This is a genomic window from Sphingomonas sp. PP-CE-1G-424, from assembly GCF_004341085.1.
Taxonomy (GTDB): domain Bacteria; phylum Pseudomonadota; class Alphaproteobacteria; order Sphingomonadales; family Sphingomonadaceae; genus Sphingomonas.
The window spans coordinates 1-56,111 of the sequence record NZ_SLXW01000008.1; the positions used below are offsets into that span (position 1 = coordinate 1).

A 56,111-nucleotide genomic window follows, 5' to 3' on the forward strand; every position below is an offset into this window, starting at 1 on the left:
ACTCGGCCGTGAAACCCGACTGCGCCAATGGTACTATCGCTCAAGCGATGGAAGAGTAGGTCGTCGCCAGGCATTGAAGCCCGTGCAACATGCAACACGCAACATATCCAAAACCCATTCACAACGTCTCATACACCCTCCGTCTGCAAACGCAGACCGTCGCGGGGTGGAGCAGCCCGGTAGCTCGTCAGGCTCATAACCTGAAGGTCACAGGTTCAAATCCTGTCCCCGCAACCAACTTTGACGACACTCCTAGCCCTGTAGCGCAAGCTCAGGGGCTGTCGTCGTTTCTGGCCTCTTTCCTTTTCCGCGGACCCAGCCATTCGAGAATGGCACCGAACTTGCCGTGCAGCGTCACGTGGACCTCGCCGGGCTTCGCGCCAGGGGTAAGTGTCACGCGATCTATAAGCCCGCGAATGGTGTCTGCGGCTTCGTCGATGCTGAATGAGTATCTAGTTCGACGGTAGCGCGGAGGTGCAGCGCTTCATAGTTGGTCGGTAAGCAATGGCGGCATCGCCGCCACTACCTGCTCAAGGCGGTGTTCGTTAGATTCCAGTCTCATCCGTTGCGCTGTCAGCTAGCCCGGCTCGTCGTCATCCTCGATATGCGCCATAAGCTTGGGCACATGGACACTGGTGTTGGCCAGATTGGTTTCGGCGCGGGTCCTCATTTGCAGGTCGTGATCGGGCTGTTGGCGCAATCGCCCGTACGGTGACCGTTGCAGCGCTGGCGTCCCCTACCGTTGCGAGGAACGGCGCACCGCACCTCCGTACTTCACCCGCCCTGCAAGCAGATGCCTGGGCGGTTTGGCACCGCCGGTTAGCGGATTTCTCGTCTGCTTGAACTTCGTGTCGCGCCTGGCGCGGAGTCCGATGTGTTGAAGCTTCACGCTGCGCTACTGAGCATCGTCGACAAGCAGTCCTTTCCATTATTTTCATCGTTTCAATTCTAGGTCCAAGTGAGCCGCATGGACTAACTGTTCGATGTGCATTGGGTCATGGGTGGAAAATTGCTGTTTGAGCCAGAGAGCGACACCAGCCATGAGACGGTGCGTCATTGGAACAGGTTCAGCTTAGTATGCGCCAACTGCATCCGGTAGCCGCGGGGGTCGCGCAGAGGGGCGAGTAAAGCAAAGGGAGGGTTTAAATCCCCAACCTGCTCCTTGCTTTCGAGTTCCGCGGCGAAGGCCACTGGTTTCCCAGCCGAGTGAGGAATGCGGCCACGGGGTGACAATGCGGAGGGACAGGGCGGCGAAGGTCTGTCTGATTTCATCCGCCTGCTTCAATAGGACAGAATAATGCAGAAATACGATGTGCTAATCGTCGGAGCGGGGCACGGCGGCGCACAGGCTGCGATCGCTCTCCGCCAAGCGAAATTCAGCGGTAGCATCGCAATCGTCGGCGCCGAACCGGACTTGCCTTATGAGCGACCGCCGTTGTCGAAGGACTATCTTTCCAGGGAGAAATCCTTCGAGCGCCTTTTGATTCGTCCGCCAGAATTCTGGGACCAGCGCGAGGTAACAATGCTGCTCGGTCGCGAAGTCGTGTCCGTCAATCCCGCCGAGCATCTGGTCGAGACGGATCGCGAGGAGAAACTTGGCTATGGCATCCTGATCTGGGCGGCTGGCGGCGATGCACGGCGGATTGGCTGCGGGGGTCATGATCTGGCTGGCGTTCATACGCTGCGAACCCGCGCCGATGCGGATCGGATGATTGCCGAGTTGCCGAACGTATCTCGGGCAGTCATTATCGGAGGCGGCTATATCGGGTTGGAGGCGGCAGCGGCACTGACCAAGCTCGGTAAGCGTGTCGTGGTGATCGAAGCGCTGGATCGCGTCTTGGCGCGGGTCGCGGGCGAACCGCTATCGCGCTTCTTTGAAAACGAACATCGCGCGCACGATGTCGATCTTCGATTGAACACCGCAGTCGACCGCATCGAGGGAGTCGGAACCGTATCCGGCGTGTGGTTGGCAAACAGAGAGGTCGTGTCCGCGCAGATAGTGATCGTCGGCATCGGCATCGTGCCTTCGGTTGGTCCGCTGATCGAGGCTGGCGCTGAAGGAGGAAACGGCGTCGCGGTCGACGCGCAATGCCGCACGAGCCTGGCGGACGTCTTCGCAATTGGCGATTGCGCACTGCACGCGAACCGTTTTGCCGACAATTTACCGATACGGCTTGAATCGGTGCAGAACGCTAACGATCAGGCGACGATAGTGGCAAAAACGATTGTCGGCAACGGCACTCCCTATGATGCGGTGCCTTGGTTCTGGTCCAATCAATACGACCTTAAACTTCAGACTGTCGGTCTCTCCATGGGATATGACGACTTGGTAGTGCGTGGCGACATGACGACGCGCAGCTTCTCGATCGTTTATCTGCGCAAAGGTCGCGTTATTGCCCTCGATTGCGTCAACGCAGTGCGCGATTACGTGCAGGGGAGGCGCTTGGTCACGGAAGGATTGGCAATCGATCGCGGCCTGTTGGCCGACGCCGCCATTCCACTGAAGGATTCTATCGCTTTGTAATGTAAGGTGTCGCGAGATAAGCCTCGGTGTCGGTCTTGTAGCCAGCTGCATTGGATGACACCAAGCTAAGCTGTATCCCGCGACTGAAGTAGCGCCCCTAAACGCTATGAAGGGTGCCCGCTCTTGGATAAGAGCGCGGCATCTGATAAATGCCTTAAGGAGAAAGGACTATATCGATTCCGGAAGTAAACCGGATGAAGGTGCTGGTGCCTGTCAAGCGCGCGCCTGACTACAACTGGAAGTTCCGCGTGAACGCGGACGGAACAGGCGTCGATCGGGCTTCATCTTGGGCGCGTGTTCGACCTTGCACCCGCTAGATCGTCGGCTGCAATCCGCGATCATATACGGACCGAGCCGCCGCTTGCGGCGCTGATGATGACAGCATAAGGGCAGCGGCCAGCACCCAGTCTCATCTGCCCCCCGGATTGCCGGTTCCAGTGAGGCTCGCGTTTATGTTACCTCGCCGTGATTGGTGCCACATCGTCGATGGGTCGTACCAATAATCGCTCTGATAACACCCCGATGAAAAGCTTCTTCCCTACCTGAAGGTCGAACTGACCCGTCGATGCCGATGGACGACACAGGCGAGGCACGACAGGCGCTGTTCGGATATATCGAAGACTACCACGGCACCGTATGCATTCAGTTTTCGCGCGTCTCATGCCCGTGCAAGCCGAACGAAGCATGGCGGCTAACTCAAACGTGTTCACCGATCCGGGGACGATCAGGACGGGTGTAAACCTTCCTACTTTTCAGCAAGACCGGTCGGTCCATGCTTCTGCCGCGGTCAGAAGGTGTCAGTGGAATCCCGCTAACAAGCATGCGAGCTTCTTCTCCGAAGCGCCCGAGACGTTCGCGGTACCGTCTCGGCTATAGCTATTCCAGTCGGCAGCGTTGTTCGTCAGGTGAACACGACTGTGTCCGCTTCGACGTGCGGTCGAGCACAGCGATGCAGCAATTTTGTCGCCGGCATTACCTTGCGTTGGTGCTGGGAGAGATGCCGACATGAGGGGTCCGGTCCATCGCCGCTCACTCGCCGCGCGGGTCGATAATGAGTTCACCGTCTTCCGAAGTAAGCACCATCGTCTATATCAGCGGGGTATGCTTTAGGGTGGGGACAGCGATGCCTTGGTTTTGGCGAGGCGTCGATTTGCGTCCTGCGCGAGGTTGTCGCGGTTTTGTTGGAGGGTGTTGGGCGACACGGCTGCGAGGTCGAAGCGGAGTTCGTGCATGTCCATGCCCGAGCGGTAGCCGCCGGGCCAGACGCTGGTCAACTCGAAGCCGCAATGCTGGAAGAACGGCGAGACCTGCGGCGAGGTGTCGACGGTGACGTAGCGCGTGGGCGGCTCGGCGCTGGTCGCGACGTGGAGCAGGCGTTCGAACAGCAGCAGCTTGCCGAGGCCGGCGCCGTGATAGGCGCGCGCGGCCATGCCCCAGAAGAGCAGCGCCTTGTTGTAATGCTCCCAGATCTCGTAGCCGCCGAACGCGCCGGGGACGCCGTCGACGTCGACCACGAATGCCGGGCCGTCGGGCCCGTCGAGCGTCTCCGCCAGCCATTCGCGGTCGCCGGCGCCGAAATACTCGGGGAGGTTCGAGTCGAAGATCGCGAGGACGGCGGCGCGGTCCTTGTCCTCGTAGCGGCGGGTCAGGATTCTGGTCATGGCTGGCTCCACTGCGCGATGGTTTCGATCGCGTCGGTGGTGGAACGGCTCCAGCAGCGCGAAGTGCCTTCGAACGTTGCGGTCGCGTGGGTTGGGTCGGTGACGACGGTTTCGATCGATTCGGGGCGGATGCGACGCGGTTCGCCGATGAGTTTGGCGTGCGCTTCCTTGATCGTCCAGCGACGGAGCCAGGCTTGGGGCTGGGCGAGGGCGGGCAGGCGGTGGAGCGCATCGGCTTCGGTCGGGGTGAGCATGTCCCAGAGCGGCGGGTGGTCGTCGGCGACCTCGCGGTCGACCGCGATCGGCTGGCGTGCAGCGCCGATCAGGGCGTGCGCGCCGCGGCTGGAGAGGCTGAGATACCAGCCGCCGGGGGCGGAAACCATTGGCGCGCCGGCCGGACTGCGTGTCAGTCGAACATCGTCTGAGTCGCCGGCAAGTTTGCGGATCAGGGCGGCGGCCAGACCCTGCCGGATCGCGCGCGCATCGCCGAGCAGGCCGGCAGCGTACGGTCCGTCCTCGGCAACACTCCATGCGACTGGCGACTGACCGTCCCAGACGAGCGCGTCGAGCGGACCGTCGTGCCAGATCGGCGTCACGTCGCGACGGCGATCCGCGCCGGGCTCCCGTCCCAGCTCGTGCCGTCGGGCAGCGTCTCGCCCTTCATCACCACCGACAGGTCGCCGAGCTGCGCGTCGGCACCGATCTCTGCATCGTACAGCACGATCGCGAGCGAGCCGATCGTCGCGCGGTCGCCGACGCGAATCGCGCCGACCTTCATCACGCGGTCCTCGAACAGATGCGTCTGCAGGCCGGCGAAGTCGTTGAGCGCGACGTCGTCGCCGATATCGACGAGGTCGTGCTCGGTCAGGTCGGTGGTGTCGATGTAGCAGCGCTTGCCGATCCGCGCGCCCATCAGCCGCAGGTACAGCCCGATCCACGGCGTGCCGCGGAGTGGTTCGAGCAGGTTGGCGACCGCGAGATTCTCGTACGTCGCGGTCACCAGTTCGGTGCGCCAGACGAAAGTGCTCCAGAGCGGCGCGGTGGTGACCTTGTAGCGGCCGACGACGAGCCATTTGAGCGCGAGGACGAAGATCCCGCAGGCGAGGCAGAAGCCGACGTACAGGAACGGGAAGGTCGTCGCGATCAGCAGCCCGCCATTGTCGAGGTCGTCGAGGTCGCCGACCACCGACAGCAGCAGGCTGAAGAACACCAGGAACGCGGTCAGCGACAAGGTGGTGCGAACCGCCTCGATCGACAGCCGCGTCGCGATCAGCGCGCGCGACGGATTGAACCGCGCGCCTTCGTCGAACATCGTGTTGACCTGTCGCACCGGCAGCTTGATCGCGGGCGAGCCGAACCAGGTGCTGCCCGCCTCGGTGGCGAGCGCGGGATCGCTCGGTGGCTTCGAGAGGACGCCGACTAGCACCTCGTCGCCGATCTGCGTGCCGCTCGGCAGCAGTGCGGAGTTGCCGATGAAGCTGCGGCGGCCGATCTTGGTATGCGCGAGTTCGATCGTGCCGTGGCCGATCCGCGCGGCGCCGAAGATCACCGAGTCGGCGATGAAGCTCTCCTCGCCGATCTCGACCAAGTCCGGCACGATCGCGCTGGCGGTCGAGATTTCCGCGCGACGGCCCACCTTCACGCCAAGCGCGCGGTACCACGGCACCACGTACAGCGTCGCGAAGATCGGGTGGAGCAGGCGCAGCGCGAGGTCGTTGATCTGCTGGACGAACCAGTAGCGGACGTAGAACCCGCTGTTCAGCGCGTAGACCGCGGGTGCGACGCGGCCGAGGATCAGGCGCTTGGCCACCACCGTCAGCACGCACATCATCACGACATAGGTAACCGCGAGCAGCGGCGCGACCGCGACATAGGCATAGCCGCTGGTCGCCCAGTCGAGCTCGATCAGCGCGATCAGCCCGGGCGCAATCGGCAGGATCGCGACCAGCGGCAGGATCAGCGCGCACAGGAACAGGCCGATCGCCGGGCCGGCGTTGCGCGGGGCTGCGGTGGCCGGGCGGCGGGGCGCATCGCCGTCATGCGCGGCGGGCGAGCCGGCCCAGCGCTGGCCGGTCGGGATCGTCGTATCGGCGGGCAGCGCGGACAGATCGTCGAGCATAGCGTCGTCGCCGAGCGCGGCGTTGCGGCCGACCACCGCCATCGACCCGACGAACGCGCCCTTGCCGAGCTTTACCGTGCCGAGCCTCAGCAGCCCGCGCTCGACCGAGCTGGTCGACAGCACCGACTGGTCGCTGATGATCGCATCGTCGTCCGCGTGGAGCAGGTCGGCGGTATCGATGATCCCGGTGCCGATATGGACGCGCTCGCCGATCTTCGCGCCCATCATCCGGTAATAGCCGCGGATCATCGGCGTGCCCGCGAGATACGGCGTCGCGGTGACGCCGATGATCCGGCGGACCAGCCACCAGCGGAAATAATAGCTGCCCCAGAGCGGGTAATCGCCCGCCTTGAACCGTCCGACGATCAGCCATTTGAGCGCGATCGACAGGAACATCGACGCGATCGGCACGACCGTGAAGAACAGCCCGCTGAGGATCAGCGCGTCGACCCGCGGCATGTTCCCGGCGAGATGTGTGTAGGCGAGGTAGGGCGAGAACCATTGGAGGCCCGCCAGCGTGTAGATCGGCAGCAGTGCGAGCGTCTGCGCGGCGACGCACAGCCGGCGCTTCCACAGGGCGATATGATGGAAGCTAGTTTCGTCGAGGATCGCGACGGGCGTGGTGCCACCGATCCGCAGCGCGAGCGCGCGGATCGTCGGCGCGGCGTAGACGTCCTCAAGCGACAGCCCTTCGAGGCCGCGCACCTTTCGCGCCGCCGAAACTAGCCGCGCGGCCTTCAGCGAATGGCCGCCGAGATCCTCGAACAGGTCGTCGAGCACCGACACCGGCTGCGGCGCAAATGCCTCGGCCCAGACGCGGTGCAGGCTTTCCTCCAGCGGCGTGGCGGGCGCGACTATCTCGCGGTCCGACGTCACGGTGATCTCGGGCTTGACCAGCGCCTTGCGGTCGACCTTCCCCGAGGCAGGGAGCGTCGGCAGGTGCGACAGCAATTGATACCCCGCCGGGCGCATGTAGTTGGGGAGACGCTCGGCGACGCGGGCTTTGAGGCCGACCATGTCTATCTCCTCGGCGGGACGCGCGATCAGGAACGCTGCGAGGAACTCCGAGCCGTCGTCGTCGGTGAACAGCTGGACGACGGTCTGCGCGACGCCCGGCCATTCGCCGATCACCGCCTCGATCTCGGCGAGTTCGACGCGGAAGCCGCGAATCTTGACCTGCGTATCGATGCGGCCGACGAAATCGATGTCGCCTGCCGCGTCGAGCTTCACGAGATCGCCGGAGCGGTAGATGCGTTCTGGGGCACCGGAAGGCCCGTCGAACGGCGTCATGATGAACTTCTCGGCGGTCAGATCGGGGCGGTTGACGTAGCCGACGCCGACGCCGGGACCGCCGATCACGAGTTCGCCTTCCTGGCCGTCGGGGACCGGCTGCATATGCTCGTCGACCACCCAGGCGGTGTAGCCGGGGAGCGGCTTGCCGATCGTGATGCGCTGGCCGGGGAACACCTCGGTCCAGGTCGCGGTGACCGACGTCTCGGTCGGGCCGTAGGTATTGAGCAACCGCAATCCTGGACGCGCGAGCCGGCGCGGCAGGTCGGCGGGGCACGCTTCGCCGCCCATGTTGAGCAGGCGCAGCGTCGGCACCGGATGCTCGACCAGCGCGATCAGCGAGGGGACGACGTGCCAGATCGTCGTGTTCGCCTCGGCGAGCGCGATCGCCACGTCGGGCCCGCTGGTCGCCAGCGCCTCGGTCGCGACCAGCACGACTGCCCCGACGAAGAACGCGCTCCACATCGTCTCGACCGACATGTCGAACGCGAGGCTGAACCCGCCGAACACGACGTCGGCCGGGGTGAGGTCGAGGATCGCGCTTTCCGAGCGGACCAGGTGGCAGGCGTTGCCGTGCGAGATCATCACGCCCTTGGGCCGGCCGGTCGTGCCCGAGGTGTAGATGATGTAGGCGAGGTCCTGCGGATCGCTGAGCGTCACGTCGCGACCGATCGGTTCGGACGGCTCCGCCGCGAGATCGCCCAGCGCCGCGTCGAGTGCGAGCGTTTTCCCCTTGAGGTTCGCGACGCGGCCGGCGACGGTGATCGTCAGCGCGGCTTCGCTGTCCTCGACGATGAAGTCGATGCGGTCCTGCGGATAGCCCCAGTCGACCGGCACATAGGCGGCGCCGGCGCGCAGCACGCCGAGGATCGCCATATACTGGTCGAGCCCGCGCGGCAGGCACAGCACGACGCGGTCGCCGCGGCCGATCCCCATCGCGCGGAGACGGTGCGCGAGCGCGAGGCTGCGCGTGGCGAGGTCGGTATAGGTCCAGGCGGTCTTGCGGTCGTATTCCTCGTCCGCGCCGATCAGTCGCAGCGCGGTCGCGTCGGGATGCGCCGCGCGCGTGGTGTCGAACAGTTCGTGCAGCAGTTCGTCGCGGGCGTAGGGTTCGGCCGGCCGCAGCGCCGGCGCGGGGGCGATCGACGCTGTCCTCGCTCTTGGCATTAGCGTGATATCCGAGGCGCTTGGCGAGGTGTCTGGATGCATCGAAGAGCCTTAGCCTATGTCTCGCGCGGTTTGCTATATGTCAGACACGCCGCGGGGCGTGTCGGGTATCCACGAGGTCCGCTTATGCCGTCGCGGCCGGGACTGCGGCGAGCGCGGGGGACGGGAGCGCCTCCACCGTGGGCCGCGAGAGCAGATAGCCCTGGCAGAGGCGGACGCCGATCTCCCGTAGCGTCCGCAATTCCGCCGCGGTCTCGATCCCCTCGGCGATACAGCGGATGCCGAGGTCCTCGGCCATGCGGACGACGCTCGCGACGATCGTCCGGCGCGAGGCCGAGCTGTCGATCCCGCGGATCAGCGCCATGTCGATCTTCAGCATGTCGGGTCGCAGGTCGGCGAGCAGCCCGAGCCCCGCATAGCCGGCGCCGAAATCGTCGATCGCGGTGGTGAAGCCGCGCGCCTGATACGCCTCGATGATGTGGCGGACATGCGCGACGTCGACCATCTGCTCGTTCTCGGTGAATTCGAACATCAGCCGGCCGGGGTCGAACCCGACGCGGCGGGCCGCCGACAGCGACGCGCGGATGCACGCGTTCGGCTCGTAGACGGCGTTGGGCATGAAGTTGATCGACAGCTTCGCGTCGCCATCGGCGGCGAAGAGCGACCCCGCGAGTTCGATCGCCTTGACCCGGCACGCCTGGTCGAACTTGTAGATCATGTCGGGCTCGATGCCGGACAGCACCTCGCCCGCCGACTGGCCTTCCGTCCCACGCACCAGCGCCTCGTAGGCGAAGATCGATCCGGTCCGGATATCGACGATCGGCTGGAATGCCATCGTAATCGCGGTCCTGAGCGGCGCGCCGGTCCGGCATCCCTGGCAGGTGGCGAGTGCGGCGACGGGAGTGGCGGCGGGTGCGGGGACGGGGGTGGCGGCCGCGGCATCGGCCGGCGTGATCGGTGAATGCATCATGCCCAGTCTTCCAGTTTTCCCATCGCGTTGCGCGGCAGGGCGGGGCCGAAGCGCAAGCTCTTCAGGCGTTCGGGATCGGTCAGGCGAGGCGCGACCAGCTGATCGATGCGGGCCGCCAGCAGGACGGTATCCTGGTGCTCGGTCGGCACGACGAAGGCCTTCAGTCGCCCGTTGACGTGCAGCCGCACCGCGGCGTCGGCGACTCCGTCGACCGACCGCAACACCCGTGCGATACGCTCCGGCCAGACATTGTGGCCGGCGACCTGGACCGCGCCGTCACGCCGGCCGATCGGCCGCAGCGTGCGTTCGCCGATCCGCTCGATATGGTCGGGCAGGTCGAAACGGCGGCCAGTGCGGTCGACGAGCCGCCAATCGCCTTCGCCGTCGGGGAGCAACTGCCAGCGCGGCAGCAGATCGTACGCGGGCGCGGTCGCCGTGGTGGGGGCGTCGCGCAGCGCGATGCCGCCCGTTTCCGAGGCGCCATAGATATCGACCAGTCGCGACAGTCCCGACGCCAGCAGCCCCGTCGCGACGTCGTCATCGAGCGATCCGCCCGAGCTGACGCCGACGATATCCTCGGGAAACCGACGGATCAGACGCCGCAGCGCCTGCCACTGGTCGGGCACCGCGACGACGAGGTCCCCCGCGGCGAGGCCCAGTGGCGTGCCGATCGTGCGGACGACGACCGGTACGCCCAGCGCATCCGGGAGGAGACAGGTCCAGACGATCCCGTACAGATGATGCGCCGGCACCAGCGCGACCACCCGGCGGCGGCTTGCGAACCGGCCTGCGAAAAACGCGGCTTCGTCGAGCAGGTCGGCGACGACATGGACGCAGGGGCGCGGGTGACCGGTCGACCCCGACGTGACGACCGTCATCCGGCCATTGCCCGAGGCGTGCGCGTGCAGGATCCAGTCGACCCAGGCGCCGACGGTGCGCGGCGGACCGTCGCTCAGCACGCTGTCGTCGAGGTCGAACGCCTCGGCCAGCGCACCGAGCGCGCCGAGCTGTTCCATCGAATCCAGCCCGAGTCCCGCGTCGTCGATCGGCATGGAGTCGAGCCAGTCCTCGGGCGAGATTGGCCGGGAGTCGCTATCGCGCAGGCGACGCAGTTCGGCGGCGACGACCGCACAGGCGATGCGGTGCGCCCCAGCGCGCTGCAATCGGGGCGCCGTCACGCGGCGCAGGCTTGGCGATGACAGACCTGATTCCGTCCGGCATGCTTGGCGGCGTAGAGACGCTTGTCGGCGAGCGCGATGAGCGCGTCGATCGACCCGTCGGCCTCGTCCAGCGTCGCACACCCCAGGCTGGCGGTGACGGTCAACGGCCCGCTCGGCGTTTCGACTTCGAGCGCGGCGATGGTCGTGCGCATCTGTTCGGCGAGCAGCACCGCCTGGTCCTTGGCATAGCGCGGCAGGAGGACGCCGAACTCCTCGCCGCCCAGTCGCGCGAAGATACCGCGCGGCGGCAGCAGCAGCTTGCAGGCGTCGGCGACGCGGCACAACAGCGTGTCGCCGACCGGGTGGCCATAGGTATCGTTGACCGTCTTGAAGTGATCGAGATCCATCACGACCAGCGACAGCGACTGCCGCAATTCGCGCCAGTGGGTCAGCTCGCGCTCCATCACCTGGCCGAAATAGCGCCGGTTCGATGCGCCGGTCAGATGGTCGCAGGTCAGCAGCCGGCGCATGTCCTCGGCGGCCTCGCCACCGCGCGGCACGTCGCGCAAGACGACCGAGAAACCGGACGGGCGCAGATCGTCGGGGCCCGACCTTGCGACGACGAGGCGCTGGCACCAATAGCGCTCGCCGTCGGCGCGCTGCTGCCAGCCCTCCTGCAGATGCCACCCCTCGCGCGTTGCGATCACCAGCTGCTCGTCGAGCCGCAGGTCGCCACCAGGCGCATCGGTGTTCAGGATGTCGGTGAGATCGCGGCCGATCACGTCGGCGGCCGGATGCCCGGTCTGGCGCGTGAAGCAGGCATCGGCGGACTCGATCCGGCCGTCCGGGGTGATCGTCAGCGCGGCATAGTCGTTGACGCCGTCGAGCATCGTCGCGAACCAGGTGTTCGCCTGGCGCAGGCGCTCCTCCTGGACGACCTGCTGGCTGATATCCGCCAACGTCGCCATCAGCCGGTTCGCGCCCAGCTTGACCAGCGTACAGGCGAGCACCTTCGCCGGCACGGCGTGCCGACGCGCGCCGAGGTCGACGAAGATGCGGTGACCGTCGCAGATCCGCCCCGTCGCGGGCGCAAACGCGGCGACGATGCTGCGCAACTCCGGCGCGTGCTGTTCGAACGCCGCAAACAGGTTGCCGGGATCGCGCGGCCCCGCGAGCGGCAGCAGATGCTGCATCGCGTGCGGGTTCATCATCCCGATCTCGCCGGTGGCATCGCATTCGATCAGCCCGACCGGGCAGGCATACAGGAACTCGAGAAGCTGTTCCTCGCTGGACGTGTCGCTCATGATCGCGGTCTTACCGTGCGATGAGGATGTAACGGCGTGGCGTGCCGGCACTGGCGAGCAGGCGCAGGCGCACGCGCGTCGGGCGCATCCGCAAGGTCAGGACATAGGGCACGATCTCGTCGATTTCGGGCTCGTCCTCGAACCGCTGGGCGACCATGAAGTTGTTCATGCACTGCCCGACCGCGTCGAAGAACGGCACGCCGAGGACCGCGGCAGGATCGAGCCCCGCCATGCGCGCTTCGGTCGCGCTGTAGACCTGGACGATCGTGTCCGCGCCGAAGCCGACCACCCCGAACGGCAGGGTATCGCGCGCGTCCGCGCTCATCGCTTCGAGGTCGCGCAGGGCAACCGTTTCAAAACCCGACTCATTTGGCGACACGGCTGTAACTCCCTTACAACCGGCTTATGCCTCCGAGAGCGTTAAGCATCGGCTAAAATGGCGCGCGATCCGGCGGGCTTGATCCGGCGGTATCGATCGCGATCCGGCGGGGGCTGTCTCGCCGCTATGCCGGCACTATGCGAAGGGCGGAAAACGATCTCGAAATGCTACGGCGCGCGCGATAGCTGGAGGCCCACGAAGGGATTTGTGGCATGGCAGCGTGGCATCGAGACTGGCGGACCGACCTTGGTCTTCGCGGGGCGGGGGTGATCCTGTGCGCGGTGGCGTATCTGGCGATCGCGCAACTGTTGGCGCTGTGCCTGTCGTCACGCGGCGGCGAAATCCTCGCGCATGGATCGGTGGTGTATGGACCCGCGACGTTTGCGCTGGCGGCGGTCGGGTTCCTCGGCACCAGCGCGGGCAGCGTCCTTGTCCTGTGCGGCACGCATATCTTCGACGAGATCGTCATCAGCGCGCGGTGGCGGGTCAGCCGCATGCCGCACGATCGAGCCGGTGAGTTGCGCAACTCCGATCAGGTTTATGAGAATCTGGTCTGAAGGCTGCCTCGAACGCGCAACCATCCGATTTCGGCTTATGAGGCGCGCGTACGGGCAGATGGGCCAAGTCCTACTCGGTAAGGCGCGCGCCGACGGCGGCGAACAGGGTCAAAAACCCAGAACCAGTGAAGCCCTCTCGGTTTTCAACGACATAGGCAGCGATAGCCGATCTCGCGCTGCCGCCGCCTTTCCCGCAGCGGTCAAGAATTAGGACGGCCGATCAACGGCGCCCAAAGGTGGGATTGGGAGAGGAAAGCGGACGGGCCGCTTTAGCGAAAATCGGGCGGTAAGCCGACATTCGTGTTCACTCTACATCGCTATATTCTTCCAATAACTGGATCGTATTCCCCCGGTAACAGTAAATCGGAACTCCTCCGACGCCACCCTTCAACCTCAACTGAATGCAAGTTTTTTTGGGGAAAGAAATATAACGGGGGTATCGGTTCAACATTGCCGTTGATGGCGTCTCGTGCACCTTCGTCGCCCACCGCTGAGCGGCATCCTGTGCCTGTGCGATTGACCCGTTCCAACTAGGCAACCGCCTCTCACGCTCAAGCGCACGCCATTCACCCGTCTCAAAACCAATCGCAAATGTGCCTACGATCGCAAGTGAGGCGAGGATGACCTTGGATGCCCTGTTCATGAAAGCATGAGAGCATTTTTAATGTCCGTTTCCAAGCTCACTATAAATGTTCACGAACGGCGACAATTGGGCGGAAGCGGAATGGTCGGAATGGAGAGGGAAGCGGTCATAGAAGAGTGAGCCGGTCGATTGCCGCCCTCATGTCATCAATTGTGGGTTGGTCGAGGTCGGCCATCTCGACCAACCAAATCGCCTCGTTCACAACATCGTCACCAAACTCAAAATCACCAAAAATGATGCAGGTGGCTGCATAGTTGGCGATTTCGACGCTCAGTCCCTGTCCAGCAACAGCTTCCAGCAACTGTCGCGCATGACGATGGTGTCCGGTCCGGGGGTGATGAAAATGCGCCCCTCACCAGTCTGATTGCACGCCAGATTACACGCCCTGACTTCGTCGGCCACTTCGTCACCAAATTGTTCGGGCGTAAGTCTGCCTTCCAAAAAGGCCACGAGTGAAGCGTGTTCCATTTCGATCAGATTAGCGACTTACCTAATGACCGCAATTGGGTGTTTTGCGACAACGATGCGGATGCGGTATCGTTGATCGTCAGCGTAGCTCAATTGGCGGGAGCACCGGTCACAGCCGGAGGTTGCGGGTTCGAGTCCTGCCGCTGGCGATCCAGCCTGAACGATCGTCTGCAATTGGGAAGCGCAATCGGACTGGGGAACGGCAAAGATTGGGCGAAAGCGGACCTATGGAGCAGTTTGAACCCATATTGCAGGAACATTGTATTCAGCGGCCCACCGCTCCGCTGCCGCCACGGCGTCGGCAAAGGCACCGTCATTCTCCGGCAGCGAGCCATAGCCGACCCACTCGCCGCTCGGGTTCCATGCAGCACCGGTCCCGAAGAACCGGCCATCGTCCGATGCCTCCACGATCAGCCACGGCTCGTCGTCGCCGCGATCCGGCATCTGCTCGCCGGGCGATAGGTAGATGATCTTTGTCATAACTCGGACAATGCCGCGCCTGTCGAACGTCCACAACTGGGCGGTAGCAGACATCGCCGAAATCTATTGGCGGCGTCCGATCACGAACCCAAGTCCGGTCGCCAGCAGCACGGGAATGACAACGGCAATCCAGAGGTCAGCGCCTAGCGCCTTCAAGCCAAGATACATTGCGATGCCCAACACCGGGGCCGCATAGCGCCAGCGGTTAGCGCGAAGGTCTCCCATAAACGTGACACCTCGTCTCTGCACCGTCATTCTCCACGCCATCGCCAACACGCTTGTGCCTTCTCATAACCCGCCCGGCAATGTCCGAGATTAGGCGTTTTTAACGGCCCGTCATGCCTATGATAGGGAAGCGCTGCTAGCCGATCGCGCTGCTGACCGATCATCAGGACAGCGTCGTGGATGACCAGATGACCGAAGCCCAAGGCGATCTCCTAGGCAGCGTTATCGTGCTTCTCAGCACGGCCCTGCTGCTCGGCGCGGTGCACTTCGCCAGCACCGCCGTGGACAAGCGAAAAGTTCGATGGCTCACAACGCTGAGCGTCATACTGTCGATCGCAGGCGTGGCCATCGTTATCGTTACATGATGACCGCTTTTGGAAGGAAAGCGAACGGTCCGCTTCTGAGAAGCTTGTCAGTCATATGCCCGGTAGGGACGACCATGCCCACGTTCATGAGCGGTCTGGTGAGGTAGCCGTGTTTCAAAGCGTTTAAGCTGTTTTAGATGATCGGGATCGAACCGAACCGCACGTCGCAACCAATATCGATAGGATTTAAGATCACCTCGATTGAAAGCGTCCATAGCGAGGTGTTGTGCGGCATACTCATAGCCGCCCCTATGCGCTCGATAATACAGGCCAGCCCTACTGAACCGATCCGCAACTCGCCCCTCGATAGGGAAAGTATCGGCCAGCGTAACCATCGCCGAGAAGTCGCCATCCAAGGCTAGGTGCCATAAGATAGGCTCATACAGGCCGCATCGATGCACGTCTTTGATCGACCAATACCGCTTCCACAGGGCATCCCGTTTCACAGGACTTTTTCGCGCAATCATTCGCTCAAACTACACCGCAGGTTTGAGACCGCAACGTCCGCGTCTGAGACACCGAAAATCGACGCTGAATGACATCAAATGGGCGAAAGCGACATTGATATCCTCATCGTGCGGTCGCTCCGAGCAATGCTGCTTGCGGCAATCGGGTCGGCGTGTCGTTTCGGATCGTAAGGGTGACGTGCTGGATTATGCGAGGCATAAGCCGCCGCATGACCAGTATGATCGCCGTCGATAGTCCGGCTTCCGCGCCTGCTCCCGCGTCAGTCGCAATGTCGGTCGCCGAGTTAAGCGCGGAATCGGTGAGGGCCCGACCATGGCACGCATGACGAAAACGCGCGTGCGGATCCTGTTGCAGCGGCATGCGCCGAGTGCGCTCGTCTGGCGGCGGCGCGTTGCGATCCTCGGCGGGGCGATCATGATCGGCATCGTCGCACTCGGGTTCGCGGCGGCAGCGGATCGGGCGGGCGAGGCGTTCACCGACATCGTCGCGCGCTGGTGGTGGGCGCCGCTGCTGATGACGCCCGTGGGCTATGCGGCGATCGCGTGGATCACGCTGCGGGTTGCCCCGGCGGCGCGCGGATCGGGCATCCCGCAGGTCATGGCGGCGACGCGCGATCCCGATCATGCGATGACCGGGCTGGTTTCCGCGAAGACGGTCATCGTCAAGCTGGTGCTGACGATCGGGACGCTGTTCGTCGGCGCATCGACCGGGCGCGAGGGGCCGACGGTGCAGGTTGCCGCGTCGATCATGGGCTATGCGCACCGCGTGATGGCGATCCCGCTGCGCGCGTCGGTGTTCATCGCCGGTGGCGCGGCGGGCGTCGCCGCGGCGTTCAACACGCCACTCGCCGGGGTCGCCTTTGCGATCGAGGAACTGGCCGCCGCGTACGAACAGCGGATGACGCTGCTGGTGATGACCGCGGTGCTGATCGCCGGGATGGTCAGCCTCGGGCTGTCGGGGGATTACGTGTATTTCGGGGTGATGCGGCAGACGCTGAACGTCCGCGAGACGCTGCTCGCGGCGCCGGTCGCGGGGATATTGGGGGGCCTGGCGGGGGCGCTGTTCTCGCGGTCGGTGATCGCGACCGGGCGGACGCGGCTGGCACCGGTGGCGTGGCTGCGCGCGCATCCGACGCTGTTCGCCGGCGGGCTCGGGCTGGTCGTGGCGATCATCGGTGTCGCGAGCGGGCTGACCTGGGGGACCGGATACGGCGCGGCGCGCGGGATCATCACCGGCGGCGACGTGCCGCACTGGTTCGGCGCGGCGAAGTTCGTCACGACGCTGGCGACCGCGGTATCGGGCATGCCGGGCGGGATCTTCGCGCCGTCGCTGTCGGTCGGGGCCGGGATCGGCGACATGCTCCGCAGCATCTTCCCCGATTATCCGCCCGGCGCGATCGTGCTGCTGGGGATGGTCGCGTATTTCACCGGCGTGGTCCGCGCGCCGCTGACCGCGGTGATCATCATCTCCGAGACGACCGCGAGCCGGGGGCTGATGATGCCGCTGGTCGCCTCCGCGCTGATCGCCGACTTCGTCGCGCAGGCGGTGTCGAAGGAGCGGCTGTATCATGTGCTGTCCGCAGGATTTTTGCGCAAGGACGGGGTTGCGGTGGCGGTTGCAGGGCATGAAGGTCCGACTGCCGACCGCGACGATCGCGGGCACTGAGCGCCGCGCCGTCGCGGACCGACAGCGCTGGTTCAGACCGCACGGTTTAGGCGCGCATCCGAAGCTCGAAATCTGGAATCACGTCGCGCATGGTCAGGAGTTGGATAGGGCGGGTGGTGGCCTGTGCGGCGCTTTCGCTGATCGGCGCGCCGGCGGCGGCTGAACAGGCCGCGGCGCCGGCTACGCAGGCCGATGCGCCGGGCGTGCAATTGCCGGTCGACGCGGCGATGCAGGACGCGGCAGCCTATGCGCAGCGGTTCGGCGTGCCGCTCGATACCGCGATGCACCGGTTGCGCGCGCAGGCGGAGAGCGTGGCGACGACCGATGCGCTACGGACGGCGTTTGCGGATCGCTGGGTGGGAGTCGCGATCGAGCACCAGCCGGACTATCGGATCGTCGTGCTGCTGACCGGCACCGAGCCCGTGCCCGATCGCACGATCGCGGCGGGCGGGATCGTCGTGCCGATCGTCTTCCGTACCGGCGCAGGCGCGACGCGGGTGGCACTGTTGGCGGCGCTGTCCAAATATCAGGCGATGATCCGCAAGTCGTTGCCGCATCCGCCCGGGATGGGGGTCGATCAGCGGACCGGCGAGATGGTCGTGGCGATCTCGTCGGGCGATGCTGACCTGAACCGCGACGGCACGCTGCGCGCGCGGATTGCGGCGCTGACCGGGATGCCCATCCGGATCGAGGTGCTCGACCTGCAGGCGACGGCGATGGCCGAGCAGATCGGAGGTCCTGCGCCTTTGCCCGACTCGACCGTTGGCGCGATCGCGAGCGAACCGATCCGGGGTGGGGCGCGCGTGATCGGCACGGTAGACGGCAAGCGCTACGCGTGCACGACCGGGTTCGTCGTGACCGATGGCGCACGCTTCGGCGTGGCGACCGCGGCGCATTGCCCGGACACGCTCGCCTATGTCGATGCGGAACGGCACGAATGGCCGCTCGACTATGTCGGGCAATGGGGGTGGGGCTATCAGGACGTGCAGGTGAACGTCGCGCGCGGTCCGCTCGGACCGTTATTCTATGCCGATACCGCCAAGACGCTGGCGCGCCCGGTCGTCACCTGGCGCTATCGGACGAGCACGCGCGCGGGCGACTTCGTCTGTCATCGCGGCGAGCGGACCGGCTATAGCTGTGCGCTGATCGCGATGGTCGATTTCGCCCCCGCCGGCGACCTGTGCGGCGGCGCGTGCCTGCCGACCTGGGTGGCGGTGGAGGGGCCGACTTGCCGGGGGGGAGATAGCGGAGCGCCGGTGTTCGAGGGGACGACCGCGCTCGGGATCGTCAAGGGCGGGACGTATGCGAAGGACGGGACGTGCCTGTTCTATTATTACATGTCGACCGACTATCTGCCGCCGGGGTGGACGCTGGTGCATCAGCCGGCGGCGGTGCCCGTCATGGTTCAGCCTTTGCCCACGGTCGCCGACACCGCGCGCTGATCGGCAGGGAGCAGCGCACGCGCGGTCTTGTAGCAATCCTCGACATGCGAATTGCCGATCAGCTTCATCGCGCCGAAGCTGATCGTCGCGGCGACCGCCGAGCCCGCGAACGGCACGAACTTGGCGATCGAGCCGGCGGCGACCCGCGTCGCGATCCGGCGCAGCAACGATGCGACGATCCGCTTCGTCACCATCCGGCCGATCATCGTGTTGCCGAGACTCGACGCCATCACCAGCGCCTGCTGCGCGAGATGCGGCTCGAGTTTCTGCACCTGATCGTGATCGAGCCCGAAGCGGTTGCTGATCTGCGGCAGCAGCTTGGTCAGCAGGCCGATATCGGCGACCAGATCGGCGCCGGGGATCGGCACCACCGCGGCACCCGCCGAGAGCATCGAGCGCGTCGTGACGAGGCGTTTGCAGTCGTCGCGGACGCGGTCGAGTTCGGCGATGGTGTCGATCATGATGGTATGTTCCTGACAATAGTGGCCCGACAACGCACCGCACCCGTGCTGGTGCCATCGGCGGGCCATCAGAGGGCGATCGGGGCTGGTGGTGCGCGCAAAAGCCGGTAGGACCGGCGCAAACAACGGCACAAACGAACGGTGGAGACGGATATGGCTGGGCAGACAATAGGCGTGATCGGCGCGGGGCAGATGGGCGCGGGGATCGCGCAGGTGTCGGCACAGGCGGGATACCGCGTGCTGCTGGCCGACGTGTCGCTGGACGCGGCCGAGAAGGGCAAGGCGGGGATCGCCAAGGCGCTTGGCCGGCTGGTCGAGAAGGAGAAGATCGCGGGCGATGCGCGCGATGCGGCGCTGGCGCTGATCGAGCCGGTCGCGAGCGTGGCGGACATGGGCGACTGTGCGATCGTCGTCGAGGCGGCGACCGAGCGCGAGGGCGTCAAGCGCGCGATCTTCGCCGAGGTCGGCAAGGTGCTGGGGCCGGATGCGATCCTGGCGTCGAACACGTCGTCGATCCCGATCACACGCCTCGCACAGGCAGCGCCCCATGCGGCGCGGTTCATGGGGGTGCATTTCTTCAACCCCGTGCCGGTGATGCGGCCGATCGAACTGATCCGGGGCCTCGCGACGTCGGACGCGACGGTGGCGGCGGTCGAGGCATTTGCGGAAAAGCTCGGCAAGCAGGTGGTGCATGCCAACGACGCGCCGGGGTTCATCGTCAACCGCGTGCTGATGCCGATGATCAACGAGGCGTGCTTCGCGCTGGGCGAGGGCGTGGCGAGCGTGCGGGATATCGATCTGGCGTGCCAGCTCGGGCTGAACCATCCGATGGGGCCGCTGACGCTGGCGGACTTCATCGGGCTGGATACGTGCCTCGAGATCACGCGCGTGCTGTTCGAGGGGACGGGCGATCCGAAGTTCCGGCCTGCGCCGGTGCTGGTGAAGTATGTCGAGGCTGGGTGGTTCGGGCGGAAGACGAAGCGCGGGTTTTATGATTATTCGGGCACGGAGCCTGTGCCTACGCGGTGAAGAGAGCGCGGTTCGATGTGATCTCATTGGGAGTGCTTCACCATCTGAACGGACCGCCGCCGCAATGGATTGTCTTGCGATAGTCCATTGCGGGCCTTCGCAATGTGTGAGCATTTGCGTGTCACAGGGGCGGATGCGCGGCGGGCGACGAGCAAATTGAAATGACAGCGGCACAGTATGGAATCGGCGCTTACACGATCCCTGAAGGCGCACGCCTGATCGGGATGACGGCGGCGCGGCTCCGGCGTTGGTTGTACGGTTACGAATATGATGGTGGCCATGACGGCGAAAGGGGCACGCAACCGGCCCTCTGGCAGCCGCAGTACGACGTCGAGGCGGATGGCCAGCTTCTCGGTTTTCGCGACCTGGTCGAAGCGCGGATCGTCGCCGCGCTGACCAAGGCGCATTTTGGTTTGCCGACCATCCGCGCCTGCATCACAGCGGCGCGAGATCTGCTTGGCGACGAACGGCCGTTCTCGACACGTGCGTTCAAGACCGACGGGCGCAGGCTGTTTCTGGATATCACGGACGGGGTTCAAGACCCTGCGATGTACGACCTCAAGGCGAGACAACGGGTGTTCCGCGACGTCGTGATGCCGTCGCTGTCCGACCTGGATTTTGGGCCCAATGCCGCCGAGCGGTGGTGGCTGGTACCGGGCAAGCGGACGATCGTTGCCGATCCCGAGCGTTCCTTCGGGCAGCCGATCGTGGCAGCATCCGGGCTGCTGACGGCGCGCGTCGTGCAGGAACTGAAGGCCGAGGGATCGGTAGAGCGAGTTGCCAAGCTGTACGATCTACCCGTTCGCGCAATCCGCGATGCGCTCAAGTTCGAAAGCGATCTCCAACTGCGTAAGGCGGCTTGAAACTTTTCATCGACAACAACCTCCCACCGCGGCTCGCGCGGGGGCTGGCAGCGTTGTTTGAGGGGGATCACGAGGTCATCTGCCACCGTGACAAATACGGCGATACGCACCTACTCGACGAAGAATGGATACCGGCTCTCGGTGTCGAGGGAGATTGGGTGGTGCTGTCCGGCGATCTCAACATCGCGCGACGGCGTCCCCAGCGGGAGTTGTTCTTCCGGTCCCGTCTGGTCGGTTTCTTTCCGCGTGCGGCAGTGATGGAGTTGCCGTTACCGAAGAAGACAGCGCGAATCTTGACCGTGTGGGACCGGATGGTCGGTTTGACCCGCGATGTACGGCCTGGGGTGTTCGAACTCCAGCAACGAGGCGAGCAATTTAGGGCGTTGTGATGGATGTCGGGAACTCGTCAGATAGTTCGTGTGATATCTTAGCCGCACCGAGAGAATGAAAGGCAAGACATAGCGACCGTTCGTAAGACCATTACGCTTACCGAGCAGCAGGATGCCTGGATCGCGGCGCAGGTCGATGCGGGCGACTATAATGATGACTCCGAGGCTATTCGTGATCTTATCCGGCGGGAGCAGGAGTGGCGGTTTGGGACCGAGGCCGTTCGTGAGGCGCTGAGCGCGGGGGAGTATAGCGGCACTGCGGAGGCGTTCGACTTTGCCGCCTTCAAGCAGCGTAAAGCTGCGGAGCTTGGGTGAGTATCGGCTTACGCCCAGGCGCAGCGCGCCCTCGACTTGGTGTTCGAGTATAGCGTGGCGCAGTGGGGAGTGGCGCAGGCGTTGCGATATGTCGAGCTGATCGAGGCGGCGTGTGCCGCGATGGCGGATGCTCCTCTGCGGGGAACGGACTGCGCGCATATCCGGGTGGGCTACAGGCGGCGGGGGGTTGGGGAGCATGTCCTTTAATTCCGGCCTACGGGGTATGGCATTGGCGTCGTTCGGATCCTGCATCGGCGGATGGAGGCTGGGCTTCACATGTGATTTATTGCCGCTGGCTTAGTCCTGCGTGGGCGCTCGGATTGGTGCCGGTCTCGGATCGTTGTGTCCTCACTGGGGCTCTGGGACCTGACTTACGTCAGGATGACGGAGTTGGCCCGGTGCACGTCGAACCAGCAAGCTAACCAGATTGGTTAAATCGCTTGACATTGTCACGCTCGTTTGGCACATAACAGGAACGCTGCAGAATTGCGGGTCGGGCTGGCTGGTCCGGCGTGACGAGAGCTGGGACGGAAGGGGTGGGAGCCTCGGACGTCGCCGGCTTTTTGTGTTTTGGCGGCGGGGCGTTGGCGGCGGGGCGGTTGGCAACGAAGCGGGGAGGGGATGCGGGATGGCGAAGCGGGTGGGGGTGGCAGTCAAGCAGACCTATACGGTCGTGACGGGCGGGAGCCACCGGGTCGTGCAGGTCCGGAGGGTTCGGCCCAACGGGTGGACGCCGGCCAAGCGGAAGAGGTTTCTCATCGCGCTGTCGATGACTTGCAACGTTACCTCGTCGTCAGCCGCGGTGGGCATGAACCGCCATAGCGCCAGCGAGCTCAAGCGGCGTGATCCGCTGTTCGCGGCGCAGTGGGCGGAGGCGCTGACGAGCGGTTACGAGCGGCTCGAGGAGGGGCTGCTCGCCGCCGCAATCGCGGGGCTGCACGAGGCGACGGCCCTGCGCGAGGGGCGCACGGCGATACAGGACGATGCGGGCGTCGACATCCAGGATGATATCGATGCCGGCGTCGGCACCGATGTAGGCGATGGGTTCGGGGGCGGGTTCGGTTCCGGGTCCGGCCCCGGGTCCGACATCGTTGCAAGCATCGAGTCGGCGACGCGGCTGGTTCCGCTTGCCGGCATGCAGGCGGTGCAGGTGGCGCTGGCCTTGCTAGCGCGTCGCGCGGCTGGCGGCCTCGGCAGCGGTGGTCAGCGCGGGCGCGGGCGCAAGCCGTATCGGCGCGCGACACAGGCGGAAACCGATGCCTCGATCGCGAACAAACTCGATTCGCTGGCACGACGACTGCGCGCATCGGCGCAGGGCGGTGAGGCGTGACCGACGATCGATGCCGCGATCCGGTGGGTCCCGACGAGGCGGAGGTGCCGCCGCATTCGCCCGACGCTTCTTCGGACACATCGGAGACGGAACCCCGCGCGTCATCATGTGGGGAGTCGGATGGCGCGCGCGACGTGATCGCCGAACTGGCGGTGCTGCCGGCGGCGCAACGGGCGATGCTGATCGGGTCGCTGAGCGCCGCCGAGCGCTATGAGCTGCACGATCGCTGGGAACGCTGGGCGCATCCCGGGCAGCATCTCGCCGACCGGGGGGCGGAGAATGCAGCCGATGACTGGCGGATCTGGGTGATCCTGGCGGGGCGCGGGTTCGGTAAGACGCGCGCCGGGGCGGAGTGGGTCAGCCAGGTGGCGCGGGACAATCCGGGGGCTCGGATCGCGCTGGTCGGGGCGACCGTCGACGATGTGCGGCGGGTGATGATCGAGGGGGAGAGCGGCTTGCTCGCCGTCGCGCGCGATGACGAGGATCCGGTTTGGCGGGCTGGGCTGGGCGAGCTGCGGTTTGCCAATGGGGCGTTGGCGTCGGCGTATTCTGCTGAGGCGCCGGAGGGGTTGCGCGGGCCCGAGCATCATGTGGCGTGGTGCGACGAGGTGGCCAAGTGGCGCAACGGGAATGCGACGTGGGACAATCTGATGATGGGGCTTCGGCTGGGGACGCTGCCGCGGATCGTGGTGACTACGACGCCTAAGCCGGTGGCGTTGCTGCGGCGGATATTGGCGCTGCCGGGGGTGGTGCGGTCTCAGGGGCGAACGCGGGATAATGTGCATCTGCCGGGGAGCTTCGTGGAGGCGATGACCGCGTCCTATGCGGGGACTCGGTTGGGGCGGCAGGAGCTGGACGGCGAGCTGATCGAGGATGTCGTGGGGGCGCTTTGGACGCGGGAGCTGGTAGAGTCCAGGCGGGTGGCTTTTGCGCCTGCCGTCGTGCGGGTTGTCGTTGGGGTGGATCCGCCGGCCGGGAGTGTGTCGGGGGGGCCTGGGGATGCTTGCGGGATCGTGGTGGTGGCGCTGGGGGATAACGGGTTTGCGTATGTGCTGGAGGATGCGAGCGTTTCCGGGGCCAGTCCTGAGGGGTGGGCTCGGGCGGTGGCCGAGTGCGCGGCGCGGCATGGGGCGGACCGGGTGATCGCGGAGGCCAACCAGGGGGGGACTATGGTGGGGAGCGTTCTCTCTGGGGCTGATCGCGCGATGCCGGTGAAGCTGGTGCATGCGTCGCTGGGGAAGGTGGCTCGGGCTGAACCGGTGGTGGCTTTGTATGAGTCTGGGCGGGCCTGGCATGTGGGGGCGTTTCCGGACCTGGAGGATGAGCTTTGCGGGCTGATTGCCGGGGGCGGGTATGAGGGGCCGGGGCGGTCGCCGGATCGGGCTGATGCGCTTGTTTGGGCGATGACCGAGGTGATGCTGGGGCCTCGGGCGCGGGTTTCGGTGCGGGTGCTTTAGGTTTGGCCCTCTCCCTTTTGGGGAGAGGGAAGGAGGAGCTCTTGCGACGGGAGGGTGAGGGGTGGTTGGGATTTACGTCCCGAGCCTCACTCCCCTCTCCCTCCCACGCGCAAGGGCGCGCGGGCCCCTCCCTCTCCCCGTAGGGGCGAGGGAAATTCAGGAGATCGGCATGAAATTGTTCGGGTGGAAATCCGGGCGCGATGAGTCGCGGCCGGTTTTGTCTCGGTCTTCGGCGGGGGCGATCGGGGGGTCGGCGTTTGGCGAGTGGCCGCGGAGTTACGAGGCGCAGGTGCGCGAGGCGTATCTGGATAATCCGATCGCGCAGCGGGCGGTGAAGCTGGTCGTCGAGGGGCTGGGGAGCGCGCCGATCGTCGCGTCGGATCCGGCGTTGCTCGCGCTCGCGACGGTGCGGTCGGGCGGGCAGGCGCTGATCGAGACGGTGGCGGCGCATCTGATGCTGCACGGCAATGCGTATGTGCAGGTGCTGCGCGACGTCGAGGGCGGGGCGGCCGAGCTTTATGCGCTGCGGCCGGAGCGGGTGACCGTGGAGCCGGACGCTAGTGGGTGGCCGGCTGCTTATCGGTACCGGGTGGGGGAGCGGGTTTCGCGGTTGCATGCCGATCCGGTTCGGCCGGAGGTGATCCACCTGAAGAGCTTCAATCCGGTCGATGATCATTATGGGCTGGGGTGCCTGGGGGCGGCTTCGGGGGCGGTGGCGATCCACAATGCGGCGGCGCGGTGGAACAAGGCTTTGCTCGACAACGCGGCGCGGCCTTCGGGGGCGTTGATGTACGATCCCAAGGACGGCGCGACGCTGTCGACCGAGCAGTTCGAGCGCTTGCGGGGTGAGCTGGAGGCGTCGTTCTCGGGGGCGGGGAATGCGGGGCGGCCGATGCTGCTGGAGGGGGGGCTCAGGTGGCAGGCCTTGAGTTTGTCGCCGGCGGATATGGATTTCGTGGGCACGAAGGCGGCGGCGGCGCGGGAGATCGCGTTGGCGTTCGGGGTGCCGCCGATGCTGCTCGGGCTGCCGGGGGACAATTCCTACGCGAATTACCGCGAGGCCAATCGCGCGCTGTGGCGGCTGGCGATCCTGCCGCTGGCGACCGCGGTGCTGGGCGGGATCGCGCAGGGGCTTGCCGGGTGGTTCGAGGGGGCGGCGATTTCGGTCGATCTCGACCGGGTGCCGGCGCTGGCGGAGGATCGCGAGCGGCTTTGGGGGATGGTTTCTGCGGCTTCGTTTCTCAGTGATGTGGAGAAGCGGGCGTTGCTCGATATCGCGCCGGGCGCGATGCCGTTTGATGTCGCGCGACGCGCGACGGGCGAGGAGGTGGTCTGATGGATGGGGCGGTTTTGGCGCAGTTGATGCGGCAGGGGGCGGAGCGGGGGGTGGACCTGGTGACGCTGCGGGCGATCGTGGAGGAGGCGGGGGAGCTGGGGGCGGCTCGGGCTTTGGCGCGGGTGGCGTTGAGTGATGAGCGGGCTCGGGAGGATGTGGCGGAGTTGCGCGAGCTGCTGGCGGCCTGGCGGGATGCGAAGCGGTCGGTTTGGAAGGCGGTGGTCGGGTGGATCGCTCGGTTGGCGATGGCGCTGATGTTGGCGGGGCTGGCGGTTAAGCTGGGGTTTGCCGCGTGGTTGAAGTGATCCCTCGATACGCCGTCTCGACAGGCTCGACAGCTACTCGGGACGAACGGGGCGGGGCGGTGGCGTTCGCGGGGTATGCGGCGGTGTTCGATATCGTGGATCGCGCGGGGGATGTGGTGCGGCGGGGGGCTTTTTCCGGGGCTGGGGTGGTGCCTTTGTTGTGGCAGCATCGGGGTATTGCGGTTGGAGTTTTGTCCGTCGTTGCGGAGGATGCGCGGGGATTGCGGGTCGAGGGGGTGGTTGCGGATCTGGAGCTGGCTCGGCTGGTGCGGGGTGGGGCGGTGGCTGGGTTGTCAGTTGGGTATCGGGCGACGTCCGTGCGGCAGGGGGTTCGGCGGGAGTTGCTGGCGGTCGAGCTGGTGGAGGTTAGTCTGGTGGCAGTGCCTATGCAGGCTTTGGCTCGCTTGGAGGTGCTCCGTCATCCTGACGAAAGTCAGGATCCAGAGCCGTAAGCGACGGTGTTCGGTAACCCTGGATCCTGACTTTCGTCAGGATGACGAGGTGGAGTTTCGTGAGGCGTCCTGCGGGGCGCCTTTTTTCGTTTCATGCGAGGAGATGGACATGAGTGTTGTTGACCGGCCGGTTTTGGCGGGGGCTTCCCCCTTGGCGCAGAATGCAGCGTTTGCGGGGTTCGTTCGGACTGGCGCTACGCTGGAGATGAAGGCTTTTACGGGTGTGACGGGGGATGCCGGCGGGTTTGCGGTGCCGCGAGAGATCGATGCCCAGATCGATACGTTGCTGAAGGGCATTTCGCCGATCCGGTCGATCGCCAATGTCGTGAAGGTGGGGTCGGCCGGGTATCGCAAGCTCGTTACCACGGGCGGTACGCCTTCCGGGTGGGCGGCGGAGAATGCGGCTCGGCCGGAGACGGCTTCGCCGGTGTTCGTCGAGATCGCGCCGCCTACGGGGGAGCTGTATGCCAATCCTTCGGCTAGCCAAGCGATGCTCGATGACGCCGCGTTCGATGTCGAAGAGTGGCTCGCGGGGGAGATCGCGATGGAGTTTGCGAAGGCCGAGGGGGCGGCTTTCGTGTCCGGGTCGGGTGTGTCGCGGCCGAAGGGGTTTTTGACTTCGGCTACTGCTGCGACTGCGGATGGCGTGCGGGCGTTCGGGACTTTGCAGTATCTGGCTAGCGGGACGGCGGGGGACTTCTCGGCGAACCCGCAGGAGCGGTTGATCGATCTGGTTCAGTCTTTGCGCGGGCCTTATCGGCAGGGCGCGAGCTTTGTGATGAATGCGGCTACGCTGGCGCGGATCCGGAAGTTCAAGACGACGGATGGGGCGTTCGTCTGGGCGCCTTCGCTGGCGGCTGGGGTGCCGGCTACGCTGCTGGGGTATCCGGTGGTGGAGGCTGAGGATATGCCGGATATCGCGGCAAATGCTCTGGCGATCGCGTTCGGGAATTTCCGCGCGGGGTATATCATCGCCGAGCGGACCGAGACCGGGATCCTGCGTGATCCGTATTCCAACAAGCCGTTCGTCAATTTCTACGCGACCAAGCGGGTCGGTGGGTGCGTGACGAACTCCGAGGCGATCAAGCTGATGAAGTTCTCGGTGGCTTGAGTGGTGCTCCCTCTCCCCTGCGGGGAGAGGGAAGGAGGAGCTCTTGCGACGGGAGGGTGAGGGGGAGTTGGGATTCACGTCCTGAGCCTCACTCCCCTCTCCCTCCCACGCGCAAAGGGCGCGCGGGCCCCTCCCTCTCCCCGGAGGGGCGAGGGAAATAGGAGAAATTCCATGGGTGGGTCGGCGATTTCTGCCGGGGTGATCGCTGAGGTGGTCGTCGCGGCTAGGGCTTTGTTGCGGGTGGAGAGCGGGGAGGATTTGGTGCTCTCGCGGTTGGCGTCGACGGCTTTGCTGCTCGGGGAGGCTTTTCTGGGGGCGGCGGTGATCGTGCGGCCGTTCGAGGATGTGGTGACCAGTGCGGCGGGGTGGCGGCGGTTGTTGGTCGCGCCGGTCACCGTGATTTCCGGGCTGACCGGGTTGCCTGGCGAGGGGGCGCCGTTCGTGTTGGCGGTCGGGGCGTATGCGGTCGATATCGATGCGGATGGGGTTGGCTGGGTTCGGGTTCTCGCCGCGGGATCGGCGGGGCGGGTGGCTGTGGCGTATTCGGCGGGGCTGGCCTCGAGCTTCGAGGCGGTGCCGGCGCCGATTGCGCAGGGGGTGGCGATGCTGGTCGCGCATCTGTTCGATCACCGGGAGAGCGATGTCGCGCCGCCGGCGGCGGTGGCGGCTTTGTGGCGACCTTATCGGCGGATGCGGCTGTCCGCTGGGGTGCATTCGTGAGTGGGCGGGTGGTCTTGCAGGCGGCGGTCGTGGCTCGGCTGAATGCTGTGCTGGACGTCAGCGTGTTCGATGCGCCGCCGGTGCGTGGGGGACTGCCGTATGCGGTGGTCAATGAGCCGGTGCTGTCGGACTGGAGCACGAAGACCTGGGTCGGGCGCGAGGGGCGCATTCTTTTGACGCTGTTCGATGGGGGGGAGCGGCCGGTTCGGGCGCGCGCTCTGCTGGCGGTGGCGGAGGAGGGGCTGGAGGCGCTGCCGCCCGATCTGGGCGAAGGGTGGCGGGTGGTTCGGTTGGCGCTGGTGCGGTCCCGGGTACTGCGGGTCGGGGATCGGTGGCGGGGGACGTCGGAGTTTCTGGTGCGGATGTACCGCGAGAGTTGAGCGGAACGGTTTTGGGGGAGACGGACATGGCGGTGGAGAAGGGAAGTGCGTTCCTGCTGAAGGTGGGGAACGGGGCGGTGCCGGCGGTTTATGCGACGGTGGCGGGGCTGCGGACGACGCAGATGTCGGTGAATGGGGAGGCTATCGTTGTCACGACGAAGGACTCCGGGGGGTGGCGGCAGTTGTTGTCTGGGGCTGGGGTTCGGAGTGTTTCGGTTTCGGGGGCGGGGGTTTTTACCGGGTCTGTCGCCGAGTTGCGAGTGAAGGCTAGCGCTTTGAGCGGCGTGCTGGATGATTATCGGCTGGCGTTCGAGGGCGGGGATACGATGACGGGGAAGTTCCTGGTTTCTCGGTTGGATTACGCCGGGGATTTCAATGGGGAGCGGTCTTATACGCTTAGCCTGGAGAGTTCCGGGGCTGTTGTGGTGGGTTAATCTCCCTCGCCCCTTTGGGGAGAGGGAAGGAGGAGCCGCTTGGCGACGGGAGGGTGAGGGGTTTTGGGATTTAGGTCCTTAGCCTCACGCCCCTCTCCCTCCCACGCGCAAGAGCGCGCGGGCCCCTCCCTCTCCCCGGAGGGGCGAGGGGATTTTTGGAGACATCTCATGGGTGATTTGGCGAATCCGGTTCGGGGGGAGGGATCTCTTCGGGTCGGGGGGGAGGTGCTTGTGCTTCGGCCTAGCTTTGCTGCGCTTGTGGCGGCCGAGGGGGAGTTGGGGCCTTTGTTTGCGCTGGTGGAGCGCGCGGCGGAGGGGAAGCTTGGGATCGGGGAGATGGTGGGGCTGTTCTGGCATTGCCTGCGCGAGTGTCCCGAGGGGGTTACTCGGGAGCGGTTGGGGGAGGCTGTCGTCGAGGCGGGGCTGGCGGCGGTGACGCCGGTCTTGCGGGGGCTGTTGCGGCAGATCCTGGCGGGGAAGTGACGTTTTCCGAGAATGCCGGGCATTTGGCTGGATTTGCGGGGGCGGTGCTGGGGTGGGCGCCGGAGGTTTTCTGGCGGGCTACGCCGGCGGAATTGGCGGGGGTCGTGGGGGCTTTGGTGGGGGACGTGCAAACGCCGCCGGATGCTTCGACGATCGCGCGGTTGAGGGGGGCTTTTCCTGATGGATGATCTTGATGCGGCTCTGGTGAGCGTGCGGGCCGATACGACCGGGTTTGCGCGCGATGTCGCGGCGATGCGGGACGAGCTGGAAAGCGTTTTGGGGAGCGGGGCCGAGCGGGCTTCGCTGCGGGTCGAGGCTGGGCTGTTGCGCGCGGTTCGATCGGGGAAATTGGGGTTCGAGGAGCTGAAGGGGGTCGCTCTGTCGGCGCTGGATGCGATTGCTTCGGCGGCTTTGAAGGCTGGGGTGCAGTCGGTGTTGCGTGGTGGGGGTTTGAGTGGGGCGCTGGCGGGGCTGATTGGCGGGTTGCCTGGGCGGGCGACTGGCGGGCCGGTGTCTCCGGGGCGGGCTTATGTTGTTGGCGAGCGGGGGGCGGAGGTTTTCGTGCCTACCTCTAGCGGACGGGTCGAGGCTGGCGGCGGCGGCGGCGGCGGCGTGCGCGAGGTGCGGGTGGCGATTACGGTGAATGCCGCCGCGGGGAGCGCGCCTGGGGTTTTGGCGCAGTCGAGCCGGCAGGTGGCGCGCGCGGTGAAGGCGGCTTTGGCTAGCGAATAATCCCTCTCCCCGCCGGGGAGAGGGAAGGAGGAGCCGTAGGCGACGGGAGGGTGAGGGGTGGTTGGGATTGGGGTCCTTAGCCTCACGCCCCTCTCCCTCCCACGCGCAAGGGCGCGCGGGCCCCTCCCTCTCCCCGGAGGGGCGAGGGAACAGGAGGATCTTATGGCGCATTGGCTTTGCTCGGGGCGGACTGTGCAGGTCGAGGGGCTTGTTTCTCGGTTCGATCCTCGGTTCTGGACGGTGGATTTTCCTCGGCCGATGATGGCCTCCGTTGTGACCACCGCGCCCGATGCGCTGCGGGTGGATGCGGTGTTTTACAAGGCGGACGATCTTGCGGGGGTGATCTGGGCGGCGGAGGATCGGTTCGATCATCCGCTGCTCAAATACGAGACGTCGCGGGATTTTCGGGACTGTCGGCTGCGCTTTCGGTGGCGCTCGAACGGCGTGATGGCGCTGGATGCCATCAACGGTCCGACGCTGACGATCGAAGGGCGCGATGCGGCGGGGGTGGCGCGCGCGTGGTATGTGCGGTTGTGGAATTATGCGGTGGGGACACCCGAGGATGCGGTCGTCTCGCTCGATTTCGGGGCGATGGTGGGCGGGTATGCGCTGCCCGAGGACTCCGATCCGGTATGGGCGGGGGATATCGATCGGATGTTCGTGTCGCTGGTGCCGCCGGACTATACGAAGGTCGATGTGCCGCTGGCCGCGCCGCGCGAGGGGTGGGTGGAGTGGACCGATATGGTCTGCGAGGGGCCGGGGTCGGTGCTGGCGATCGGCGATGCCGTCGTGCCCGAGCACGAGTTCCGGATCGCTGGCGGGTATGACGACAGCTATAACCTGACGCCGGCGCGGTTGCTGCGCAATGCGCTGCATCTCGGGTATCGCGGGAGCATCACGCACTATGTCGGGATGAGCCATTATTTCCGGCTCGAGCGGGTTGGCGGCGGGTTCTACGTTTCGGCGGCGGGGGGCGTGCTGAACGTTGCGTGTGCGGCGTGGCACCGGGATTTTGCGGCGCGGGCGAAGGCGCTCGGCTTCGACGTGATCTGGTCGCTGAGTTACGAGCTGTTCGATGCGCATTGCTGGAACGACTGGAAGCAGCGGGCGGCCGATGGCGCGCCCGCGCTGACCGGGTGGGAGCCGCCGTCGACGCTGTTGTCGCCGGCGCATGGCGGGGCGATGGGGTATCTTCAGGCGGTCGCGCGGGCGTCCATGGGAATCGCGGTCGCGGCTGGGTTGGCGGCGAAGTTCCAGGTCGGCGAGCCGTGGTGGTGGATCATGCCCGACGGGCGGCCCTGCATTTATGATGCGAGTGCGGTGGCGGCGTTTGCGCCGGTGGCGATCGGCAGCATCCTGGGGGTGAAGAATGCCGCGCGGATCGCGACTTTGGATGCGGCGGGGGTGTGCCTGGCGGCGTCGACGGCTGCGCTGGTGGCGGCGGCGCGTGCGGAAGCGCCGGGGTGTGTGACGCATCTGCTGACGTATCTGCCGACCGTGCTGGATGCGGCGGCGCCCGAGGCGAAGCGCGCGAACATGCCGGTGGGGTGGGCGAGCCCGGCGTTCGATGTGTTGCAGCTCGAGGATTACGACTGGGTGACGGCGGGGGACAGCGCGTCGTCTGCGGACGGCGTGGCGGTGGCGTTCGCGCGGCTGGGGTATCCGGTCGAGAGGCAGCATTATCTTTCGGGGTTCGTGTTGCGGCCGGACCAGGCGGTGCAGTGGGGGCTGATCGAGGCGGCCGCCGGGGTCGCGCGGGCTCGCGGGGTCGCGGAGACGTTTCTGTGGGCGCTCCCGCAGGTGATGCGGGACGGGTTCGTGCATTTCGATACGGAACAGGAGGATGCCGTGGACGCGTTCGATGACGTGCTGTTCCCGCTGGAGTTGGGACGCGAGGCGGAGGTCGCGCCGGGGTTTTCGACCGCCATTCTGACCAGTGCAGGCGGGCGGGAGGCGCGCAATGCCGGCTGGGCGGAGGCGCGGACCGCGTATGACGTCGGGCCGGGGCTGCGGAGCGAGGCGGATATCGCCGTGCTGCTCGCGTTCTTTCGCGCGCGGATGGGGGCGGCGCGTGCGTTTCGGTTGCGCGATCCGTTCGACTTCGCGGCGGGTGGCCAGGCGATCGGGACCGGGGACGGTGTCGCGCGGCGGTTCGCGCTGGTGAAATGGTACGAGCGCGCCGCCCGGCGGATTACGCGGCCGGTGACGGGCAGCGTTTCGGTGAGCGTCGACGGGGTCGGGACGAACGCGTTCGCGGTCGAAGCTGGCGGGTGGGTGGTGCTGGATGTGGCGCCTGCCGTGGGTGTGGTGGTGACCGCCGGGTTCGTGTTCGATGTGCCGGTGCGGTTTGCCGAGGATCGGTTGAGCGTCGCGCGGGCGACGTTCCTGGCGGGGGTCGCGGCGAGCGTGCCGTTGGTCGAGGTGCGCGAGGCGTAATGTCCCTCTCCCCGTCGGGGAGAGGGAAGGAGGAGCCGCTTGGCGACGGGAGGGTGAGGGGAGTTGGGATTGGCGTCCCGAGCCTCACGCCCCTCACCCTCCCACGCGCAAGGGCGCGCGGGCCCCTCCCTCTCCCCGGCGGGGCGAGGGAATTCCTTTGGAAGGAGACCTTCATGTTTCTGGATGCGGAGCTGGCGACGATCGCGGTGTGCTGGCGGATCGAGCGGCGGGATGGGGTGGCGATCGGGTTGACCGCGCATGATCGCGACCTGATGGTCGACGGGCTAGTGCACCGCGCGGCGCCGGGGATGACTCCGTCGGCGATCGAGCGCTCCGCGGGGCTGGAGGCGGACACGATGGATGTCGCGGGGGCGCTGACGAGTGCGGCGATCGACGAGCGCGATCTGCTTGCCGGCCGCTGGGATGGCGCGCGTGTCGCGCTGTTCGCGGTCGACTGGACCGACCCGGTCGTGCGCGTGGATCTGGGGAGCGGGTTGATCGGTGCGGTCGAGCTGGGCGACACCGGCTTTACCGCGGAACTGCGGGGGAGCAGCGCGGCGCTGGATCGGCCGGTGGTCGAGGAGACGTCGCCCGAATGTCGCGCCGAGCTGGGCGATCGGCGCTGTCGGGTGGCGATGGCGGGGCGGCGGCGGTTCGCGCGGGTGGTCGCGTGCGTCGGGCCGGTGGTGACGCTCGATCTTGCGACGCCCGGGCTCGGCGGCGGGCTGGTGCGCTGGTTCGGGGGCGCGAACGGCGGGCTGGAGAGCGCGATCGCGGCGGCTGACGGCGCGGCGGTGACGCTCCGGGCGGTACCGACCTTCGTGGTCGAGGCGGGCGCGTTGGTCGAAATGGTCGAGGGGTGCGACAAGAGTCTGGCGACCTGTGCCGCGCGGTTCGGCAACGCGGCGAACTTTCGCGGCGAACCGCATCTGCCGGGGATCGACCTGCTCACGCGGTATCCGAGCGCGTGAGCGTCGTTGCGGCGGCGGCGCTGCGCGCGGTGGGGACGCGGTTCCGGTTGCATGGACGGGGCGCGGACGGGCTCGATTGCGTTGGGCTGGTGGCGCTGGCGTTGCAGGCGGGGGGGCATCGCGGCGTGGTGCCGACCGGGTATGCGCTGCGCGGCGGCGATGTGGCGATGCTCGACCGGATGCTGGTGCGGGTCGTGGGCGCGGCGGAACCCGGCGACGTGCTGTTGATGGCGGTCGGGCCGGGGCAGTTTCATCTCGGGATCAGGACGGCGGGCGGATTCGTGCATGCGGATGCCGGGTTGCGGCGCGTGGTGGAGCGGCCGGGGATGCCGCCCTGGCCCCTGATCGGTGTCTGGCGGATGGAGACGTGACATGGCGACCTTGATCCTGACGGCGGTGGGCACCGCGGTGGGCGGACCGATCGGCGGCGCGATCGGCGCGCTGATCGGGCAATCGGTCGATCACGCGCTGTTCGCGCCCAAGCGGCGCGAGGGGCCGCGGCTGGTCGAGCTGGCGGTGCAGACGTCGTCGTACGGGAACCAGATCCCCAAGCTGTTCGGGACGCTGCGCGTGGCGGGGACGGTGATCTGGGCGACCGACCTGATCGAGAGCCGGTCGACGTCGCGGGGCGGCAAGGGGCAGCCGAGCACCTCGACCTATTCCTATGCGGCGTCGTTCGCGGTGCTGCTGTCGGCGCGGGCGATCCTGGGGGTGGGGCGGATCTGGGCGGAGGGGAAATTGCTGCGCGGGGCGGGCGGCGATTTCAAGACCGCGACGGGGTTCCGGCTGCATCTCGGCGGCGAAGACCAGGCGGTCGATCCGCTGATCGCGTCGGCGGAAGGCGGCGCGACACCGGCGTATCGCGGTGCGGCGTATGCGGTGTTCGAGATGCTGCAGCTGGCGGATTTCGGCAATCGAATCCCGTCGCTGACGTTCGAGGTGATCGCCGATCAGGGCGCGGTACTGGTGTCGACGATCGCAAGGTCGCTGGCGCCCGAGGTGTCCGGGGCTGCGGCGTTGTCGGTCGGCGGGTTCGCGGCGTCGGGCGGGAGCGTCCGCGCGGTGCTGGACCTGCTGGGGCAGGCAAGCGGGGCATGGTTCGCACCGGTCGGCGACGGGCTGGCGATGCGCGATGCGGCGGCCACCGTCGTGCAGGTCGTGGACGAGGGTTTCGCGGTCGGCGACAAGGGTGCGCGGCGGACGCGTGCGGTCGCCGCGATCGAGACGGTGCCGCGGACCGTGACGCTCGGCTATTACGATGCGGCGCGCGATTACCAGACCGGCGTGCAGCGCGCGCGGCGGACGGGCGCCGGGGTGCGCGACGAGCGGATCGAGGTGCCGGCGGTGCTCGACGCGGGTGCGGCCAAGACGGTGGCGGAGGCGATGCTGGCGCGTGCCGAGGCGGGGCGCGTGCGGCGAACGGTGACGGCTGGGTTCGCGGCGATGGCGATCGCGCCGGGCGCTTGCGTCACGATCGTAGGCGAGGCCGGCGTCTGGCGAGTGACCGACACCGCAATCGAAGGAATGGTGACGACGCTCGGCCTCGTGCCGGTAACGGTCGCGTCGATCCCGGCGACCGCGACCAGCGGCCGGGTGGTCGGCGCGGTCGATGCGGTGGTCGGCGCGACGATCCTCCAGGCGTTCGAGATACCGGGGCTCGACGACGCGCCGTTGTCGATGCCGCGGATGACGGTGGTCGCGGCGGGCGCAGGCGCGGGATGGCGGCAGGCGGCCCTGCTCTACAGCACCGACGACGGGATTAGCTGGACGGCGGCGGGCGCGAGCGCGGCGCCCGGCGTGATCGGCGTCGTCGAGGCGGTGGTGGCGGGCGGGCCGGCGACGATGATCGACCGGCGCGGTGCGTTCGACGTGCGGCTCGCGCATCCCGCCATGATGCTGGCGGATGCCGATGCGGATGCGCTCGACCGGGGAAGCAATCTCGCGCTGATCGGCGATGAGATGGTGCAGTTCGGGCGGGCCGAGCCGCTTGGCGGCGGGCGCTGGCGGCTGGGGACGCTGTTGCGCGGGCGGCGGGGAACCGAGGCGGCGAGTCCGCAGGTCGCGGGCGATCGGTTCGTGCTGTTGGAGGCGGATGCCGCGCGGACGATCGACCTGCCGTTGTCGGTGCTGGGCCGCGAGGTACGGGTGCTGGCGTCGGGCGTCGGCGACGTGAGCCCGGTCGAGATGCGCTGCATGATCCGCGGCGCCTCGGTCGTGCCGCCGTCGCCGGTCCACGTCACCTTTACGCGGGACGGAGACGGCGGCGCGACGGTGCGCTGGGTTCGTCGCAGCCGCGCGGGGTGGCGGTGGATCGATGGCGTGGATGCGCCGCTCGCCGAGGAAAGCGAAGCGTACCGGGTGACGATCGCCGCGGGTGGCGTGGCGCGCACCGTCGACACGACCGCGCCTCTCGTCACGCTGAGCGCCGCCGATCTGGCCGGTGGCGCGGTCTCGCTGGCGATATCCCAGCGCGGAATCTTCGGCGAATCGCTGGCGGCGCATCTGACGATACCGGCCTGAATTCGAACGACAGGGGGAGTGGACCATGAGCGACACGACATCGCGGCTTTCGCTGCCGCTGCTGCAACCGGGGCAGGCGCAGAAAGAATCGACGCACAACGAGGCGTTGGCGATCCTCGATATCACGGTGCAGGCGAGTGTCCTTGCGGTCGGCGCGACGGTGCCGCCGGCCGACCCGGAACAGGGGTCGGCATGGATCCTCGGCGCGGCGCCGACCGGCGACTGGACCGGACACGCGTTCGCGCTTGCAGCCTGGACGACCGGCGGCTGGCGATTCGTCGCGCCGCGCGAGGGGATGATGGTGTGGCATGGCAGCGACCGACACATCGTTCGGTTCAGTGCGGGAACCTGGGCGAGCGGCGTCATGTCGGGTGCCAACGTGACGATCGGCGGGCAGATCGTGGTCGGCGCACGGCGTCCGGCGATCGCGAATCCGCCTGCGCTGCTCGCCGGCGCGACGCCCGCGGATAGCGACGCGAGAAGCGCAATCGTGGCCATCCTGGACGCATTGCGCGGCCACGGGATGATATCTGCCTGAAACACGGCGAAAACTGTGTCGTTCCTGCCACAGTGGGAACTTTTGTTCGCTTGCGTGGAAACAAGGCCGAGGATAGGGAGTTTGCGATGTCCGTGTGACACTCATGAAAGGGGATTTAGTATGCGGAAGCTTGCCGTCGTTCTGGCACTCGCCTCCACCGCACTCGCCACTCCCGCCCTCGCCCGCGACAAGTCGTGGTACGTTGGCGTCGATGGCGGTGCGATGATCGTTGAAGATATCAACTATGACATCGGTAACCTGAACAGCGCAGGTTCGGTCGATCATAACTACGGTTATGACGTCGATGGCGTGATGGGTTACGACTTTGGTGGTTTCCGTCTGGAAACCGAAGTCGGCTATCGTCGTGCAACCGTTGACGGCTACACGTCGTCCACGACCACGCCGACCTTCACGCAGGCTGGCGTTCGCGGCAATGCCGCAGCTGGCAGCTATGACGGTGCCGGTGGTTCGTCGTCGGCGCTCAGCTTCATGCTGAACGGCCTTCTGGACTTCGGTCCGGACGACGGCATCCAGGGCTTCGTCGGCGGCGGTGTCGGTGTTGCTCGCGTCAAGGCGAAGTACGGCATCACCAGCGGTGGCGACTTCCTGAACGACTCGGACACCGTGTTCGCGTATCAGGGTCTTGCCGGTATCCGTGCACCGCTCAGCAACCACGTCGACGCAACGTTGAAGTATCGCTTCTTCAATGCTGAGAACGTCAAGCTGGTCGACGTGTCGAACCGCGTGTTCGACGGTCGTTACCGCTCGCACAGCATCCTCGGTGGCCTGACGTACAACTTCGGTTCGCCTGCCGAGCCGGTTGCTCCTCCTCCGCCGCCGCCGCCGGAGCCAGTTGCTCCGCCGCCGCCGCCGCCGCCAGCAGAAGTCGTCTGCTCGCCTGGTCCGTTCATCGTGTTCTTCGAATGGGACAAGTCGGACATCACGCCAGAGGCAGCATCGATCCTCGACAACGCCGTCACGCAGTACCAGTCGTGCGGCAATGCCCAGGTCATGATCGCGGGCTTCACCGACAAGTCGGGTGCAGCATCGTACAACGTCGGTCTCTCGCAGCGTCGTGCAGACGCCGCCAAGGCGTACCTGTCGTCGCATGCCATCCCAGAGGGTGTCATCTCGACGGAAGCGTTCGGCGAGACCCGTCCGCGCGTCGAGACCGCCGATGGCGTTCGCGAAGTGCAGAACCGTCGCGTGGAAGTCACCTACGGTCCGGGTTCGGGCCAGTAAGACTTTCGCCAGTCGACCCTCGGGTCGACTACGGAACGAAGATCGGGGAGGTCGGCGCAAGCCGGCCTCCCTTTTCTTTTGTGTGCGGGGGGTGCGCAGCAGCTCGGGGCTTGGACCAGAGGCTGATCGAGATGGCTTTGATCGAGACGAACTCGGTTGAGATTGGCTTGATCAAGATTGGCTTGGTCGAAATTGGCGTGGCCTTGCCTGTCGCCATTGCAGCGTCCAGCATAGTGCTTCGCCCTGGGGGACATGACATTGGTCATCGCGCATATCCTGACGATCGGTGCCGCCATTATCCAAGGGGCGACCGGTCCTCGCGAACCCGCCGTGCCCCAGCAAAACGAGTCGTCATCTGCCGGGTCGGTAGCATTGCCGCCCACCCCGAGCAGGCCGATGCCAAGCGGCCCCACTCCGGGCCAGCCGTCCGACGCTCAGCGTATCGCGCAGGCGGCAAGGCTCGGATCGCTGCTCTATACGTTCGATCGGGCGGCGTGGGTCAGTTCGGATGCGTTGACCGCGGCGATCCCGAAAAGCGAATTGAACGGTGCCGGCGGGTATGTCGTCGAGCAGCCCGATCCGCGGACGCTGCACGTGACCTATTATCGCGGGGCGGGCACGGCAGCGCAGGCGTTCTTCGTGGCGGACGTGCGCGGCGGGAAGGTCGTGTCGCAGGAGGTCCTCGTGCAACCGGCCGCGCTGACACCCGCGCAGGCTCTTCTGGTGCGCGCCCGCGAGGTGGCGACACAGGCGGCCGTCGCGCGCGAATACAAGCCCTGCACGCCGTTGCCGTTCAACAGCGTCGTGCTCCCGCCGCAAAACGACGGGTTGATCGCGGTCTACCTGCTGTCGGCGCAGAAGGAGGCGGCGACGTTTCCGATGGGCGGCCACTACCGCGTGCTCGTCGATCGGGATGGCAGAGTGGTGGCATCACGCCCCTACACGCTCGGCTGCCTCGCCATGACCACGCCGAAACTGCCGCCGGGCGCCACGCCGGTCGGGTTCGTGGTCAATCATCTGCTCGATCCCGTCCCGACCGAGATCCATGTGTTCGCCTCGTACAGCCTGCACATGCCGGTGTTCGTCGCGACGCCGGACAAGCGTGTGTGGCGGGTCAAGGGCAGCGAGATCACGCCGTCGAAGGCGAAGTGACTGCGCGTCGGTCGGTCCTCAGTCCGAGGCGGTGTCCGCCAGCGCCGGGGCCAGCCACTCCGGGACGATCGCGTCGCCGAGCGCGTCGATGCGGCGGTGCTCGATCATCAGGCCGAGTTCGGGATAGGCAGCGCGGGTACGCGGTCCGGTTTCGGTGAGCGGCGCGACGACGAGGCGGCGGTTGACCTTGGCGCGGTGATGCATCCGGGCGGTGTTCTCCTGTCCGACGTAACACCCCTTGGTGAAGCTGACGCCGTTCAGTTCGCGGGCGTTGCATTCAAGCCACAATGTCTCGCCTGCGCCTAGCTCGCCGACACCCTCTGCGACGCCCAGCGACAGGCGATGTGCGTGCCAGTCGCGTGCAGGTTCGGACTCCGGGGCGAGCCAGCGCCGGCCGAGCGCGGCGAGACGCGGGTCGGGGGTGCCCTCTCCCCCTGACGACCAATGCACCTTGCGGTCATCGGGCTGGATCGTGATCGCGCTACGCAGTCGGTACATCGACAGGCGTTTCGCGAGTGCTTCGGCTTGCGTCGCCTCGGCATCGATCAGCACCGCATCGCCGTCGGTCCAGAGGATGAAGTCGAACAGCGCCTTGCCCTGCGGCGAGAGCAGCGCGGCCCAGGCGGGGGCGTCGGGCGTGAGCGCCGCGGTATCGGCGGTGACGAGGCCTTGCAGGAAGCCGCGCACGTCGTCGCCGGCGACGCGGATCACGCTGCGATCGGCGAGCATCGTTGCGGAAGTTTGCTGGTCCATAGCCACCACCTAGTGCGCGGGCGGCGATTTCCAAGCTGGATCGCACCGCGGGGATATCACCACAGGGATATGGCGCCGACGCGCCCGCGCCGATAGGAGGAACGCATGACCGAGCGCCTCACGATCCGCCGCCCTGACGACTGGCACGTCCACCTGCGCGATGGCGCGATGCTGGAGGCGGTCGCGCACCACACCGCGCGGCAGTTCGCGCGCGCGATCATCATGCCCAACCTGACTCCGCCGGTGACGACGATCGACGCCGCGAAGGCGTATCGGGAGCGGATCATGGCGGCGCTCGGCGGAGACGTCGGTTTCACCCCGCTGATGACGTGTTACCTGACCGACGGTACCGATCCGGCGGAGATCGAGCGCGGCTATGCCGAGGGCGTGTTCGCGGCGTGCAAGCTGTACCCCGCGCATGCGACGACCAACTCGGCGCACGGCGTCACCGATATCCGCGCGCTTACCGGTGTGCTGGAGACGTTGCAGCGGATCGGCATGCCGCTCCTGATCCACGGCGAGGTGACCGACAAGTCGATCGACATCTTCGACCGCGAGGCGGTGTTCGTCGAGCGCGTCCTGACGCCGCTGACGCGCGACTATCCGGCGCTCAAGATCGTGCTCGAGCACATCACCACCGCCGAGGCCGCGGCGTTCGTCACCGAGGCGGCGCACCCGATCGCCGCGACGATCACGCCGCAGCATCTGCTGATCAACCGCAACGCGCTGTTCGACGGCGGGCTCAGGCCGCACGCCTATTGCCTGCCGGTTCTGAAGCGCGAGACGCACCGCCTCGCGGTCCGCAAGGCCGCTGTGTCGGGATCGCCGCGGTTCTTCCTCGGCACCGACAGCGCGCCGCATGTCGTCGGCGCGAAGGAATCGGGGTGCGGGTGCGCGGGGATCTTCAACGCGCCGTTCGCGCTCGAGGCGTATCTGCGCGTGTTCGAGGAAGAGGGCGCGATCGACAAGTTCGAAGCGTTCGCGTCGGAGCATGGCGCGCGGTTTTACGGGCTGCCGCTGAACGATGGCACGGTGACGCTGGTGCGCGATCCGGTCGAGGTGCCGGCGTCGATCGGCGAGGGCGCGACCGCGGTGGTGCCGTTCCTCGCGGGGACGACGGTCGGGTGGCGATTCGAGGGGTGAGCGTCGCGGGCCTTTAGGGGCCGTTGGAGTCTTGCGCTGGCCGTGGCGGGCGTAGGACCGTTCGCGATCCTGCTGGTCCGGGTCTTCGCGTACCCGGTCCTGCCGGTCTGGATCGTCGACGGTCCGTTGCGCTGGTCGATCCGGGACTTGGCGCTGGCCGCGCTGTTCGGCGGGATTCATCTGATGTCCGTGTCGTCCCGGGTGCGTATCGGCGTTGCGATGTTATGCGTGCCTGCGATGGCGATGGCGTGGTTCTTCGGCATGGTGACGATCGTTTGCGCGGTGACTGGCGATTGCCTCTGAGATCGAACGCCGGGGTCTACACCGTGGCGACATGCTGCCTCAGCGCGCGGCATCCGCTGTGTTCAGCCGGTCGATCCATAACCGCGCCTCCTTCTGTTCGCCGACCGCGCTGGCGCTGACCGGGCCGCGCGCCGCGAAGAAGTCGCGGTGGAGTGCGAACGGCTCGAGCATCAGGCGGTCGCGCATCGCATCGATGTCAGCACCCATGTCGTTGAGCGCGTCAATCGTCGGGGCGATCGCGGCGCGGACGCGGCGATCCGGGCTGCGATCGAACAGGCCGAGCGATCCGGATGCGGTCTTTTCCAGCGCAGCGATGAGGGTGTCGCGGTATTGGGTTTCGAGATCCTCGCGCTGGGCGTCGAGGCGGGCGAGGCGGTCGGGTTTTGCCATTGGCCTGGGGTAGCGCGTGGGGAGGGGGCGTCAACTCGTCGCCTGGATTTGCTGGGCGTGGGATGAGGGTGGGGGGCACGAGCGGCTTGAGCGTCGCGTGTGGCGCGCGACATGGGCAAAGCCCATGCCGTCGGACGGGCTTTGCCCGCCGGCCGGGCTTGGCGGAGTCGGCCGGGCGTGGCCGGCTGCCCGTCTTCGCCTAGAACGGTAGCCACCGGCTCTTGTGCGTGATGTTCATGTAGCCGACGTTGACGCCCGCGCGCCAGCCGACGCCGAGGCGGATCGGAATCAGGACGACGTTGCCGCGCCGCAGATAGGTCGCGGCGAACCCGCCGACCAGGTACAGACGGCCCTCGACCGCGGGGAAGCGCTTGTAGAGCTCCTCGGTGTCGTAGAGGTTGTAGACCAGCACGAAGACCTTGTTCGCATCGCCGCCGACGTCGAAGCCGACCGACGGCCCGGTCCAGTAGACCGGCTGCTGGCCCTCGACCTTGTGACTCATGATCCCCGAGCCGTAGCGCACGCCGAGGATGAACGCGCCCGACGCCTCGCGCCCGGCGATGTACGCGTTGGGCTGGCCCTGGTCCTTGAGGATCTTCTCGAGGATGCCGCCGAGCCCGGCCGCGCCCTTGCCGAACACGCCTTCGCCTGCCGCCAGCAGGTCGTCGCGCTGATAGGTATCGGCAGCCTGCGTCGTCGCCTCGGCGCGCGCGGTCGGCGAGGCCGGGTCCGTCGCCGGATCTGACGCCGAATTTGGCGGCGGAGCCGGGGCGGGCGTCGGGTCGGACTGGACCTGCGTATCGATATCGGCGGGCCGCGACGGCTGCGTGGTCGTCTGCGCGCGCGACGGCGCGGTATAGGCGCGCGGCGCGAGGTCGCCATCGATCGCCTGATTGGGATCGATCGTGCGCACCTGCGCGGCGGCACCGCCGATCCCTCCACACATCGCGGCGGCGAAGGCACCCAAGCCGAGCCAGAAGTCACGCATGATCATTGTCCCCAAACCGGCGTCCGCAAACGGGGCACCAAACGATCGACCTTGAAACCATCGACCCCGACATGGTCGATCCGATCGGACCGGTCGACCCGGTCCTTTCGCTCGGCCAGCGTAACCAACCTCGGCCTTGCCGCGCAATGAACGAACCGCCTAGCCGTGTCGAATTTGGGCGAATTCGCGATGAATGACACGAAGAGAGCGAATGACGCGAAGACAGCCGTTGCCCCGTGCGACGACCCTCGCTATAGCCCCGCATCTGCTGCAGCCGGAGACGTGGGTGAGTGGCTGAAACCAGCGGTTTGCTAAACCGCCGTACCGGGTTTACTGGTACCGAGGGTTCGAATCCCTCCGTCTCCGCCATTTTAATGTCCCACAGCATCTCACACCATCTCGGAAGCCTAGGATTTATCTCGCTTTTCATAGCGCGGTAGTCTCACGCGGTCCCATAGTTTCCCAGCCAAGCGCATGCTTGTTGGGGTATTTTGGGGGTACGCTGAAGACGTTCTGAGGGTATCAAGTGCTGACCGAATTATGCTGCCGTCAGGCCAAGGCGGCAAACAAGAGCTACAAGTTGTCCGATGCCCGGGGGCTTCGCATGTTCGTGACGACCGCCGGCTTCCGTTCTTGGCGCGGTCCGGCCGACTTATATTAATACGGGTGATCCAGATGATCCACGCGTCAGGATGACTGAGATTACTCCCGGAAGCGTCCGCGTATGAACATCTTGATCGATCACGCCAACTTGATGGCCATGACCAGCTTGCAGCTTTGACGGCAGCCAAGGTTCACCGCCGATCCACGAGACGCTGGATATCGTTTTGGTCGAACTCGAGCGTGGCCGTGTGGTGTTCGAGGGTTCGCCGTCGCGCAAGGTCTACAACCCGATCGGATCGGTGCATGGCGGCTATGCGGCGACGTTGCTCGACAGCGCCTGCGGCGCCGCGGTCCATTCCGGCCTGCCCGCAGGTCAGGGTTTTACGACATTGGAACTCAAGGTGTCGTATCATCGGTCGCTGAGCGAGGCGAGCGGACCAGTGCGTGCCGAGGGCAAGGCTGTTTCGCTAGGGCGTCGTGCCGCTTTTTCCGAAGCTCGACTGCTGGATGCACAGGGACGACTATGCGCATCGGCGACATCGACCCTGCTGATTTTCCCTATGGCGGCTTCCGCTACGTGACCCGATCGAGCGTGAGCAGGCTATGCTCGCATGCGACTTTAGCCTGCCTACCGCATTCCAAAGCAGCCATTCAGGTTCGGGCCATCGCTTCATGACAATGATCGATAACCATCCATTCGAGGCGTTGGAAACAGCATGACCATCAAGCCTATCGCGGTCGTCTTCGCCGCAGCTCTGGCACTTTCAATTGCGGCCCCTGCAATGGCCGTGGGCGATCTTCCAGGTACGCTCAGTCAACGACAGACGGCAGCGATATACAAAAAAATTCGCCCCCTACTCGGGGCTGAGGGTGCGACCTGTCCGGCCGGTCAAACGGTGGAGACAGGTATCGTGACAGGCGGTTCAAGCCCTTCCGGTGGTTCTCAGACAACAACGATCATGTTCAATCGTGGCGGGAAGGTCGTTATCAACCGCACGTGGGATTCAAACGTCGGCAAAAAGCTGACGATATCAACAAAGATCGATTGTTCATGAGCGGGGAGCCGAGCAGGCGGCGTTGATGTCCCCATCCGCGATTCGCTGGATAACCCCGCCGCCACAACCACGCTTTTCTGCGGCTTTCGGCTCGGGCCGCATCCCGATTTCGCAATGCTGGACGGTGAAACGATTGGGCATGGACAGACCTTCGATCGGTGCGGGGATCAAGAGCGCAGGCTACGCGTGGCGCGCTGCGCCCGCACTTCGCGCAGGGTCGCGTTTGGGGTAAGGCCGGTCGCCGGCACCTTCGGCACGGCGACGCGCTGCGACAGGTAGATGCCGTTGTGACCCGAGCAGAGGTAGGCGACGAAGCAGGCCACCGCGATCGGCACCGCATAGGCAGCGCCGAACAGCTCGATGCCCATGAAGGTGCAGGCGAGCGGTGTATTGGCGGCCCCAGCGAAGAGCGCGACGAACCCGATCGCTGCGAACACGTCGATCGGCACGCCGAACATAGGGGCAAGTGCATTACCGAGCGCCGCGCCGATGAAGAACAGCGGCGTGACCTCGCCGCCCTTGAAGCCGGCACTGAGCGTGACGACCGTGAACAGCAGCTTGAGCGCCCAGCTCCACGGATGCGTCTCAGGGCCGAAGAAGCTGGCGAGGGTGAGGCCGCCAGGTGTCGCCGCCAGCGTGCCGAGGCCGAGATAGTCGCGCGTGCCGAACAGGTGGACGAGCGCGATGACTGCGATCCCGCCAAGGACCGGACGCAGCGGGCCATAGGGAACGACCCGCTTAAGCCACCCACCTAGTGCATGATTGGCTTCCGCGAAGACGAGACCGACCAACCCGAACGCCACCCCGGCGATGCCGGCTTTGGCGACGAGCAGCGCGTCGACCGGCACCAGCGTGGCGATCCGGTACACCCCGTGATGAATGCCCCATGCGAGGCACGTCCCGTCACCGACCAGCGCCGCGACGAGACACGGCACAAGCGCGCGATATTCGACGCGCCCGATCGCCAGCACCTCCAGCGCGAAGACTGCGCCCGCGATCGGCGTGCCGAACACTGCGCCGAACCCGGCCGCGATTCCGCCCATCAGCAGGATGCGGGTGCCGTCCGCGTCGAGCTTGAGCGCGCGACCAACGCCGCTGGCGAGGCTGCCGCCCAACTGGACGGCGGTGCCTTCGCGTCCGGCAGAACCGCCGAACAGATGCGTCACCACTGTGCCAAAGAAGATGAGCGGTGCCATCCGCAACGGCACCCCGCCGCCCGGTTCGTGGATTTGCTCGACGATGAGGTTGTTGCCGCCCTCCACCGAACGACCGATCAGCTGGTACAGCAGCCCTACCACGAAGCCGCCTACCGGAAGCAGGTAGACCAGCCAGGGCGCTGCGAACCGCAGCCTCGTAGCCGCGTCGAGGCTCCATAAAAACGCAGCGCAGAGCGTGCCAACGAGTGCGGCCATCGGCACCAGAATAAGCGCCCAGCGCATGACCGACACGGCATGATCGCGACGATCGCGGACAAACGCCGCCACATTCAGGTCGTTATAGAGATTGCGAAACGTCGCGTGCACGATTCCTCCTGGCTGCCTTGCGGCGCTTGGTAGGAATCATCGGCCCTTGCGAGGGCAGTTCGGCCGAATAGCCCGGCGGAAATCCATCGCCGTTGCGGCGCATATGTCGCGTGAGCGTAATCTCGTCAACGGCCGGCTTCGGTCAGATTTGCTGTTTCACCATCCTGAGTGGGAGCGGGCGTTGGCGCGCCGTCGATATTGGAGCAGGTTCACTGGATGCCCCAGCGCTTGAACCTGACCGCCCTCCTCGTTGACGACTATGAAACCGCTCTTTCCTTCTTCGTCGGCAAGCTTGGCTTCGAGTTGCGTGAAGATACCGCGCTGGCAGATGACAAACGATGGGTGGTGGTCGCACCGTACGGCGCGGCGAGCGGACTGCTATTGGCGAGGGCTGTCGGCGACCGGCAACGTAGGGCAATCGGCGATCAAAGCGGCGGGCGCGTGTTCCTGTTTCTCGAAACAGACGACTTCACCCGTGACTACCTCGCCTACACGGAGCAGGGTATCCGCTTCGTCGAGGCGCCTCGCCATGAGCCATACGGCACCGTGGCTGTCTTCGAAGACCTCTACGGCAACCGATGGGATCTGATCGAACCTTTCACCCGGCAAACGATGATTCCTGCACACCTACCCAGATGAGCGACAATGACGTCCAGTTCGGTAACATGCGCGCTGGTCGGCAGGAGGATCGCACCGAGTTCGACGGACGCTTCGTCCTCGGCCATCGTCTCGATCTCGCGCGTCGGGTAGTGTTGCAACTCGCGCTCGTCGTAGAGAATGTCGCGTGCCATCGCGATCTGCTCGACGGGACACACGACGTGGACGCGGTACAGCGCTTCGGTCTTGCCCCTGTCCCGCCGTCCGGAGGGTGAGATCGACGAAGGCTGCCGGCCCTAAGGCGACCAGGACGTTGATACGAAGCCCCGCGGTTCGCGTGCCCAGTACGAAGGCCGTCGCGAGCGATCCGAAGGTGACCGTCAGGGCGCGGACATCCAAATCGACCGTCACGGGTTCCGTGGGATGACTGATTCACCAGCAGCGGGATGTTGCCAATCGCCCCCCATCGCCTGGAACAGCGCGACGGTATTGCTCAGCCGCGCGGTCTGCGCCTGTATGACGCCCAGCCGGGCCTGGAGATACGTCGCCTGCGCCTGGATCAGATAGGTGTTGTCGACGTCGCCGAGCGCCGCCCGGCTCTTTGCGATCGTCAGGCTGCCGGCCGCGGAGGTTTCGGCACGCGTCTGCGCCGCCAGAAGATCGCCGTTCGCGCGGATCGCTTCGAGCGTGTCGGCCACGTTCTGAAACGCCGTCAACACCGCGCTCCTGTATTGCGCGGCAGCCTGATCGCGTAAGGCACGCGCCGCCCGAGCACGTCTTGCCAGCGTGCCGCCATCGAAGATCGGCTGGAGCAGCCCGGCCGTCAGGTTATAGAAGAAACCGCCGGGTCCGGTCAGCGCGGAGAGCGTTTCGCCGGCCAGGCCCGAATCCGCGCTGAGGGTGAGGCTGGGCAGGCGGGCGGCGATCGCGACGCCGTATTGTGCGTTGAGCGCGCGTATATTTGCCTCGGCGAGCTCGATATCGGGGCGCTGCTCCAGCAACTGCGCGGGCAGGCTTACCGGCAACTCGGTTGGCAAGGCGAACGAAGCCAGCGTGAAGATGGCCTCCGGCTGATCCTCGGGTGGACGCCCAAGCAGCACGGCAAGCGCATTACGCTGCTGTGCGAGTTGCCGACGCAGATCGGGCACCAACGCCTCGGTCTGTGCCAGTGCCGCATCCTGGGCAACGACGTCGCCGCGCGGAATGGATCCGAGTTCGAACTGGCGCTGGATCAGCGCGCGCAGACGGCGTTGCTGGTCCGCCAGATCGAGCGTTACCGCCAGCTGTCCGCGTAACTGCGCCTCCTGAAGCGCCGCGTTCACGACGTTGGCGGCAAGCGTGAGATAGGTCGCCTCCACCGTGAAGCGTTGCGCATCGCGCTGCGCCGCAGCGGATTCGATCGTCCGTCGGACGCCCCCGAACAAGTCGGGAGTGTAACCGACGCTCAACTGCCCGGTGTAGACATTGAAGATCGACGCGCCGGAGCTTTGCGGCGAGGCGATCTCGGATGCCACGCGCTGGCGGTTTGCGGTCGCCCCCGCCGTCACGGTCGGCAACAGCGCACCGCGTTCGGCGCGATAGGACTCCTGCGCCGCTCGCAAGGCCGCTTGGGCCGCCTCGACGTCCGGGTTGGCCGCGAACGCCTGCGCGACGAGCCGATCGAGGTCCGGCGAACCAAATGCGGTCCACCATTTTGCCTGCGGGCGCGCGCCGATCAGAAAGCGTTGCGCGTCGCCGATCGGGATCGCCGTGGCGGTCGTCTGAACGGGGAGCGGGGCAGACGTATAGCGGTCCGTCCGCGGCAGTTCGGGCCGCACGTAGCGCGGGCCGACGGCACAGCCCGAGAGAGTGGCCAGCAGCATGACGGACAGGGGGAGGGATCGGAGTGTCATAGCGAAGGCTCCAGCGCGGGATCGGCGGAAGGACGTGGCGCAGCGGAGGCCTTCGCCTCGACGCGCCGCTCGATCAGGAAATAGAGCGCCGGGATCAGGAACAGCGTCAGGAAGGTCGTCAGGACCAGCCCTCCGACCACGACCGTACCGATCCCGCGCTGCACGTCGCTGCCGACGCCGGTGGCGAGCGCGGCCGGCAGCATCCCGACCGTTGCCACGGTCGCGGTGGTCAGCACCGGGCGAAGCCGCTCGGCCGCGCCCTCGATCACCGCGTCGATCAACGCCAGCCCGCGGCTTCGCGCCGCGTTCAGGTTCGACACCATGATGATCCCGTTCTGCACCGCGACGCCGAACAGCGCGATGAACCCTACCGCCGATGCGACGTTCAGCGTCACCCCTGTCAGATGGAGCGCGATCAGTCCTCCCAGTGCCGCAAGCGGCACGAGACCCAGCACGAGCAGCGCATAGCGGAACACGCCGAACAGCGAATAGAGCAGGATCAGCATCAGCGCCGCGACGATGCCGAAGATGATGCGCAACCGCGCCTCGGCCCGACGCTGGTTCTCGAACTGGCCACCGAAGGTCAGCTCGAACCTGCTGTGATCGTATTTCACCTGCGAGGCGATCTTGGACTGGGCCTCGGCAAGGAAGCTGGTCAGGTCACGATCGCGATAGTCCAGCTTCACGGTGAGATGGCGGCGCGTCAGTTCGCGCGTGATCGTGCTTTCGCCCGCCTGATAGCCGATCGTGGCGACCGAGGAGAGCGGGACATGCGCGCCGCCGGTCGTGGTCAGGACGAGGTCGCCCAGATGCTCCACCGTATCCCGTGCGGCAGCCGGAAAGCGCACGGCCAGGTCGTACACCCGCTCGCCGACGAAGATCTGCGAGAAGCCCTGTCCACTGACAGCGGTCGCCAGCAGGTCGTTCACGTCGGCGATGCTGATGCCGTAGCGGGCGAGGGCGGCGCGATCGACCTTGACGACGACCTGGGGCAGGGGCGGCTCCTGATCGATCGCCACGCCGTAGGAGCCGCGCACCGACTGCAGCACGCCGACGATGTCCTGCGCGATCCGCCGACCTTCCTTCAGGTCCTCGCCGAAGACCTTGACCACGAGTGCGCTGTGCGCACCGGAGATCTTGTCGTTGACGCCATCGATCATCGGTTGGCTGAAACCGATCTGATAGCCGGGCAGCCGCGAAAGCCGCGCGTTCATCCGTCGAACGAGTTCGTCTTTGCTCTCATGGTCGGGCCAGGTGTCGTATGGTTTCAGGCCGACGCTCGACTCGATATGCGACGGCGTGAAGGGATCCGTGCCGTCGTCGTTACGTCCGGTCTGCGTGACCATGTACGACACTTCGGGGAAGCTCAGCACCTCGGCACGCAGGTCGCCCGCCATCCGCTTTGCGGTATCGAGTGAAATCCCCGCGGGCATCGAGACCTGGAGCCAGAGCGACCCTTCGTCGAGTTCGGGCAGATATTCCCGACCGACCGTCGCGCCGAGCCCCACCACCGCAACCGCGGCGACCAACACGGTCGCAACAGCGATCCGCGGACGCGCGATGAGCGCGGCGAGCGACCGGCGATAGCCCGTCTCCGCGCGCATGAGGACCGGGTTGTGGACGATCCGCCGGGGCTTGCGCAGCATCATATAGGCCAGCGCCGGCACCAGGGTCAGCGACAGGACGAGCGCGCCGAGCAGCGAATAGCCGACCGCATAGGCCATCGGCGAGAACAGCTTGGCCTCGACGCGCTGGAACGCGAACAGCGGTAGATACGCCGCGATGATGATAAGCGTCGCGAAGAAGATCGGCCGCGCGACGGATACTGCGGCCTGGCGGACGTCCTGTTCGCTCAGCACCGCATCGGGGTCCGCCTCGCGACGGCGCAGGATCGCTTCGGTCATCACGATCGCGCCGTCCACGAGGATACCGAAATCGATCGCGCCGAGTGACAGCAGGTTCGCAGACACGCCGGTCAGGTACATCAGTGCGAACGCGACGAGCATGGCGAACGGTATGACCACCGCGACGATCAGCGCGGCGCGTGCACTTCCGAGGAACAGGATCAGCACGAAGACGACGAGGCCGATGCCCAGGAAGACGGTGTGCGAGACCTTGTGGATCGTCGCGTCGATCAGGTTGCTACGATCGATATAAGGCACGATTCGCACGTCCTGCGCCTTCAGCGAGGCATTGAGCTGATCGACCTTGGCGTGGAGCGCATCCAGCACTGGCCCGGCATTGGCGCCCTTCAGTAGAAGCGCGATTCCCTCGATCGAGTCGTTGTTGTAGTCCTTGCCGAGGATGCCGTGACGTTCCTGGTTGCCGAGTTTCAGAGTGCCCAGATCGGCGACATGGACGGGCGTACCGTCCTTCGTCTTGACGGTGATCGCGCCGATATCGTCGAGCGTCCGGAGCCGGCCGATACCGCGCACGACATAGCCGAGCTCTCCGCGGTTCACGACGCTGCCGCCCGCGTTCGCGTTGTTGGCACCGATCGCATCGGTGACGTCCTTCAAGGCGATCCCGTAGCGCGACAGCGCGGCTGGATCGATCTCGAGCTGGTACTGCGTGGTGATACCGCCGAAATTGTTGACGTTGGCGATGCCATCGATGCCGCGTAGCGCGGGAATGACCGTCCAGCGCTGGATCTCGGACAGCTCGCGCAGCGACTTCGTGTCGCTCTCGAGCGTGTAGCGATAGACCTCGCCGATCGGCGACGTGAAATCGTCGAGTCCGGCCTCGACGCCCTCGGGCAGATCGGCCGCGGCGATCCGCTCCTGCAGCCGCTGACGCGCCCAATAGCCTTCGACGCCGTCCTTGAAGACCACCGTGATGAGCGTCAGGCCGAAGGCGGTGCGGGAGCGCATCATCGCGAGGCCGGGCGTGCCGTTCAACGCGCGCTCCAGCGGCACGGTGACCTGCTGTTCCATCTCCTCCGCGGCGAGCCCGGGAGACTGGGCGATCACCTGTGAACTGGTATCGGCGATGTCGGGATAGGCCTCGACCGCGAGCTGGGACCAGGAATAATAGCCGAAGATGGCGATCAGGATCGCCAGCAGCGCCATAATGAAGCGCTTCGCAAGCGCGAAGCCGACGAGCCGATCAATCATTGATCAGCACTCCGCCGCGTACGATCACGCGCTCGCCGGCCTTCAGGCCCTTCGATATCGTCGTTCGCGCGCCGAGACTGTACCCCGCCTCGACCGTACGGGGCACGAAGGTCCAGGGTGCGACTTCGACATAGACCTGGCTGCCCTCGTCCTTCAGGAACAGCGCGCCGGTCGGAACGGATACCGCGGGTACCGCTGCTGCCTGGAACGAGACGGTCGCGAACATCCCGGGCTTCAATCGACGACCGCCGTCGGGGAATGCGAGGCGCACCTTCATGCGCCGTGTCTCGGGATCGAGAACATCGCTGACCGAGGTTACGCGGCTGTGTACCGGCGCGTCGGGATATGCGGCAAAGCGCACGCTCGCCGGCTGGCCGACATGAACCGATGCGAGATCCTTTTCGGGGACTTCGACCGTGACGAAGACACGGTTGAGATCGGTGATCGTCATCAGCGACTGGGTCGCGTCGTTCCACACCGCCCCGCGTGCTGCTGCAAGATCGGTGACGCTGCCGCTGCTCGGCGCGACGATGGTCAGGACCTGCGCACCGCCTCGCTGGCGCAGCGGCGCGCCGACGATCCGCAGCTTCGCGGTGGCGCTCCGCAGATCTGCCTGCGCGGTGGCATAATCGTTCTCGGCCTGGAGCACGTCCTTTTGTGCTCCACCACCAGCATCGAACAACGCGCTTGCTCGCGCCTTGCTGCGGGTCGCGAGCGCCATTGCGGCGGTCGCACGCGCCTCGTCCGCATAGGCCTGCGCCAGATCGGAGGACACCATGGTCGCAAGCGGTTGTCCCGCTCGGACATGGTCGCCGAGCCCGACGCGCAGCGACACGATCCGGCCCGTCAGTGCGGGCGCGACCTTCGACTGAAGCGCAGGATCCGCCTCGACTGACGCGGGCAGGTCGAGCGTGCGGCCTTCGGTCGAAGTGCCCACCGCGGCGACTGCGATCCGTGTGCGAAGCGGCGATCCCGCCGGCACGAAGATCCGGTCGCCCTTGCGTTCGACGATCGGCGCCTGGCGGGCAGGCTCGTGCGACTGCTCGCCGCCACACGCCGACACGGTCAGGATCAGGCAGCCCAGAAGCATCGAGCGGAACGCCGGCGCGCTCGCCGGGAGCCGGGAAATGAATACAGACATCTGAACAACTCCGGAGAGGCGTGGTGCTATCGGCGGCATGGGACGCGCGATGCGGATCGGGTGAGGAGTGGGCAGGCGACTAGTAGTCGGCGTGTTCGCTCGTCAGTGGAGGACTGCGGCTCGCGCAGGGCGGCGATTGCCCCAGCGACGGTCGCGGCGTTCGAAAAGCGGCGACCGATTGCGCAAAGTCTGCGCGCGATGCCGGTGGCGGGCTGCACACGCCGGGTCACAACCATGCCTCGAACCGGGCGATGTACCAGCGCTTCACCCCTTGCATGAGCACGAGGTAGCCGAGACGCACCGGCGTCGACGCCGCGGGGGGATTACCACCGACGTGCGGCAGTTCGAGGCACGCGCGGCACCAAGGATATTCAAGACGGCCATGACGACCTCCTTCGTTCCGGACATGATTGATCGGGTCCGGAACGAAGCGTTTCAGGACGGTGTCACCGTTCCCGGAAACCTCTTCCGTACCCGATGCCGGTCGACGTGATCAGAGGAGCACCAGCCCGCCTGTCGCCGTCGCCGGCAATGGGAGTAGATCGTGGTTCGATACGTCACCTTTTGCGGTGTTAATTCAACAAATCCTGGCAATCCTAAAGCAGGAGGGGCAGGATGTGCTTTGTAAGTTTTGCCGCTATGCTCTGAAAAAGGCGTTTGCAAGCATATAATCGTCAGATTTGTTATGAGTAGCTGTAACGATATCGGAGCCATATACTATGGTATATCCTATATATAGATAGGTATACGAGCAAAGTATCGGCGTATACTTGGGAAGATAGGATTTGGGAGGAGGGGGTCGATGTGGCAATTGCGTTCCATGGAGAACGGTAATCATCAGGGGCGGCGATCCGACATTCGTGAATCGGTTTCCGTGGTTGCTCGCGAAAACGAACGGGTGGTGGGTCTCGGTGGAACCGCCCACGCCCGTCCGGTCGCGACTGCCGGGGGATCGTCGTGATGCAGCCGCATCGCACCGGACCGCGGGCCTGGCCGAAAGCCGTCATCGCCGCGACGATCCTGACCGTCTTCGTAAGCGATACGGTGACCGATCTCGAGATCGCGGCAGCGGTCTTCTACGTCGTCCCGATCCTGATGTCGGTCCGTCTGCTGAACCGTCGAGATGTGATCCTGCTGGCGGCGACGTGCGTCGCGCTGACGATCTTGAGTTCGGTGCTCACCGCGTCGGGCTCGCGTGAAGCGGGGTTGATCAACCTGGCGATCAGTACGGCGGCGATAATCGTCACGACCTACCTCGGGTTGCGGATGATTGCCTCCGAGGCGGCTTATCATGAAGCGCGCGCTCAACTCCTTCGTCTGTCCAGGATCAGCAACCTGGGCGAACTGGTCACGTCGATCGCCCACGAGGTCAACCAGCCCCTCGCGGCCGTCACGGCCGGTGCCGGCGCGTGTCGTCGCTGGCTCGATGCCGATCCGCCGAACATCGCCAAAGCCCATGAGTCCGCGGGGCGAGTAGTCGACGCCGCGAACCTGGCCAGCGAGGTGATAGCGCGCGTCCGTCGCCTGTCCCGTCGCCACACGCCGTTGCGGGAACCGATCGCGATAAATACCGTGATCACGGAGTGTGCTGCGTTGGCGCAAGGCGAGGTGGAACGGAGCGGGACGACTCTGGTACTGGATCTGAAGTCGAACCTGCCGGTCATCGTTGGGGACCGGGTGCAGATCCAGCAGGTCGTCAGCAACCTCCTGCTCAACGCGCTGGAAGCCTTGGAAACGGTCGATCCGGCAACAAGAACGATCGAGGTTTCGTCGAGCTTGCAGGCGGACGGCATGATTGTGGTGGCCTGCGCCGACAATGGAAGCGGACTCGGCAAAGAGGCCAGGGAGCGCCTGTGGGAGCCGTTCTGGACAAGTAAGGAAGGTGGCACCGGTCTCGGTCTTACCATCAGTCAGACGATCGTGGAGGACCACAACGGGCAACTCGACTATCTTGACACGCCGGGTGGCGGCACGACGTTCAGAGTGTTGTTACCCGGTTCGAATGGAGAGTGACCTGACTTCCGCTCCGCCTGGCCTCGATGATGTCGAGCCCCCCACGGTTCGCCCGCTGGTTCGGATCGTGGACGACCATGCGCCGATCCGGGCGGCCGTCGACGACTTGCTCACGTCGGTCGGATTCGAATCCGTGTCCTATGCGTCGGCGCGCGATTTCCTGCGCGACGATCCGGTAGAGCGCCCTGGTTGTCTGATCCTCGATGTGCGAATGCCCGAACTCGGCGGGTTCGATTTGCAGACCGAGCTCGGACGGCGCGGCATCAGGCTGCCGATCATATTCGTGACGGGGCACGGCGATATCCGTATGTCGGTTCGTGCCTTGAAGGCGGGAGCCGTCGATTTCCTCGCGAAGCCGTTCGATGATCAGATGCTGATCGATGCTGTGAACGCAGCGATTGTAGAAGATATCGAACACCGTCGCATACATAATCGTGTCGCGGCGGTGCGCGCGCGCGCGGATCTACTCGCTCCCGGAGAACGCCTGGTCATGGATATGGTCGTGCAAGGCCGTACCAACCGCGAGATTTCTACGGCCCTGAACGTCGCGGAAATTACGGTTAAGGTCCGGCGCGCTACGGTCATGCGAAAGATGCAAGCTGAGACATTGCCCGACCTCGTACGAATGTCTGACGAGCTCCGCGAGGCAGCCGTTTGACAATCTGCCGTGAGCAAGGCGGCCGGCGTGTTCTCGATTAGGACCTGGAAACGGGAAAGCGCATGCTCCTTGTCCCGCAGCAGCGGCGCGATCCGCGTCCGCTGCGCCGCGTTCAACTCGTATCGCCCGATACCCATCGCTCGCTCCGCGCCGCACAAGGTGCATCATGAGCCAGACGTCATTCGCTTTGGGACTCTTCAATGTCATCCGTCCTGATCGGGTTTCGAGAACGCTCGCATTTTCCAAGCTTGATCCCCGCCTAGACGGCACCGGTCGCGCCGATCGCCGATCGCCGATCGCCGATCGCCGATCGCCAATCGATTTCGCGATCGCCAACGCTTTCTCGCCCGCCATTCGATTTGTCGGAACGTCTGGGTGCGAGAGGGCGCGGACCTA

General features: G+C 66.0%; 54 protein-coding genes, 3 tRNA genes, 1 pseudogene and 1 riboswitch. Of the genes and pseudogenes, 40 read left to right on the plus strand and 18 right to left on the minus strand.

Features of this window, described 5'->3' with window-relative positions:
- Positions 1–160: 160 nt before the first annotated feature.
- Positions 161–237: transfer RNA gene (locus tag C8J43_RS18460), tRNA-Met, on the plus strand.
- Between the two features lie 34 nt (positions 238–271).
- On the opposite strand, the gene C8J43_RS22585 is transcribed toward C8J43_RS18460, so the two are convergent.
- The gene (locus C8J43_RS22585; RefSeq protein WP_279388846.1) at positions 272–397 is read right to left on the minus strand and encodes a hypothetical protein; all 126 of its coding nucleotides are present in this window, start codon (positions 395–397) and stop codon (positions 272–274) included.
- A 900-nt stretch (positions 398–1,297) separates the two neighbouring features.
- Between C8J43_RS22585 and C8J43_RS18465 the strand changes: the two genes are divergently transcribed.
- Together C8J43_RS18465 and C8J43_RS22420 are read left to right on the plus strand one after the other, a co-directional pair.
- The gene (locus tag C8J43_RS18465; protein WP_133032108.1) at positions 1,298–2,524 is read left to right on the plus strand and encodes an FAD-dependent oxidoreductase; all 1,227 of its coding nucleotides are present in this window, start codon (positions 1,298–1,300) and stop codon (positions 2,522–2,524) included.
- Positions 2,525–2,718: 194 nt separating this feature from the next.
- Positions 2,719–2,808, plus strand: a pseudogene (locus C8J43_RS22420) (electron transfer flavoprotein subunit beta/FixA family protein); the annotation flags it as partial.
- 822 nt (positions 2,809–3,630) lie between these two features.
- On the opposite strand, the gene C8J43_RS18475 reads toward C8J43_RS22420, so the two are convergent.
- From C8J43_RS18475 to C8J43_RS18505, 7 genes are all read right to left on the minus strand, one after another.
- Positions 3,631–4,185: a GNAT family N-acetyltransferase gene (locus C8J43_RS18475; RefSeq protein ID WP_133032109.1), complete on the minus strand. Its 555-nt coding sequence runs from the start codon at positions 4,183–4,185 to the stop codon at positions 3,631–3,633.
- A complete protein-coding gene (locus C8J43_RS18480; protein WP_133032110.1) occupies positions 4,182–4,781 on the minus strand; it encodes a 4'-phosphopantetheinyl transferase superfamily protein in 600 nt (199 codons plus the stop codon). The genes C8J43_RS18475 and C8J43_RS18480 overlap by 4 nt, the downstream gene beginning before the upstream one ends.
- Positions 4,778–8,761, minus strand: a complete 3,984-nt coding sequence (locus tag C8J43_RS18485; RefSeq protein ID WP_207893450.1) for a Pls/PosA family non-ribosomal peptide synthetase — start codon at positions 8,759–8,761, stop codon at positions 4,778–4,780. The genes C8J43_RS18480 and C8J43_RS18485 overlap by 4 nt, the downstream gene beginning before the upstream one ends.
- 124 nt (positions 8,762–8,885) lie before the next feature.
- Positions 8,886–9,596, minus strand: a complete 711-nt coding sequence (locus tag C8J43_RS18490) for an EAL domain-containing protein (protein WP_207893453.1) — start codon at positions 9,594–9,596, stop codon at positions 8,886–8,888.
- A 131-nt stretch (positions 9,597–9,727) separates the two neighbouring features.
- A complete protein-coding gene (locus C8J43_RS18495) occupies positions 9,728–10,909 on the minus strand; it encodes an AMP-binding protein (protein WP_133032112.1) in 1,182 nt (393 codons plus the stop codon).
- Positions 10,906–12,195, minus strand: a complete 1,290-nt coding sequence (locus C8J43_RS18500) for a sensor domain-containing diguanylate cyclase (RefSeq protein WP_133032113.1) — start codon at positions 12,193–12,195, stop codon at positions 10,906–10,908. Before C8J43_RS18500 ends, C8J43_RS18495 begins: the two co-directional genes overlap by 4 nt.
- 10 nt (positions 12,196–12,205) lie before the next feature.
- Complete coding sequence (locus C8J43_RS18505; protein WP_133032114.1) at positions 12,206–12,520, minus strand: phosphonate transporter; 315 nt, start codon at positions 12,518–12,520, stop codon at positions 12,206–12,208.
- 266 nt (positions 12,521–12,786) lie between these two features.
- On the opposite strand from C8J43_RS18505, the gene C8J43_RS18510 reads away from it, so the two are divergent.
- Positions 12,787–13,131, plus strand: coding sequence for a hypothetical protein (locus tag C8J43_RS18510; protein ID WP_133032115.1), 345 nt, complete (start codon positions 12,787–12,789; stop codon positions 13,129–13,131).
- Positions 13,132–13,880: 749 nt separating this feature from the next.
- Here C8J43_RS18510 and C8J43_RS18515 read toward each other — a convergent pair.
- Positions 13,881–14,075 carry a hypothetical protein gene (locus C8J43_RS18515; RefSeq protein WP_133032116.1) on the minus strand — a complete coding sequence of 65 codons (195 nt, stop codon included), beginning with the start codon at positions 14,073–14,075 and terminating at the stop codon, positions 13,881–13,883.
- Between the two features lie 245 nt (positions 14,076–14,320).
- Here C8J43_RS18515 and C8J43_RS18525 point away from each other — a divergent pair.
- Positions 14,321–14,391, plus strand: a tRNA-OTHER gene (locus tag C8J43_RS18525).
- A 76-nt stretch (positions 14,392–14,467) separates the two neighbouring features.
- On the opposite strand, the gene C8J43_RS18530 is transcribed toward C8J43_RS18525, so the two are convergent.
- On the minus strand, positions 14,468–14,722 hold the full coding sequence (locus C8J43_RS18530; RefSeq protein ID WP_133032118.1) for a hypothetical protein: 255 nt from the start codon (positions 14,720–14,722) through the stop codon (positions 14,468–14,470).
- 401 nt (positions 14,723–15,123) lie between these two features.
- On the opposite strand from C8J43_RS18530, the gene C8J43_RS18535 reads away from it, so the two are divergent.
- The 3 genes from C8J43_RS18535 (at position 15,124) to C8J43_RS18545 (ending at position 18,887) form a co-directional block, all read left to right on the plus strand.
- Entirely contained in the window at positions 15,124–15,312 is a 189-nt protein-coding gene (locus tag C8J43_RS18535) for a hypothetical protein (protein ID WP_056052695.1), read from the plus strand.
- Positions 15,313–16,092: 780 nt separating this feature from the next.
- The gene (locus tag C8J43_RS18540) at positions 16,093–17,445 is read left to right on the plus strand and encodes a chloride channel protein (protein WP_133032119.1); all 1,353 of its coding nucleotides are present in this window, start codon (positions 16,093–16,095) and stop codon (positions 17,443–17,445) included.
- A gap of 113 nt (positions 17,446–17,558) precedes the next feature.
- Complete coding sequence (locus C8J43_RS18545) at positions 17,559–18,887, plus strand: S1 family peptidase (protein ID WP_243645673.1); 1,329 nt, start codon at positions 17,559–17,561, stop codon at positions 18,885–18,887.
- On the opposite strand, the gene C8J43_RS18550 is transcribed toward C8J43_RS18545, so the two are convergent.
- On the minus strand, positions 18,851–19,348 hold the full coding sequence (locus tag C8J43_RS18550; protein ID WP_133032121.1) for a hypothetical protein: 498 nt from the start codon (positions 19,346–19,348) through the stop codon (positions 18,851–18,853). The genes C8J43_RS18545 and C8J43_RS18550 overlap by 37 nt on opposite strands.
- A gap of 153 nt (positions 19,349–19,501) precedes the next feature.
- On the opposite strand from C8J43_RS18550, the gene C8J43_RS18555 reads away from it, so the two are divergent.
- The 23 genes from C8J43_RS18555 to C8J43_RS18670 all read left to right on the plus strand — a co-directional run bounded on the left by C8J43_RS18555 (position 19,502) and on the right by C8J43_RS18670 (position 39,543).
- Positions 19,502–20,377 carry a 3-hydroxyacyl-CoA dehydrogenase NAD-binding domain-containing protein gene (locus C8J43_RS18555; protein WP_133032122.1) on the plus strand — a complete coding sequence of 292 codons (876 nt, stop codon included), beginning with the start codon at positions 19,502–19,504 and terminating at the stop codon, positions 20,375–20,377.
- 161 nt (positions 20,378–20,538) lie between these two features.
- On the plus strand, positions 20,539–21,240 hold the full coding sequence (locus C8J43_RS18560; RefSeq protein WP_133032123.1) for a DUF433 domain-containing protein: 702 nt from the start codon (positions 20,539–20,541) through the stop codon (positions 21,238–21,240).
- Positions 21,237–21,629: a hypothetical protein gene (locus tag C8J43_RS18565; RefSeq protein ID WP_133032124.1), complete on the plus strand. Its 393-nt coding sequence runs from the start codon at positions 21,237–21,239 to the stop codon at positions 21,627–21,629. The genes C8J43_RS18560 and C8J43_RS18565 overlap by 4 nt, the downstream gene beginning before the upstream one ends.
- Before the next feature lie 90 nt (positions 21,630–21,719).
- Positions 21,720–21,944 (plus strand): type II toxin-antitoxin system ParD family antitoxin, encoded by a 225-nt coding sequence (locus C8J43_RS18570; protein WP_279388849.1) that lies wholly within the window; start codon positions 21,720–21,722, stop codon positions 21,942–21,944.
- Between the two features lie 628 nt (positions 21,945–22,572).
- A complete protein-coding gene (locus tag C8J43_RS18580) occupies positions 22,573–23,274 on the plus strand; it encodes a hypothetical protein (protein WP_133032125.1) in 702 nt (233 codons plus the stop codon).
- Between the two features lie 176 nt (positions 23,275–23,450).
- Positions 23,451–24,731: a terminase family protein gene (locus tag C8J43_RS18585; RefSeq protein WP_133032194.1), complete on the plus strand. Its 1,281-nt coding sequence runs from the start codon at positions 23,451–23,453 to the stop codon at positions 24,729–24,731.
- A 169-nt stretch (positions 24,732–24,900) separates the two neighbouring features.
- Positions 24,901–26,067 carry a phage portal protein gene (locus C8J43_RS18590; protein WP_133032126.1) on the plus strand — a complete coding sequence of 389 codons (1,167 nt, stop codon included), beginning with the start codon at positions 24,901–24,903 and terminating at the stop codon, positions 26,065–26,067.
- Positions 26,067–26,372: a DUF6127 family protein gene (locus C8J43_RS18595; RefSeq protein WP_183129183.1), complete on the plus strand. Its 306-nt coding sequence runs from the start codon at positions 26,067–26,069 to the stop codon at positions 26,370–26,372. Before C8J43_RS18590 ends, C8J43_RS18595 begins: the two co-directional genes overlap by 1 nt.
- Complete coding sequence (locus C8J43_RS18600) at positions 26,369–26,824, plus strand: HK97 family phage prohead protease (protein ID WP_347812521.1); 456 nt, start codon at positions 26,369–26,371, stop codon at positions 26,822–26,824. The genes C8J43_RS18595 and C8J43_RS18600 overlap by 4 nt, the downstream gene beginning before the upstream one ends.
- Before the next feature lie 109 nt (positions 26,825–26,933).
- Positions 26,934–27,935 (plus strand): phage major capsid protein, encoded by a 1,002-nt coding sequence (locus C8J43_RS18605; protein ID WP_133032127.1) that lies wholly within the window; start codon positions 26,934–26,936, stop codon positions 27,933–27,935.
- A gap of 171 nt (positions 27,936–28,106) precedes the next feature.
- Entirely contained in the window at positions 28,107–28,655 is a 549-nt protein-coding gene (locus C8J43_RS18610; protein WP_133032128.1) for a hypothetical protein, read from the plus strand.
- A 29-nt stretch (positions 28,656–28,684) separates the two neighbouring features.
- A complete protein-coding gene (locus tag C8J43_RS18615) occupies positions 28,685–29,035 on the plus strand; it encodes a DUF3168 domain-containing protein (protein ID WP_165899683.1) in 351 nt (116 codons plus the stop codon).
- Between the two features lie 26 nt (positions 29,036–29,061).
- Complete coding sequence (locus C8J43_RS18620; protein ID WP_133032130.1) at positions 29,062–29,469, plus strand: phage major tail protein, TP901-1 family; 408 nt, start codon at positions 29,062–29,064, stop codon at positions 29,467–29,469.
- Between the two features lie 168 nt (positions 29,470–29,637).
- Positions 29,638–29,952 (plus strand): gene transfer agent family protein, encoded by a 315-nt coding sequence (locus C8J43_RS18625; protein ID WP_133032131.1) that lies wholly within the window; start codon positions 29,638–29,640, stop codon positions 29,950–29,952.
- Positions 29,949–30,140 carry a phage tail assembly chaperone gene (locus C8J43_RS18630; RefSeq protein ID WP_133032132.1) on the plus strand — a complete coding sequence of 64 codons (192 nt, stop codon included), beginning with the start codon at positions 29,949–29,951 and terminating at the stop codon, positions 30,138–30,140. The genes C8J43_RS18625 and C8J43_RS18630 overlap by 4 nt, the downstream gene beginning before the upstream one ends.
- A complete protein-coding gene (locus C8J43_RS18635) occupies positions 30,130–30,684 on the plus strand; it encodes a tail tape measure protein (RefSeq protein WP_133032133.1) in 555 nt (184 codons plus the stop codon). Before C8J43_RS18630 ends, C8J43_RS18635 begins: the two co-directional genes overlap by 11 nt.
- A 162-nt stretch (positions 30,685–30,846) precedes the next feature.
- Entirely contained in the window at positions 30,847–33,120 is a 2,274-nt protein-coding gene (locus C8J43_RS18640) for a DUF2460 domain-containing protein (RefSeq protein WP_133032134.1), read from the plus strand.
- A 173-nt stretch (positions 33,121–33,293) separates the two neighbouring features.
- A complete protein-coding gene (locus C8J43_RS18645; RefSeq protein WP_133032135.1) occupies positions 33,294–34,091 on the plus strand; it encodes a DUF2163 domain-containing protein in 798 nt (265 codons plus the stop codon).
- Positions 34,088–34,462: a peptidoglycan endopeptidase gene (locus C8J43_RS18650; protein ID WP_133032136.1), complete on the plus strand. Its 375-nt coding sequence runs from the start codon at positions 34,088–34,090 to the stop codon at positions 34,460–34,462. Before C8J43_RS18645 ends, C8J43_RS18650 begins: the two co-directional genes overlap by 4 nt.
- A 1-nt stretch (position 34,463) precedes the next feature.
- Positions 34,464–36,611 carry a phage tail protein gene (locus C8J43_RS18655; RefSeq protein ID WP_133032137.1) on the plus strand — a complete coding sequence of 716 codons (2,148 nt, stop codon included), beginning with the start codon at positions 34,464–34,466 and terminating at the stop codon, positions 36,609–36,611.
- 25 nt (positions 36,612–36,636) lie between these two features.
- Positions 36,637–37,149 carry a DUF2793 domain-containing protein gene (locus C8J43_RS18660; protein ID WP_133032138.1) on the plus strand — a complete coding sequence of 171 codons (513 nt, stop codon included), beginning with the start codon at positions 36,637–36,639 and terminating at the stop codon, positions 37,147–37,149.
- 120 nt (positions 37,150–37,269) lie between these two features.
- A complete protein-coding gene (locus tag C8J43_RS18665; protein ID WP_121886946.1) occupies positions 37,270–38,391 on the plus strand; it encodes an OmpA family protein in 1,122 nt (373 codons plus the stop codon).
- A gap of 396 nt (positions 38,392–38,787) precedes the next feature.
- Positions 38,788–39,543 carry a hypothetical protein gene (locus tag C8J43_RS18670; RefSeq protein WP_133032139.1) on the plus strand — a complete coding sequence of 252 codons (756 nt, stop codon included), beginning with the start codon at positions 38,788–38,790 and terminating at the stop codon, positions 39,541–39,543.
- An 18-nt stretch (positions 39,544–39,561) separates the two neighbouring features.
- Here C8J43_RS18670 and C8J43_RS18675 read toward each other — a convergent pair whose 3' ends face one another.
- Positions 39,562–40,296 carry a folate-binding protein gene (locus C8J43_RS18675; RefSeq protein WP_243645674.1) on the minus strand — a complete coding sequence of 245 codons (735 nt, stop codon included), beginning with the start codon at positions 40,294–40,296 and terminating at the stop codon, positions 39,562–39,564.
- A 105-nt stretch (positions 40,297–40,401) separates the two neighbouring features.
- On the opposite strand from C8J43_RS18675, the gene pyrC reads away from it, so the two are divergent.
- Positions 40,402–41,439 carry a dihydroorotase gene (gene pyrC, locus C8J43_RS18680; protein WP_133032140.1) on the plus strand — a complete coding sequence of 346 codons (1,038 nt, stop codon included), beginning with the start codon at positions 40,402–40,404 and terminating at the stop codon, positions 41,437–41,439.
- A 42-nt stretch (positions 41,440–41,481) separates the two neighbouring features.
- Positions 41,482–41,742 (plus strand): hypothetical protein, encoded by a 261-nt coding sequence (locus C8J43_RS18685; protein WP_133032141.1) that lies wholly within the window; start codon positions 41,482–41,484, stop codon positions 41,740–41,742.
- A 39-nt stretch (positions 41,743–41,781) separates the two neighbouring features.
- Here C8J43_RS18685 and C8J43_RS18690 read toward each other — a convergent pair whose 3' ends face one another.
- Positions 41,782–42,132, minus strand: a complete 351-nt coding sequence (locus tag C8J43_RS18690) for a hypothetical protein (protein WP_133032142.1) — start codon at positions 42,130–42,132, stop codon at positions 41,782–41,784.
- 199 nt (positions 42,133–42,331) lie between these two features.
- Positions 42,332–43,078, minus strand: coding sequence for a DUF1134 domain-containing protein (locus C8J43_RS18695; RefSeq protein ID WP_243645681.1), 747 nt, complete (start codon positions 43,076–43,078; stop codon positions 42,332–42,334).
- A gap of 318 nt (positions 43,079–43,396) precedes the next feature.
- On the opposite strand from C8J43_RS18695, the gene C8J43_RS18700 reads away from it, so the two are divergent.
- The 3 genes from C8J43_RS18700 (at position 43,397) to C8J43_RS18710 (ending at position 44,778) form a co-directional block, all read left to right on the plus strand.
- Positions 43,397–43,489, plus strand: a tRNA-Ser gene (locus C8J43_RS18700).
- Between the two features lie 434 nt (positions 43,490–43,923).
- Positions 43,924–44,304, plus strand: a complete 381-nt coding sequence (locus C8J43_RS18705; RefSeq protein ID WP_133032144.1) for a PaaI family thioesterase — start codon at positions 43,924–43,926, stop codon at positions 44,302–44,304.
- Positions 44,305–44,439: 135 nt separating this feature from the next.
- On the plus strand, positions 44,440–44,778 hold the full coding sequence (locus C8J43_RS18710; RefSeq protein WP_133032145.1) for a hypothetical protein: 339 nt from the start codon (positions 44,440–44,442) through the stop codon (positions 44,776–44,778).
- Positions 44,779–44,945: 167 nt separating this feature from the next.
- Here the strand turns inward: C8J43_RS18710 and C8J43_RS18715 are convergent, their stop codons facing one another.
- Complete coding sequence (locus C8J43_RS18715) at positions 44,946–46,301, minus strand: voltage-gated chloride channel family protein (protein WP_133032146.1); 1,356 nt, start codon at positions 46,299–46,301, stop codon at positions 44,946–44,948.
- Positions 46,302–46,324: 23 nt separating this feature from the next.
- Positions 46,325–46,401, minus strand: a riboswitch (Fluoride riboswitch).
- Between the two features lie 116 nt (positions 46,402–46,517).
- On the opposite strand from C8J43_RS18715, the gene C8J43_RS18720 reads away from it, so the two are divergent.
- A complete protein-coding gene (locus C8J43_RS18720; RefSeq protein ID WP_133032147.1) occupies positions 46,518–46,940 on the plus strand; it encodes a VOC family protein in 423 nt (140 codons plus the stop codon).
- The gene (locus C8J43_RS22210) at positions 46,937–47,173 is read left to right on the plus strand and encodes a hypothetical protein (RefSeq protein WP_207893452.1); all 237 of its coding nucleotides are present in this window, start codon (positions 46,937–46,939) and stop codon (positions 47,171–47,173) included. The genes C8J43_RS18720 and C8J43_RS22210 overlap by 4 nt, the downstream gene beginning before the upstream one ends.
- 132 nt (positions 47,174–47,305) lie before the next feature.
- Here the strand turns inward: C8J43_RS22210 and C8J43_RS18730 are convergent, their stop codons facing one another.
- The 3 genes from C8J43_RS18730 to C8J43_RS18740 are packed head-to-tail and all read right to left on the minus strand — an operon-like array spanning position 47,306 to position 53,044.
- Positions 47,306–48,790 carry an efflux transporter outer membrane subunit gene (locus tag C8J43_RS18730; RefSeq protein WP_133032148.1) on the minus strand — a complete coding sequence of 495 codons (1,485 nt, stop codon included), beginning with the start codon at positions 48,788–48,790 and terminating at the stop codon, positions 47,306–47,308.
- On the minus strand, positions 48,787–51,903 hold the full coding sequence (locus C8J43_RS18735) for a CusA/CzcA family heavy metal efflux RND transporter (RefSeq protein WP_133032149.1): 3,117 nt from the start codon (positions 51,901–51,903) through the stop codon (positions 48,787–48,789). Before C8J43_RS18735 ends, C8J43_RS18730 begins: the two co-directional genes overlap by 4 nt.
- The gene (locus C8J43_RS18740) at positions 51,896–53,044 is read right to left on the minus strand and encodes an efflux RND transporter periplasmic adaptor subunit (protein ID WP_165899686.1); all 1,149 of its coding nucleotides are present in this window, start codon (positions 53,042–53,044) and stop codon (positions 51,896–51,898) included. Before C8J43_RS18740 ends, C8J43_RS18735 begins: the two co-directional genes overlap by 8 nt.
- A 960-nt stretch (positions 53,045–54,004) precedes the next feature.
- Between C8J43_RS18740 and C8J43_RS18745 the strand changes: the two genes are divergently transcribed.
- Both C8J43_RS18745 and C8J43_RS18750 read left to right on the plus strand, forming a co-directional pair.
- A complete protein-coding gene (locus tag C8J43_RS18745; protein ID WP_133032151.1) occupies positions 54,005–55,057 on the plus strand; it encodes an ATP-binding protein in 1,053 nt (350 codons plus the stop codon).
- 67 nt (positions 55,058–55,124) lie between these two features.
- Positions 55,125–55,715, plus strand: a complete 591-nt coding sequence (locus C8J43_RS18750) for a response regulator (protein WP_243645676.1) — start codon at positions 55,125–55,127, stop codon at positions 55,713–55,715.
- Positions 55,716–56,111 lie beyond the last annotated feature (396 nt).

What these genes read in the sequence shown, in the direction of transcription:
- C8J43_RS18590 (WP_133032126.1), top strand. Translation starts at nt 24,901, where the DNA reads ATGAAATTGTTCGGGTGGAAATCCGGGCGCGATGAGTCGCGGCCGGTT.
- C8J43_RS18625 (WP_133032131.1), top strand. Translation starts at nt 29,638, where the DNA reads ATGGGTGATTTGGCGAATCCGGTTCGGGGGGAGGGATCTCTTCGGGTC.
- C8J43_RS18735 (WP_133032149.1), bottom strand. Translation starts at nt 51,903, where the DNA reads ATGATTGATCGGCTCGTCGGCTTCGCGCTTGCGAAGCGCTTCATTATG.
- C8J43_RS18690 (WP_133032142.1), bottom strand. Translation starts at nt 42,132, where the DNA reads ATGGCAAAACCCGACCGCCTCGCCCGCCTCGACGCCCAGCGCGAGGAT.
- C8J43_RS18710 (WP_133032145.1), top strand. Translation starts at nt 44,440, where the DNA reads ATGACCATCAAGCCTATCGCGGTCGTCTTCGCCGCAGCTCTGGCACTT.
- C8J43_RS18540 (WP_133032119.1), top strand. Translation starts at nt 16,093, where the DNA reads ATGGCACGCATGACGAAAACGCGCGTGCGGATCCTGTTGCAGCGGCAT.
- C8J43_RS18465 (WP_133032108.1), top strand. Translation starts at nt 1,298, where the DNA reads ATGCAGAAATACGATGTGCTAATCGTCGGAGCGGGGCACGGCGGCGCA.
- pyrC (WP_133032140.1), top strand. Translation starts at nt 40,402, where the DNA reads ATGACCGAGCGCCTCACGATCCGCCGCCCTGACGACTGGCACGTCCAC.
- C8J43_RS18505 (WP_133032114.1), bottom strand. Translation starts at nt 12,520, where the DNA reads ATGAGCGCGGACGCGCGCGATACCCTGCCGTTCGGGGTGGTCGGCTTC.
- C8J43_RS18730 (WP_133032148.1), bottom strand. Translation starts at nt 48,790, where the DNA reads ATGACACTCCGATCCCTCCCCCTGTCCGTCATGCTGCTGGCCACTCTC.
- C8J43_RS18585 (WP_133032194.1), top strand. Translation starts at nt 23,451, where the DNA reads ATGCTGATCGGGTCGCTGAGCGCCGCCGAGCGCTATGAGCTGCACGAT.
- C8J43_RS18610 (WP_133032128.1), top strand. Translation starts at nt 28,107, where the DNA reads ATGGGTGGGTCGGCGATTTCTGCCGGGGTGATCGCTGAGGTGGTCGTC.
- C8J43_RS18555 (WP_133032122.1), top strand. Translation starts at nt 19,502, where the DNA reads ATGGCTGGGCAGACAATAGGCGTGATCGGCGCGGGGCAGATGGGCGCG.
- C8J43_RS18740 (WP_165899686.1), bottom strand. Translation starts at nt 53,044, where the DNA reads ATGTCTGTATTCATTTCCCGGCTCCCGGCGAGCGCGCCGGCGTTCCGC.
- C8J43_RS18605 (WP_133032127.1), top strand. Translation starts at nt 26,934, where the DNA reads ATGAGTGTTGTTGACCGGCCGGTTTTGGCGGGGGCTTCCCCCTTGGCG.
- C8J43_RS22210 (WP_207893452.1), top strand. Translation starts at nt 46,937, where the DNA reads ATGAGCGACAATGACGTCCAGTTCGGTAACATGCGCGCTGGTCGGCAG.
- C8J43_RS18510 (WP_133032115.1), top strand. Translation starts at nt 12,787, where the DNA reads ATGGCAGCGTGGCATCGAGACTGGCGGACCGACCTTGGTCTTCGCGGG.
- C8J43_RS18640 (WP_133032134.1), top strand. Translation starts at nt 30,847, where the DNA reads ATGGCGCATTGGCTTTGCTCGGGGCGGACTGTGCAGGTCGAGGGGCTT.
- C8J43_RS18620 (WP_133032130.1), top strand. Translation starts at nt 29,062, where the DNA reads ATGGCGGTGGAGAAGGGAAGTGCGTTCCTGCTGAAGGTGGGGAACGGG.
- C8J43_RS18665 (WP_121886946.1), top strand. Translation starts at nt 37,270, where the DNA reads ATGCGGAAGCTTGCCGTCGTTCTGGCACTCGCCTCCACCGCACTCGCC.
- C8J43_RS18745 (WP_133032151.1), top strand. Translation starts at nt 54,005, where the DNA reads ATGCAGCCGCATCGCACCGGACCGCGGGCCTGGCCGAAAGCCGTCATC.
- C8J43_RS18490 (WP_207893453.1), bottom strand. Translation starts at nt 9,596, where the DNA reads ATGGCATTCCAGCCGATCGTCGATATCCGGACCGGATCGATCTTCGCC.
- C8J43_RS18485 (WP_207893450.1), bottom strand. Translation starts at nt 8,761, where the DNA reads ATGCCAAGAGCGAGGACAGCGTCGATCGCCCCCGCGCCGGCGCTGCGG.
- C8J43_RS18560 (WP_133032123.1), top strand. Translation starts at nt 20,539, where the DNA reads ATGACAGCGGCACAGTATGGAATCGGCGCTTACACGATCCCTGAAGGC.
- C8J43_RS18500 (WP_133032113.1), bottom strand. Translation starts at nt 12,195, where the DNA reads ATGAGCGACACGTCCAGCGAGGAACAGCTTCTCGAGTTCCTGTATGCC.
- C8J43_RS18530 (WP_133032118.1), bottom strand. Translation starts at nt 14,722, where the DNA reads ATGACAAAGATCATCTACCTATCGCCCGGCGAGCAGATGCCGGATCGC.
- C8J43_RS18595 (WP_183129183.1), top strand. Translation starts at nt 26,067, where the DNA reads ATGGATGGGGCGGTTTTGGCGCAGTTGATGCGGCAGGGGGCGGAGCGG.
- C8J43_RS18580 (WP_133032125.1), top strand. Translation starts at nt 22,573, where the DNA reads ATGGCGAAGCGGGTGGGGGTGGCAGTCAAGCAGACCTATACGGTCGTG.
- C8J43_RS18675 (WP_243645674.1), bottom strand. Translation starts at nt 40,296, where the DNA reads ATGGACCAGCAAACTTCCGCAACGATGCTCGCCGATCGCAGCGTGATC.
- C8J43_RS18475 (WP_133032109.1), bottom strand. Translation starts at nt 4,185, where the DNA reads ATGACCAGAATCCTGACCCGCCGCTACGAGGACAAGGACCGCGCCGCC.
- C8J43_RS18720 (WP_133032147.1), top strand. Translation starts at nt 46,518, where the DNA reads ATGCCCCAGCGCTTGAACCTGACCGCCCTCCTCGTTGACGACTATGAA.
- C8J43_RS18660 (WP_133032138.1), top strand. Translation starts at nt 36,637, where the DNA reads ATGAGCGACACGACATCGCGGCTTTCGCTGCCGCTGCTGCAACCGGGG.
- C8J43_RS18645 (WP_133032135.1), top strand. Translation starts at nt 33,294, where the DNA reads ATGTTTCTGGATGCGGAGCTGGCGACGATCGCGGTGTGCTGGCGGATC.
- C8J43_RS18670 (WP_133032139.1), top strand. Translation starts at nt 38,788, where the DNA reads ATGCCAAGCGGCCCCACTCCGGGCCAGCCGTCCGACGCTCAGCGTATC.
- C8J43_RS18550 (WP_133032121.1), bottom strand. Translation starts at nt 19,348, where the DNA reads ATGATCGACACCATCGCCGAACTCGACCGCGTCCGCGACGACTGCAAA.
- C8J43_RS18655 (WP_133032137.1), top strand. Translation starts at nt 34,464, where the DNA reads ATGGCGACCTTGATCCTGACGGCGGTGGGCACCGCGGTGGGCGGACCG.
- C8J43_RS18695 (WP_243645681.1), bottom strand. Translation starts at nt 43,078, where the DNA reads ATGTGTGGAGGGATCGGCGGTGCCGCCGCGCAGGTGCGCACGATCGAT.